Raw genomic sequence first — 57,671 nt, 5'->3', positions numbered from 1 at the left:
TTAATAAGGTTCAGTCGAACCTTAAGTTTGATCCTGAAATTCCACATAAAGGTTCAGTGCATTTAGTGTTAGATGTAGATAGCATTAGTTTTAGTAACCCAAGCTTAAAGGGATTAATCTTGGGAAGTGAATATTTTGATGCCGCTGAATTTAAGCAAGTGAAGTTTGTCAGTAAACAAATCGAACCCGTGGCATATGCGAAGTATATGATTCGAGGGGATCTCACCATTCGTGGCATCACTAAGCCTGTGATCTTCGATACCACACTCACCCCAAGCCCGCAAAATCCAAAAGTATTGGATGTTCAAACTTTAGCAACCATTAAGCGTAGTGATTTTGGTATGCGTAAAGCACTCGGTGGAGTAGGTGAGCAAGTATTGATACAGCTCAAAGGCCAATGGCGGCTTGAATAACCTTAGTCTTACAGGGTTTAACACATATGATCTTTGGCATGTTGCAGCACAACAGCAGTCAATTTTTGTAATTGAACAGATTGTTGGTTCCAGTGATGCCAATACAAAGCTAGATCAATACTGAGTTCTGTTGAAAGCTCTATTAATTTTCCCGCTGCTAATAAGTCTTTGCTTTGATAGTCGGGTAACCATCCGTAGCCTAAGCCCATCGTAATGGCATCAAAAAATGCTGTCGAAGAGGGAATGAAATGATGTGGATATTGTGAAGGATTGAGTCCGAAATTTTTCTGAATTGATTGCGTATGCAGGTCATCTTTCTCATTAAAAATCAGTGCAGGCGCAGCCTTTAACGCATTTCGCGTCACACCTTGACCGAACCATCTTTGGATAAAATCAGGGGTTGCTACAAAGCGATAATGCATTTCACCCAGATATTCTGCAACGCAGCCTTTCATGGCTTCTGATTCTGTTGTAACACAGGCATTGACTAGTCCTGCTTCTAATAAATGATGTGTTTGTGACTGATCATCGACCTGAAAATGAATCACGATTTTTTCTTCAATTAAGAGATCTTTGAGTAGCGGAAGCAACCATGTCGCAAGTGAGTCAGCATTGGTTGCAATATTGACTTGATAGAAAGCATTCGCTGTTTGTCCTGTTAGATTTTGCAGAAAATTATGTTCTAGTAATTTGCTGTGTTGTAAATAATGCAATAAAGATTGGCCCGCGAGCGTTGGGCGGCAGGGTCGTTCACGTACAATGAGCACATGACCTAATTTCTTTTCTAAGGTTTGCAGCCTGAGCGTGACCGCAGATGCCGTAATGTTTAAACGCAGTGCTGCTTGTTCAAAGCTTCCTGTTTCAGCAACCGCAAGAAAAGCTTCACTATGTTTGCTTTGTAACATGAGTCACCTATAAGCATTAGAAATTTTATAAACTAAGAAAAACTCAGTTATATTGATATTTATTTATAAATACTTATTTTTAGCAATAAGCTTAGATAATAGCAACATTCATTTAAAGCTTTGAAAGTGTAGTCAAAAATGTTGCACAGTTATATGCAAGGGCTCGCAGTTGGATTTAGCCTAATTATCGCGATTGGTGCGCAAAATGCGTTTATTCTCAAGCAAGGGTTAAAAAAGCAGTATGTCTTTTGGCTTTGTGCTATTTGCGCTGCTTCTGATTCGATACTCATCTTATTGGGTGTACTCGGATTCTCCCAATTGGTTGAAAGTCATCCGGAAATTGTGAGTGTTGCGAAATATTTGGGCGCAACGTTTTTAGTTGTCTATGGGGCACAGCATTTTCTGCAAGCCTTTAAAACTTCGAGCAGTTTAGCGCCCAGTGAGAAGAATGAAACTAAATTATTGAAGTTGGTACTGATTTGCTTGGCTTTAACGTGGTTAAATCCACATGTGTATCTCGATACGGTTGTGCTGATTGGGTCTATTTCAACGAAGTTTGAATCGACAGCCGTATATTTTGCGATTGGGGCAATTACAGCTTCATGGGTGTTTTTCTTTGTCCTCGGATTTGGTGCGCGCTATTTATTACCGCTCTTCCAAAGTGCAAAGGCATGGAAAGTTTTAGACTTTATTATTGGCGTTGTGATGTGGGGAATTGCAATTTCATTATTGCTCTAGTTATATGTCCTCATTAAATTTGAGCCCATTCCTATAGGAGCGGGCTCAAATCATTAATTTTATGCAGCTTGTAATGCTTTTAAATCTTCTAAGACTTGTTCTGCATGGCCTGCAGCTTTGACTTTACGATATTCTTTTACCAGCTTGCCATGATGGAAAATAAAGGTTGAGCGTTCGATGCCCATAACCTTTTTGCCATACATATTTTTTTCTTTAATCACATCGAAATGCTGACATAGCACTTCTTCTTTATCACTGATTAAATCAATGCTTAGATTTTGCTTTTCAGTGAAGTTTTGATGGGCTTTAACCGAGTCGCGAGAAATGCCGTAGATTGGTGTATTAAGCGCATCAAACTGATCTTTTAAGCACGAAAACCCAATGGCTTGCGTCGTACATCCTGGTGTTGAATCTTTAGGGTAGAAGTAGATGATCAGCCAGTCATTGTTTAGTTCTGCAAGGTTGACTTCACCTGAGGTGGTTGGGAAGGTTTGATTTGGTAAGCTAATTTCAGTCATGAAGATTTCCTTTTTCATGTCTTATCCCGAAGCGGGCTTAAACAAAGTATGTGAAATATGACCATCATACAGAATTTACTTTGAACTTAAAGCAATAAAAAAGCCTGCATTTGCAGGCTTTTTTAAGACGAAAATTATTTTTTCGCTTGAGCAGATTTCATTGCTTCTTCAGTTAAATTTTTTAATTTACCTGTTAACTGAGGACCGAAACATGCTTGAAGGTCTTTATTTTGTTTTTGAACAAAAGCGAGTGTTGCAGGGCTTTTCTTCTGGTTGATTGTGCTTTGGATTTCCCATTTTTGAGCATTGGTTAAACGACCATCTGCTTCAACAGCACAAGTACAGTATTTGCTAACTTCAGCGGCAGTTAGTTTTTTACCTTTGCCAGTTTCTTCTTTACAAACATTAATTAACGAAGATTTTACGTTAGTGCTCTTATATGCTTGTTGAAGCTTGTCGTTGTCAGCGTGTGCAACTGAAGCAAACAATGCAGCTGCAGAGAAAGCAGCAGAAAGAATAATGTTTGATTTTAAATTTTTCATAAACCCTACCTTGTTATTTCGGTATGTAACGTGTCGGATCTTCAACACCTGCGTCAACGAAACCTTGTTTACGAAGACGGCAGCTATCGCATTTACCGCAAGCACGACCTTGGTCATCTGCTTGATAGCAAGACACCGTTTGACTGTAGTCTACGCCATGTTCTATACCTAAGCGAATGATATTTGCTTTGGATAAATGTAACAGAGGTGTTTCAAATTTAAGTGGTTTTCCTTCAACGCCAACTTTAGTTGCAAGGCGAGCCATGTTGGCAAAGGCTTCGATAAACTCTGGACGGCAGTCTGGATAGCCTGAGTAATCAACCGCATTAATACCAATGACAATTGCTTCTGCACCAAAAACTTCCGCCGCAGCTAAAGCATATGACAAGAAAATCGTGTTACGCGCTGGTACATAAGTTACAGGAATACCGGCTTGTTCATGATCAGGAACTTCAATGCTATGGTCCGTTAACGCAGAGCCACCTAAGTTACCTAAATCGATATTAATGACACGATGTTCTACACCAGCCTGCTTGGTTAACTCACGAGCAGCATCCAGTTCTGTCGTAGAACGTTGACCATACATAAAACTTAAGGCGATACATTCATAACGTGCTTGAGCCCAAGCTAAACAAGTGGTTGAGTCTAAGCCGCCAGACAATAAAACTATGGCACGAGGGCGCATATGCATTACTCCAAATAATTCTTTAAAACTTAACGACCAGTTTCATCGTTCCAAAGCAATTTATGTAATTGCAATTGGAAGCGAACAGGGAGATGGTCTTCTAAAATCCACTGTGCTAAATCACGTGCAAGCTGAGGTAAACGAACAGCGCCTTTTTCAACGGCAAAGGCCGGAGAGAACCAAATGGTGTTGACTTTTTCGTTTAGCTTATAGCGCTCAACTTGCTGTTTTGACCATTCATAGTCTTCACGATTACAAATCACAAATTTGATTTGATCATGTGGCGTTAAATGGTCGAAGTTGCTAAGCAAGTTTCGTGCAACTTCACCCGATGTTGGGGTTTTTAAATCCATAACTTTTGAAACACGTGGGTCAACTTTAGACACATCTAAAGCACCACTGGTTTCTAAAGAGACTTCGCAGCCTAAATCGGCCAGACGAGTCATGAGGGGAAGGGCGTTCGGTTGAGCAAGTGGCTCACCACCCGTCACGCAAATATAAGGAGTTTTAAAATCTAAAGTGGTTTGAATAATTTCTTCTAATGATTGGCGTTCACCGCCTTCAAACGAATAGGTTGTATCACAATAAGTGCAACGTAAGGGACAGCCCGTCAAGCGGATAAAGACCGTAGGCAAACCTGCGGTATTGGCTTCACCTTGCAATGAATAAAAAATCTCCGTAATACGTAAACCCGCAGACGGATCAGAAACAGGAATAGCGGAAGATCGAAGGGTACTCATAACAAAATTAACCAGATATAAAAAAACAAAAAATCTCTACGATCATTGCTAACCGTAGAGACGAGGAGCGATAGAGGCTCCACGGAACACGAATGCTCCGCTGAAATAAAGACTTAGTCTTCGCGTAATAATTCGTTCAAGCTTGTTTTCGCACGAGTTTTCGCGTCAACTTTTTTCACGATTACTGCAGCGTAGAGGCTGTATTTACCGCATTTAGACGGCAAGCTACCAGAAACCACAACAGAACCCGCAGGAACACGGCCGTAATGGATTTCGCCAGTTTCACGGTCATAAATCTTAGTTGATTGACCAATGAATACGCCCATTGAAATCACAGAACCTTCTTCTACGATCACACCTTCAACGATTTCAGAACGTGCGCCGATGAAGCAGTTGTCTTCAATGATTGTTGGGTTCGCTTGAAGTGGTTCAAGAACGCCACCAATACCAACGCCACCAGATAAGTGAACGTTTTTACCAATTTGAGCACATGAACCAACAGTTGCCCATGTATCAACCATCGTACCTTCGTCAACATATGCACCAATATTGACATATGAAGGCATCAATACAACATTTTTTGCTTGGAAAGAACCTTTACGTGCTACAGCAGGTGGTACTACACGTACACCAGCAGCTTTAAATTGTTCTTCAGTCCAGTCAGAGAACTTAGTGTCAACTTTGTCATAGAAGCGTAAGTCACAAGCTTCCATTGGTTTGTTGTCGTTCAATTTGAATGAAAGCAAAACGGCTTTTTTCACCCATTGATGAACAATCCATTCACCATCAATTTTTTCAGCAACACGTAATGTACCGTTATCTAGGCCAGCGATCACTTCTTCTACTGCTGCACGTACTTCAGCAGGACAGTCAGCTGCAGTGAAATTAGCACGGTCTTCAAACGCTTGTTCAATGATTGTTGAAAGCTGAGACATGTTCTTCCATCCAGAAAAAAATTTTCCAAGATTTTACACTAAATCGAGTTAAAAATAGATGGTAAATCGGCCTAGGATCGGAATTAATTATTAAGCAAGCACTAAATCCAAGAAATTAAGAGTGATGAATTTAGCATTTTCATAAGGTTTGTATAAAAAATACGCAAAATATACAGAATTGTTCCTTAACATCATTATTATATTTAAAAAAATGAAACAAAAACTCTTTATTAATCAATATTAAAATCTAAATGTATCAAAAGTTAACAAAAAATCAGTAAATTTGCATAAATGTTGAGCTGTGTTTCCTTTTAACATGTGCCATATAACAAGTCTGTAAAATCTGAATAACAGTTTATTTTGAGGAGAAACACATGAAATCATTACGTTTATTAACAGTAGCTGCTCTACTTACTGCTGCAGGTACTGCAATGGCAGATACCTCTGTAGTTCATGATGGCTATGCATTTGATCAAAACCAACTTATCCCAACTGGCGCTCGTCTAGAAGTGGGTACGACTGGTTATGGTGGTGCGTTACTTTGGACTGCGAACCCATACGTCGGCCTTGCATTAGGTTATAACGGTGGTGATATTTCATGGTCTGATGATTTGTCAATCAATGGCACTAAATATGACATGGATATGGATAACAGCGTTGGCTACTTAAATGCAGAAATTCGTCCATGGGGCGCAAGTACGAGTCCTTGGGCGCAAGGCTTATATGTTGCTGCAGGTGTAGGTTATATCGATAATGAATACGGTCTAAATAAACATAATAAAAATGCCGAAGGTACGATTAAAGTTGATGGTACGAGCTACACTGGCATTGGTGGTGTGAAAGGTAACTTATCTTATGATAACGACATTGCGCCTTATGTAGGTTTAGGTTTTGCACCAAAATTAAATAAAAACTTTGGTGTATTTGGTGAAGTAGGTGCTTATTACACTGGCAACCCTACTGTGAAACTTCAAGAGTACGGTAATCTTCAAAACTCTGTAACAGGCTCACCTTCAATCAGCGAATCTGTAGATAATGAGGCACGTAAAATTGCAAACGATGACAAATATGAATGGATGCCAGTAGCTAAAGTAGGTGTGAGCTACCATTGGTAAGTTCTTAATGAAACAAAAAAACGAGCTTCGGCTCGTTTTTTTGTTTATTAGAAAGCGTTTAAAATCTGTGACCAAATTTCAGACCATAGATCATGGCATCATTGTCTGAGACACTTGCAAGACCTGAAATATGAGATGTTTCAGTATTCGATGGTTTTGAGAGTTTCATATAATACAGGCCAGTCGCTAGAAAATTGTTCGGGTTAAATTTATACATCACACCTAAACCTAAACCTCGATAGCCATCACTTGGGTTTAAGGTAGACGCCGCATTTCCTGTCCCGTTGTCCCAAATAAACTCTGCAGCAGCGAGCCAACTCGGATTCAATTGATGTGCAATCCCTAACTTTCCTGACCATTGATCTTTCTGATATTCCACCAATTGGATATCAGCTAAATCATGGTATTGTGGATCGAGTGCTGCGTACTGAAGCACGGCATTAAACTGCGGTGGTTGAATGTTGAAATCTTTCCAATTAATCCACCGAACTGTGCCATATACAACATTGTGTGGGCTAATGGCTGTTTGAAAATCAAAATTGACGCTTTGTGGCGTTTGAATGGAGGTATGGGTGTCTGGTACTAATTGAAAAGGACCATTTGAATATAAAGTTGATTCAAAGGTCTTATTTTCATGTTTGATTTTTGAACGATAGGTTAGGCTAGTTTTAATAGCATATTCAGGGATTTGATAACTGAATCCGAGCAGCCAACCAAGCGCTTCATCTTGTTTAAAATCGGCATGGTAGCCATTGAGAGCAGCATATTGTTGCCCAGAAATTTTTAAATCACCTTTAAATGTTTGTAGGCTTAAACCGCTATAAATATTCCAATTATTATTGGGTTGATAGCCTACCAGTCCAGTTAGGTTATGCGTTCTAAAGTTAATATCGGCGCTTTCAATATCGATATTTGAGCTATCTGGTAAGCGAGGACTATATTGATAATTGATATCAGTATGAAAAGGTTGCTCATAAATTACTCCCGCAGAAATATTTTCATGTGGTTGAATTTTAAGTGCAAATTTCCCAGAAAATTGTTGATGGGCGAGATTCCCTGTAGAAAAATCAGTGATGCCCAACTCACTGATTAAACCTTGGTTTTGAACTTTGCCGTCCACTTGAGCATCGACATAAGCGAAACTGGCTTCAGTATAATTTCCGGGTTCAAGAAAGGCCGAGATCGATTGATCTGAGTTTTCTATTCCTGCTGCATACATGATCTGTATGGGGCAGACGATACCGACTGCCACTGCGACGAATTGATTTTTCATAAAGTCCTGGCTTATGGGTCGGAAGTAATGAAGTTTTAATTTTTATTGTGTTGAACGTATTTTAAGCACAATTAAAAATAAAGCCAAGAAAACCTAGATAAAATATGAATTTACCAATAAAAAAGAGGACAGCATGTGTCCTCTTTAATTCATCAATTGGGATATCAGTCTTCTGGGTAAGCGACTTTTTTCAACGCTTTGATGTCGGCATCTGGTGAGCATAAAGAAATAAATTCATAGCCATAACCGCGTAGCAAATGTCCTTTGCGAACAGCAATCCAAGTGGTGTTGACCCCGAAAATATCGGTAGGAATTTGTTTTAAACGGTAATCACGTTCTGGGTCATATGCCACATCGTTGACAATACCCACCCCCATATTGAGTTCAACATAGGTTTTAATAACGTCTGCATCAAGTGCGGACATCACGATATCAACATCAAAGCCTGAATCTTCAAAGGCTTTATCAATTTTTGAACGACCTGTAAAACCACCGTGGTAAGTAATAATTGGATAGTTCGACAAATCTTCTATGGTGATATTTGATTTTTGGGTCAGTGGATGCTCTTTAGGCGTAATGATGCTGTGTTGCCAGTTGTAGTAAGGCACGCTTGCCAGGTTATCTTCATTGGTTAATGATTCGGTTGCGATCCCGATATCCGCTTCACCTTGAAGGAGCATTTCTGTAATTTCTACTGGGCTGGCTTGTTGCAGAATTAGATGAACTTTTGGAAATTCTTTTTTAAATTGGTTCACAATCGGCGGCAAGACATAACGCGCTTGCGTATGTGTGGTCGCAATCGTCAAAGTCCCTTCATCCACTTTGTTAAAGTCATCTGCTAGACGTTTAATATTGTCAGCATCCACGAGCATGCGTTCAACGATACCCAATAATGACTGGCCTGGTTCGGTTAAACCGAGTAAACGTTTACCTTTACGGATGAACAGCTGTACACCAAGTTCATCTTCTAGATCTTTGATGTGTTTACTCACGCCAGACTGCGAGGTGTAAAGTGCAGCAGACGCTTCTGTTAAATTAAAATTCTGACGTACGGTTTCTCGAATAATTCTTAATTGTTGGAAATTCATAATTTTATTTTACCTTAAAAGCAAGTGGGGCTTGTGACGGCCCCAACTTTTTGTTTTATGCAACTTGGTTTTCAAATAAATGCAAGTTCGTTGCACTTAACCATACCGTTTGATTTGGGCGGAATTGATGCGCTTTCGCTTCATCTGCCGTTAATGAAATTTCAATCAGATTGCCTTGACGATCATGCAGTTCAGCAATGACTTTACCTGCAATCCAAAGCTCACGTACAAAAGTTGCTTGGATAGCATTTTCTTGCGGCTGTGCATGAATACGCAGTTCATCCGGACGAGCGAAGGCAATGACATTTCCTTGCGGCGCATTGGCGTTTTGTGGCAACAAAATTCGGTCTTCACCAATTTGAATGAGGCCATTGCTATTTTGACCTTCAAAACGGTTGGCTTGACCTAAAAAGTCAAATACAAACGGTGTTGCAGGTTTTTCATAAACTTCACGTGGCGAGCCAATCTGTTCTACGTTGCCTTTGTTCATCACAATGATTTGATCGGCCACTTCAAGTGCTTCTTCTTGGTCATGGGTCACGAAAATAGAGGTGATGTGGAGTTCGTCATGCAAGGTACGTAACCAGCGGCGTAATTCTTTACGAACTTTGGCATCCAATGCACCAAAAGGTTCATCCAGTAATAACACACGCGGCTCAACCGCTAAAGCACGTGCTAAGGCAATACGTTGGCGTTGACCACCTGAAAGTTGCGCAGGGTAACGGTCAGCCAAGAAACCAAGTTGAACAAGATCAAGTAAACGAGTAACCCGTTTTTTGATTTCAGCTTCATTTGGACGCGTTGCACGTGGGCGTACGCGTAAACCAAAAGCAATGTTGTCAAATACGGTCATATGGCGGAACAGTGCATAATGCTGGAATACAAAACCAACTTCACGTTCACGGACGTGAACTTTAGTGGCATCTTCACCTTCTAGAATGACTTGACCGCCATCGGCAGATTCAAGACCGGCAATGATACGCAATAGGGTAGTTTTACCACAGCCTGATGGGCCAAGCAGCGCAACGAGCTGGCCATCAGGAAAATCTAAAGAGATATTTTTAAGTGCATGGAATGCACCAAAGTGTTTTTCAATATTTTTTACTTGAATACTCATGAGGTCATTCCTTAAGAAACTTGTGAATCTTCTTTACGCTTGTCTTGTCGTTCCTGACGTAGTTCAACCCATGTTTTTAAAATCAGGGTCACAATCGCCAAGAGCGCTAATAGTGAAGACACAGCAAAAGCAGCACTAAAGGTATATTCGTTATAAAGGATTTCTACGTGTAGCGGTAAGGTGTTGGTTTCGCCGCGAATGTGACCTGAAACCACAGAAACAGCACCAAACTCACCCATTGCACGTGCATTACATAGAATCACGCCGTAGATTAAGCCCCATTTGATATTTGGAAGAGTCACTTTCCAGAAGGTCTGCCAACCTGAAGCACCCAATACGATTGCCGCTTCTTCTTCCTCTGTCCCTTGAGCTTCCATTAACGGAATTAGCTCACGTGCCACAAAAGGAACGGTAATAAACACAGTAGCAAGGACAATGGCTGGAACGGCATACAAAATTTTGATGTCGTTATCCATTAGCCAGCCGCCTAACCAACCTTGAGTACCAAAAATCAATACCAACATTAAGCCAGCAATGACTGGAGAGACTGAAAATGGCATATCAATAATCGTGGTTAAAATAGATTTACCACGGAAATTAAACTTGGCAACACACCATGCCGCAGCTACACCAAAGACCACGTTTAGCGGTACGGCAATCACAGCGGTCAGTAAGGTCAGTTTCACTGCTGATAATGTGTCTGGATGAACCAGTGCTTGGAAGTAAACGCCAACACCTTGTTTAAAGGCTTCAACGAAAACCAAAACCAAGGGCAAAATCAGGCAGCTCGCAAAGAAAATCAATGCAATCACTATCAGTGTATAGCGTACCCATGTTGGTTCACGCGTAGCATCACGCGACTGTAATTTTTCCGCAAGCGCATTACTATTCGTATTCATCGTGCAGTTCTCCCTGTACGGCGACTTGCCCATGCTTGAACCAAGTTAATTAAGAATAAAATGGCAAAAGAAATCACCAGCATCACGACTGCAATCGTGGTCGCGCCTGCATAATCATATTCCTCAAGACGAGAGATGATCATCAATGGCGCAATTTCAGTTTTGAAGGGTTGGTTACCTGCGATAAAAATCACCGATCCATACTCACCCACACCGCGTGCAAAGGCCAAAGCAAAACCTGTTAACAGCGCAGGAAATAGAATAGGTAAGATCACTTTGGTCACGATCTGAAAGCGATTTGCGCCCAGTGCCGAAGCTGCTTCTTCAAGTTCAGTTTCTAGGTCGCTCAGTACAGGCTGTACAGTACGAACCACAAAAGGAATACCAATAAAGATGAGGGCCAAGGTAATACCGATCGGGGTATATGCGACTTTAATGCCAATGGGTTCAAGGTACTGACCGATCCAACCAGTAGGTGCATATAACGAAGTTAATGCAATACCAGCAACGGCAGTTGGCAATGCAAAAGGTAAATCAACCAATGCATCGACAATACGTTTACCCGGGAAGGTATAACGAACCAAGCACCATGCTAAGAGTAAACCAAAAACCACATTGACTAACGCAGCAATAATGGCGGCACTAAAACTCAGTTGTAACGATTTTAAAATACGTTCTGAGCTTAAAATCTCCCATAGTCCATCCCAACCGATACCTAAAGATTTAATAAATACGGCCGAAAGGGGGATGAGCACAATTAAGGATAAATACGCTAGGGTAAAGCCTAGAGAAAGACCAAATCCTGGCAGCACTCGGGATCGCTGCGACATGATGACTCCTCAAAATGAGAAAAGCTGACTTAAAAGGTCAGCAAAATTGAATAAATGATTTTGCGACAAGCTTAATGCTCAGTACTTAAAAAGCAAATTGAAATAAATACTTGTTTTCATCAGTAAAGTTGATATGTTTCATGTGGTTTTCTGAAATTAAGTAATTGAAAATTTCAGGAAACGGTCCAAAACCTGATGCAACATTAATGTGTCCTACAGCGCCCATATTCACAGGGTAGAGCTTCCAAGCACCTGCAAGTTGTTTTGCATCTTCAAAGCCAAGCCAAGGATCATTTTCACTAATCAACATCGTTGTCGGCACACGAATAGTTAGCTGATGAAAAAATGCTTTGTAATCCGTTGTACTGTCGCGTGCAAAGCCGTTTTCACCAAAGCGTGCTGGATTGGCTGGTGCGACCAAAACTAAATTTTTGATTTTTTTATTGAGTTCTGGATGCAATGCCAATGCTGCCACCGTGGTTAAACAACCAAAGCTATGCGCCACAATTTGAATTTCACCCTGTAAAGGTCGTACGGTTTGAACGAATTGTTTAATCCAGTCCTTGAGTACAGGATGATTCCAATCTTTTTGCTGAACACGAGAGCTAGACATGAGCTGACGTTGTAACCAAGATTGCCAATGTGCGTGTTCACTACCGCCTACACCCGGGACAATTACTGTATGTGTCATGTCAAGTTCTCCTGATTCAGTCAATGACTGGTCTTATTTTCCGTTGTTGGCTTTAACGATTTGGTCAAACACGCCGCCATTTTCAAAGTGTGCTTTTTGGACTTTATCCCAACCACCAAATTCTTTATCAATGGTTACGAGTTTGAGTGGCTTAAAGACTGATGCGTATTGTGCAAGCGTTGTAGCGTTACGTGGACGGTAAAAGTTCTGAGCTGCGATTTGTTGACCACGTGGTGAATAAAGGAAGTTTAAATAACCTTTGGCTAAATAAAGATTACCTTTTTTCTCTGCGTTTTTTTCTAAAACAGCAACAGGGGGCTCAGCTAAAATTGAAAGTGAAGGGGTCACAATTTCAAATTTACCCGGTTGTTCACGAATCGCTAAATGTGCTTCATTTTCCCAAGCCAGCAATACATCACCAATACCACGTTCAGCAAAGGTCGTAGTCGAACCACGTGCGCCTGAATCGAGCACTTTGGTGTTTTTATAAATTTTACGGACAAATTCTTGAGCTGTTGTATCATTACCACCCGCTTGATGTTTTGCCCAAGCCCACGCAGCTAAATAGTTCCAACGTGCACCGCCTGAGGTTTTCGGATTTGGGGTAATAATACCTACGCCTGGTTTAACTAGATCGCCCCAATCTTTTACTGCTTTGGGGTTGCCTTTACGGACTAAGAATACAATCGTTGAGGTATATGGCGTTGAGTTTTGTGGAAGTTTCTTCTGCCAATCTGCAGGTAAAAGTTTGGCTTTTTCTGCAATCACATCAATATCCGCTGCAAGTGCTAAAGTCACTACATCGGCATCTAAGCCATCAATGACTGCACGCGCTTGTTTGCCTGAACCACCATGAGATTGTTTAAAATTAATTTTTTGACCTGTACGGCTTTCCCAATATTTGCTGAAGTCTTTATTCACACTTTCATAGAGTTCACGTGTTGGGTCGTAAGATACGTTTAAAAAATCTTTCGCAGCTGCGCCAAAAGAAACCGTCGAAATGACTGCAGCAAGAACACCCAATTTTAATTTTGCGGAAATACTCATGTTAACCTCAATAATTTTTACTTTATCTGTAACATGGGTGAAGAATAGCGCCAATCTTTATGCATAAAAAATAATTAAAAACGAATTTTATATGAATAAAAAAGATAACAGACGTAGCTACGAAAAAAAAGCATCGACCTTATGCGAAAGGACGATGCTTTTCGGTATTTAAAGCATTATTTGGAATTATTGGTCTTCACGATTTGGTCAAAGACGCCACCATTTTCAAAATGCTTTTTCTGCACTTTGCTCCAACCGCCAAACTCTTTATCAATAGTCACTAATTTTAAAGGTTTAAAGACGGATTTATATTTTGCCAATACCGCAGCATTACGTGGACGATAATAGTTCTGTGCAGCAATGGTTTGACCTGCAGGTGAGTACAGATAATTTAAATACGCTTTGGCTAAATTTTCATTGCCATCTTTCTTGGCATTTTTTTCTACAATCGCAACAGGTGGCTCGGCCAAGATAGAAAGTGAAGGGGTCACAATCTCAAACTTACCCGGCTGTTCACGAACTGCCAAATGTGCTTCATTTTCCCAAGCCAATAACACGTCACCAATACCACGTTCTGCGAATGTAGTTGTTGCACCACGTGCGCCTGAGTCGAGAACTTTGGTTTGCTTATAAATTTGACGGACAAATTCTTGGGCTTTTGTATCATTACCACCTGCTTGATGTTTGGCCCAAGCCCACGCTGCTAGATAGTTCCAACGCGCACCGCCCGATGTTTTTGGGTTCGGGGTAATAATGTCGACACCCGGTTTAATTAAATCGCCCCAGTCTTTGATGCCTTTCGGGTTGCCTTTATGTACTAAGAACACAATGGTTGACGTATACGGCGTTGAATTTTGTGGGAATTTCCTTTGCCAGTCTTTTGCAACTAAACCACGTGCAGCAATTTCATCAATATCTGCAGCCAAGGCCAAAGTGACGACATCGGCATCTAGACCATCAATAACAGCACGAGCCTGTTTACCTGATCCACCATGAGATTGTTTAAAGTTAATGTCTTGGCCTGTGGTTTTTTTCCAGTAAACACTAAAGTCTTTATTGAAGTTGTCATACAATTCACGGGTTGGATCATATGACACATTTAAGAAATCTTTGGCAGATGCACTAAATGCTGTGGCAGAAATGAATGCAGCCAAAACCCCAAGTTTTAATTTCGATAGATTCATGTTGTCCTCAATTTTTATACATGTTTTGTTGGATGAGGCAAGAATATCTGTAGTTTTTATGCAGAAAAAATAATTAAAAAAGAATTTAATATGAACAAAAAAGAAATATATGCTGAGCGATTATTTTTTAAAATAAAGTGATGTAATTGGGATGACGACGTATGCAGTGTTTTAAAAATGCGCAGCAAATAGAACAAGTTGATTTACTTGATCGCGCCTTTCACTATGGCGATGGCTGTTTTAGCACAGCACGAATTCGCCAAGGACAAATAGAACTTTTAGCTTTGCATATTGCACGATTAAAACTGAGTAATGAGCGATTAAAGCTAAATGCAGATTTAAGCCTCATTGAAGCCACTTTAAAATTGTTACGTAAACAAGATGTCGTCAATGGCACTTTAAAAATTGTGTTGAGTCGTGGTATTGGTCAGCGTGGCTATAGTTTACCTGAGCACCCAGCAGATGTTTGGGTATTTTATTACCCCAAAACCGTTGCAGATTTTGAGTACGAAACTGTCGAAAGTGGTGTATTACATCAAGCTATTGGGTTAACCATGCCAAGTTTGGTGGGCTTAAAGTCCTTAAATCGATTAGAACAAGTCATGCTCAAAGCAGAGTTGGATCAAACCCCATGGGGCGAAGCTTTAGTGACGGATGTGCAAGGTACAGTTGTCGAAGGTGTGAGCAGTAATTGTTTTATTCGTACAAATGAAGGATGGATTACGCCCGAACTTCGTTATAATGGCGTGCATGGTGTCATGCGTGCAGAAATTTTAAAACGGATGCAGCAGCATCAAATTCCATGTACTCAACGTCACGTCAATATGGATGAAATTACGCATTTTCAGAGTGTTTTTTTCTGCAATGCTTTAAGTCCCATGAAAATTGCATCAACTCTGAATGGAGTTGAGTTAGATGTTCAAGCTTGTATTGAACTTTTCCGAACACTTCAATTAAGTCAGATTCGTTAATATGTCCACCGCGTCTAAAAAAACAAATAAGAAAAAATCTGCCAAAGCAGGTTTTCCATTTAAAGCATGTTTGGTTGTGCTACTTGGCATCGTTGTACTTGTGGCGATCTTACTGTGGTCGAGTTTATTTAAAGCCTATCCCGTGGATGGCAAAAAGCAAATGTTGGCGATTGGTGCAGGGGATACCTATTCAGGATTTATTGACCGACTGGCCAAAGAGAAACAAGTTCATTTTCCTATTATTTTGAAGTTGTACCAAAAGTTCATGATCAATGACACCTTGAAAGCGGGTGTGTATGAAATCCATGAAGGCATGAGCGTACGTGAAGTCATGAAACTGATTTCTAACTCTGAAAATGCGCAAATGAATCGAATTTTAGTGATCGAAGGGACGACATTTAAGCAACTCATTGATGCTTTAAAAAATGACCCTTTGGTGACACATGACATTAGCAATCTGCCTTATTCAAAGATTTTGCAGGAACTGGGTATTCCTTATTCACACCCAGAAGGTTTATTTGCTCCGAATACTTATTTCTTTGCAAAAGGCGAGTCTGATCGCAAAATTTTGAAGGATTTGTATAACAGACAAATCAAAGCCTTAGATCAGGCTTGGAACAATCGAGCTCAAAATTTACCTTATAAAGATAAATATGAAGCCTTGATCATGGCATCGATTATTGAAAAAGAAACCAGTATTGATAGTGAGCTTGAGCAAGTGTCTGGTGTATTTGTGCGTCGTCTCAAACAAGGGATGCGTTTGCAAACAGATCCAACTGTGATCTACGGTATGGGCGATAAATACCAAGGCAATATCACTCGCCAAGATTTACGTACACCTACTGCATATAATACGTATACGATCAACGGCTTACCGCCTACACCGATTGCTTTGCCGAGTCAAAAAGCTATTGAAGCCGCGATGCATCCAGATGCGTCAAATAACATCTATTTCGTGGCTACAGGTAACGGTGGTCATAAATTTAGCAGTAATTTGTCAGACCATAACCGAGCGGTACAAGAGTATTTATCGGTAATTCGTGCGAAAAATTGAGGAGTGAGCATGTTTATTAGTTTTGAAGGCACGGAAGGTGTGGGTAAAACCACGTTGATTCGTAAACTACATGAGCATTTCCAACACTTAGCAAAAGATGTGGTATTAACCCGTGAGCCGGGTGGTACACCTATGGCTGAACAAATTCGTGCATTACTTCTGGCCGTCAATCATGATGAAGCAATGAGTGATGATACAGAGTTGTTACTTATGTATGCTGCACGCGCACAGCATTTGGCGCGCGTGATTCTACCGGCACTGTCTGCAGATAAAATCGTTTTATGTGACCGTTTTACAGATTCGAGTTTTGCATATCAGTGTGCAGGCCGTGGTTTGGACCGAGAAAAACTGAAAGTTTTAAATGACGGTTTTGTGGCGCGTATGCCTGATATTACCTTTTGGCTGGATGCTCCAATTGAAACGGGCATGTTACGTGCGCGTGAACGAGGCGCTTTGGATCGATTTGAGCAAGAGAAAGCAACGTTCTTTGAGAAAGTGCGTTCAGGTTTTGCTGAAATCCATGAAAAAGAGCCTGCACGCATGAAGCGCCTCGATGCGACGCAAACACCTGAACAGGTTTTTCAACAGGCATTATTGCATTTGCAACAGATCTAAAATGCCATAGTAATCTTTAGGTATTTGATTTAAAAATCATTCATAGCATAAGTTATGGATGATTTTTTTATGCCGCATCGAAAGCAGGCGATTATTGATTTTTTACAACGTGAATTTGCCCCAAGTTTAAAAAACTGCACGATTAAAGAAGTTGGACAGCAAACCGCGACCTTAATTTGGCATGTTACAGAACAAGATCTAAGACCGGGCAATACGATATCTGGCCCAACCATGATGACTTTGGCTGATTTTGCGCTATATGTGGCTATATTGGGGGAGATCGGGATTGTAGGGCTTGCGGTCACGACCAATATGAATATTAATTTTTTAAGAAAACCAGAAGCCAATAAAGACTTAATAGGCGAGTGTCGATTGTTAAAAGTGGGCAAAGTATAATTTATGGTGAGGTGTTGGTGTATTCAGAAGGTGTGGATGAGCCTGTTGCACATATAACAGGGAGCTATTCTATTCCACCGAAGCGATTATAAAGGCTCAATTGCATTTGCTGATTCAAATAAAAAGCCGAATTTACATTCGGCTTTTTATGGTTTTTAGACATTTTAGATGTTTAAGAAACCAGTTCTGTATTCACCAATGGACATTCCACTTGGAAATTGGGTGGAGTTAGGACTGTTTTTCGTAATTCTGCTGCTTGTTCAGGATAGTCCAAAGTGAAATGCAGTCCACGTGATTCTTTACGTTCCATTGCACAGCGCACAATCATTTCTGATACCAATACTAAGTTACGGAGTTCAATCAGATTTTTACTGACTTGATAATCTTGATAATACTCGGTGATTTCACGCTTAAGCATTTCAATACGATGGAGCGCACGTTGAAGCCGTTTGGTTGTTCTGACAATACCGACGTAGTTCCACATGGTTTGGCGAAGTTCATCCCAATTCTGCAAAATCACCACGTCTTCATCAGGGTTGGTCACTTGCGAGTCATCCCATTCTGGGACATGAGGCGCCTGATAAGTTCCTTGATGCTGTGCTGTGATATGTGTTGAAGCACTCATACCATAGACGAAACATTCAAGTAAGGAGTTACTTGCCATACGGTTTGCACCATGTAGGCCGGTATAAGAGGTTTCTCCAATGGCATATAGGCCTGGAATATCGGTCTGACTGTTTTCATCAACCACAACGCCACCACAGGTGTAGTGTGCTGCCGGAACCACCGGAATCATTTCTTTGGTAATATCAATACCGAGTTCCATTAAGCGTGCATACAATGTTGGGAAATGTTCTTTGACAAATTCTGCAGGTTTATGGGTGATATCAAGCCAAACATGACGGATTCCTAGACGTTTGATTTCATAATCGATAGCGCGCGCTACGATATCGCGTGGTGCTAATTCTGCACGCTCATCAAAGCGCAGCATAAAGCGTTCACCGTCAGGGAGACGTAAATAGGCACCTTCGCCACGCATCGCTTCGGTAATTAAAAAGGAGCGAGCTTGAGGATGATATAAACAGGTTGGATGGAATTGGTTAAACTCCATATTGGCAACACGGCAGCCTGCACGATACGCCATGGCAATACCATCACCCGTCGCAATGTCGGGATTTGATGTATATAAATATGCCTTCATGGCACCACCACAGGCAAGGGCAGTGAACGGTGCTAAAAAGGTATGTACTTTTTCGGTTTTTTCATCTAAAGCATATAGACCGAGAGCACGGTTTTCAGCTTCAGGATTTAATTTTTGTGCGGTGATTAAATCGATTGCAATAAAATTTTCAAAAATATGAATATTGGCTTTTTCTTGCGCACGTTCAACCAATGTTGTGGAAATAGCACGACCTGTGGCATCTGCTGCATGGATAATCCGCCGGTGAGAGTGACCACCTTCACGTGTCAGATGTAACTGTTCTTGGTCGTCTAAAGTAAATTGCACACCCTGATTCAGTAGAAAATCGACAGAGGGCTTACCACCTTCAACGGTTTGTTTTACCGCTGCCATTTCACATAAATGCGCACCGGCAATCATGGTGTCATTGATATGTTGTTCAATAGAATCTGTTTTATCGAGGACGGCAGCAACACCACCTTGGGCATAATATGTACTGGCATCCGTCAGCGTCGATTTAGCTAAAACAGCAATATTAAAATGATCTGGTAACGAGAGGGCTAAACTTAAACCTGCACCGCCACTTCCCACAATAATCACATCAAATTGATGTGTCGTGTTTAAATTAGACATGTCCATCAGCTAATTTTAAAAATGTCCGATCATCACAACTGTTTTTGCCTAAAAACGCAATGACTATAAATTAACTAAATAATGAAAAATATTCATAGATCTGTAATATTTAAGGAATGTTTAAGATTGTTTATCATAAATAATCATCAAACATTTTATTACGAAGCTTAGACTTGCATTGTGATAAAAACTAACGTATTTCAAATGATAAGCACAATTGAGTGAATGCTAACAATGAATAAATCGTATTTACAAAAGGGACTTTATGCAGCTGTGTTTACGGTTGCTAGCGTACAAACGCAGGCAGCAGGTCCTGTTGATTTTTCCAATTTGGTTGAACAGGTCAGCCCAGCTGTCGTAAGCGTGAATGTGGTTAAAAAGCTCAGTCAAGAAGAGCTTTTACAGCAGCAAGTCCCAGAAATATTACGACGCTTTTTTGGTAATCAGGTCGTTATCCCGCAGCAAAAAATGCCGCAAGAAAAGACCGGTTATGGAAGCGCATTCTTTATTAGTAAAGATGGTTATCTATTAACTAATCACCATGTGGTAGAAGATGCATCGAAAGTCACCATCGTATTGAATGACCGCCGTGAAATTGATGCCACCGTTGTGGGTAGTGATGAGCGGACTGATGTGGCTTTGCTAAAGGTGAAAGGTTCAAATTTTCCAGAGCTACGCACAGGTAATGTTGACCGTTTACGTGTAGGTGAGCCAGTGTTGGCTATTGGTTCACCATTTGGTTTTGACTATTCAGCTTCGGCAGGGATTGTCAGTGCGAAAATGCGCAATATGATGGGAGAAACCTCGGTTCCATTTATTCAAACCGATGTGGCATTGAACCCCGGAAACTCAGGCGGCCCTTTATTTAACCAGTCTGGTGAAGTGGTTGGGGTGAACTCTCGTATCTTTAGTGGTACGGGTGGTTATATGGGTTTATCGTTCTCGATTCCTATTGATGTGGCGATGGATGTTGCAGACCAATTAAAGAAAAACGGCAAGGTGACACGTGCTTACTTAGGCGTTATGCTGCAAGATATCGATCGGAATCTTGCTGAATCCTATAACCTTTCAAAACCTGAGGGCTCATTGATTACTCAAGTTGCACCGAATTCACCCGCAGCAAAAGCTGGCTTTAAAGCGGGTGATGTCATTTTGAAATTTAATGGTACACCGATTTCACGTACTGGCGAACTACTGAATTATCTCAATCGTACAGGTCCTAATCAAAGTATTCAGCTTGAAGTATTACGTGATGATAAACGCCAAAACATTTCAGCAACCTTGATCACTGCACCAGATGATACGCCTGCAAAAGCTGAAATTGCACCTGTGAAAAAAGGCCCGGTGATTGGGGTGTCAATTCGTAATTTAACTGCAGATGAATTAAAGCAACTGAGTGTGAAAGGTGGTGTATTAATTCAAGATGTACGAGCTAGTGGTATTGCTGCACAAGCGCGAATTCAGCCGGGTGACGTTGTGACTCAAGTTAATAATAAAGCTGTGAATAATGCAGAAGATTTTGTGAAAGTTATTTCAGAATTGAAAAATGGCAGCATTGCACGTGTTTCTTTGATTCGTCAGGGGCAACGTGCGATTGTGGGCATGCGCATTCAATAATGAATTACTGAATGAAAACCACTCCAAGCGAGTGGTTTTTTTAACTTTAGTGTTTTTGCAATTTACCCTTAGATAAAAATGAGTAGACTGTGGAGCATATTTTAAAATTTGCAGGACGCTATGAGCGATATCTTTGATTTAAAAATTACAGTTCAAGCTGAACATATCGACACATTAAATCATGTGAATAACGTGGTGTACGTCAGTTGGATGCAAGATGTCGCGACAGCACATATTGAAGCCTTGGGTTTAGGCTTAAAAGAATATATTGAATTGAAGCATGCCATGGTTGCTGTTGAGCATCATGTGCAATATCGCAAAGCAGCAGTTGAAGGTGAGGAGATTATTCTGCGAACGTGGCTCAATGATATCAATGCGTTGTATTCATTTCGTCAGTATGTATTTTATCGACCTAAAGACAAAGCGATATTATTTACAGGCAATACGCAGTGGGCATGCATTGAAATTGCCACAGGTCGTCCAAAACGCATGTCGCCAACCTTTACCCAAGCGTATCAACCTATTGCGGATAGCCTAAATCCGCTGGATTTTAGTGCTTATGATCTTTGAGTTTGATTTTATCGCAAAATTTCAAACCAAGACTAGCCAAGTTCTCCATGTAGGATGAATGACTTGCATAAAAGCAATGCATTATTTTCGATACTTTGAAAAATCCATCTGCTATAATCCTCGGCAATTTCTATTCGGCTTTTGCTATGCATAAAGAATTGCATGTATAGCGCTTTTATTTTTCCAAGGTAGCCCATGGCGCAAGCTAAAAAATCTGTTGATATAAAAAACATTCGTAACTTCTCGATCATTGCGCATATCGACCATGGTAAGTCGACCCTTGCCGACCGATTTATTCAAACTTGTGGTGGTTTGCAAGATCGTGAAATGCAGGCGCAGGTTCTAGATTCTATGGAATTGGAACGTGAGCGTGGTATTACGATTAAAGCTGCGTCAGTGACTTTGTATTACACCCATCCTAATGGTGAAGAATACCAACTCAACTTCATTGACACACCGGGGCACGTTGACTTTTCTTATGAAGTTTCACGTTCATTGGCTGCGTGTGAAGGTGCACTATTGGTTGTCGATGCTGCACAAGGGGTAGAAGCACAATCTGTTGCGAATTGCTATACCGCAATTGAACAAGGTTTAGAAGTCCTACCTGTTTTAAATAAAATTGATTTGCCGCAAGCAGAGCCAGAGCGTGTTATTCAAGAAATTGAAGACATTATTGGTATCGAAGCGACTGAAGCACCTACATGTTCAGCTAAAACCGGTCTAGGCATTGAAGGGGTGCTTGAAACACTGGTAAATGTTATTCCTGCACCCGAAGGCGATCGTAATGCACCATTACAAGCCTTAATTGTTGACTCTTGGTTCGACAACTATTTGGGCGTGGTTTCTTTAGTTCGTATTAAAGAAGGTCGTGTGCGTAAAGGCGATAAAATGTTGATGAAATCAACAGGTCAAACGCACATCATTACTTCAGTAGGTATTTTTAATCCTAAACATACAGAAACTGACATGCTCGAAGCAGGTGAAGTTGGTTTCGTGATCGCGGGTATTAAAGATATTTTTGGTGCTCCAGTTGGTGATACGATTACCTTGGCAACTACACCAGAAGTTGAAAGCTTACCGGGTTTCAAAAAAGTGAAACCACAGGTCTATGCAGGTTTATTCCCAATCGATTCAAGTGAATTTGAACCGTTCCGTGAGGCGCTGCACAAACTGCAAATTAATGACTCAGCGTTGTTCTTTGAACCAGAAAGTTCAGATGCACTCGGTTTTGGTTTCCGTTGCGGCTTCTTGGGGATGCTGCACATGGAAATCGTACAAGAGCGTTTAGAGCGTGAGTATGATCTTGACCTGATTTCTTCTGCACCAACCGTAATTTATGAAGCGGTGATGAAAAATGGTCAAACCATTTATATCGATAGTCCTTCTAAAATGCCGGATGGTTCAACAGTTGAAGACTTACGTGAGCCAATTGCTGAATGTCACATTTTAGTACCGCAAGAATACTTGGGTAATGTGATGACTTTATGTGTTGAACGTCGCGGCGTTCAAAAGAATATGAAGTTCATGGCGAACCAAGTGGCCATTACGTTTGAAATTCCAATGGCTGAAGTGGTAATGGATTTCTTTGATAAGTTGAAATCATGTTCACGTGGCTTTGCATCGCTTGACTATAGCTTTGTCCGTTTTGAGAGTTCATCTTTGGTTAAGGTAGATGTGCTAATTAATGGTGAGAAGGTTGATGCCTTGGCCATGATTTGTCACCGCCAAGATGCTCGTCATCGTGGTATTGCTCTAGTTGAAAAAATGAAAGATTTGATTCCACGTCAAATGTTTGATGTGGCTATTCAAGCAGCAATTGGTGCGCAAATCATTGCACGTTCAACTGTAAAAGCGATGCGTAAAAACGTATTGGCAAAATGTTATGGTGGTGACGTGTCACGTAAGAAGAAACTTCTTGCGAAACAAAAAGAAGGTAAGAAACGTATGAAGCAAGTGGGTAGTGTTGAAATCCCACAAGAAGCGTTCCTTGCGGTATTGAAAGTAGAAAGATAATAAATAGAGGTTTATGAGCTCATGGATTTTGACTTTAATTTGATCCTTGTTCCTGCCACAGTCATTTTTTTCCTAATTTGGCTGTTGGATAAGTTTGTCTGGAAACAACGGCAGACCAAAGGTAAGGGGAATGAAAACGTCGTTATCGCGTGGGCTTATGACTTCTGGCCGATTCTAGCGATAGTTTTGGTGATGCGTTCATTCTTATATGAGCCATTTAATATTCCATCAGACTCTATGGTTCCAACTTTAGAGACAGGTGATTTTATTGTGGTGAATAAATATCAGTATGGTGTACGATTACCTATTATTAATAAAAAAATTATTGATGTTGGTGAACCTGAGCGTGGAGATGTAATTGTATTCCGTTATCCACCGCAACCAACCATTAGCTATATTAAACGTGTGGTCGGTTTACCAGGTGATCATATTATTTATGATCATGGTCAACTGAGTGTGAATGGTCAGAAAGTGGCAAAAGTTCCAGTTGAATTTAGCCGTGAAAAAGATCAACTCGATACACCTACATCGATTTATCATAAAGAAACCATGGGTAAGCATACGTTTACCATGCGTGAGCTTGACGGCGTCAATGTTGCGCGCCAAGCGCCATTTATCAACTATGTTGAAAATGGTAAATATTCAACAGAAAATGGTTTATATTGGGAAGTTAAGGTTCCTGAAGGTCACTATTTCGCGATGGGGGATAATCGCGATCAAAGTGCGGACAGTCGTTTTTGGGGCTTTGTGCCTGAAGAAAACCTCACTGGACGTGCTTTTTACAAGTGGATGCATAAGGAACCTGGTTTAAAACTGCCTTCATTTAGTCGTAATGGCAGTATTGATTAGTCTTACATCAGGAAAATAAAATGAGACATCAACGGGGAACGTCTTATATTGCAATTTTAATTGCTGTGATTGGTTTTGCTTTTTTAGCTAAAGCTTTAATTGCGGTTTGGGGACCGTATGTTGATGATCGTCTCGTCAACAATGAAATTGAAGAATTGATGAAGAGCAGTCCTAAAAATATTGCTCCGAGTAAGTTTGAGTCACAAATGTCACAGCGTTTAGATATGAATGGTGTACGTGATTTAAATTTTAAAGATATTGCTCAAGTCACTAATGTAGATGGTCTACAAGTGAAAACAGATTATGAAATAAGAAAACCTTTCTTATTGAATATTGATATTGTGTTGAAGTTCGAGAAAAGTTTTGATCAAAGCTCAGTCCAAGCTAAATGAAGCTCGTTTAGCAAGTCGTATCGGTTATCAGTTTAAACAACCTGAATTGTTACAACTGGCCTTGACCCACCGATCGGTGAGCCATAAATACAATTATGAACGCCTAGAATATCTGGGCGATTCATTATTGGGTATGATAATTGCCAATTATCTGTACCATGCCTACCCGCATGAAAATGAAGGGCGTCTAACGCGTATGCGTGCGACACTGGTTCGTCAGGAAGCGCTAGGAAAAATTGCCAATGACTTAAAACTCAGCCAAGAATTAATCTTGAGTACAGGTGAGTTGAAATCTGGCGGTCATCATCGTGAGTCTATACTTGCGGATACCGTTGAATCGATCATTGGTGCAATCTATGTCGATTGTCAGGATTTAAAAATTCTGGAACCGATTGTTCTTAAATGGTATGTGCCATATTTAGATCATATTGAACCAACTGATCAACTGAAAGATCCTAAATCACGTTTGCAAGAGTATTTACAAGCACGTAAAAAACCTCTCCCGGTTTACGAGGTTGTAGATATTCACGGTGATGCTCCGAACCAACATTTTAAAGTTGAATGTACAGTTGAAGGGCTCCCTGTTAAATACGGTGAAGGTTCAAGCCGTCGCTTTGCTGAACAGGCAGTAGCGGCAGAAATCTTAGAAATTTTGGAGAAAAAGTCTTAATGACTACTCATTCCGATCACGTAGATGCTGATCACGAGTCGCAAGGCGACAGTAACGATTTAATTAGTCAGTTTTTTAGTGCACAAGGCACTGAAATTCCAGCCGATTTTAAAAGTGGGTTTGTGGCGATTGTTGGTCGTCCAAACGTGGGTAAATCAACGTTGATGAACCATATTTTGGGTCAAAAACTTTCCATTACCTCTCGTAAACCACAGACCACACGTCATAAAATTGTGGGTATTGACTCACGCGAAAAATCTCAAGCGGTATTTGTAGATACCCCGGGGATGCACAAAAAAGAAGTCCGTGCCATCAATAAAATGATGAACCGTGCGGCACATTCTGCACTTCGTGATGTGAACTTAGTTTTGTTTGTGATTGATGCAGACAAATGGACACAGAATGATGATTTAGTGTTAGAAAAGCTAAAAAATGCCGATATGCCAGTGATTCTTGTGATCAATAAAATTGATACACTAGAGAATAAAAACCATGCATTACCATTGATACAAGAGCGTGCAAAATTAATGAATTTTGCAGAAATTGTTCCTGTATCAGCATTACGTGGTGCAAATTTAGATCATTTGCGCAGCACGATTGAGAAATATTTACCATTCCAACCACCACTGTATTCACTTGAGCAATTGACTGATCGTTCAGAGCGTTTCCTTGCCTCTGAAATTATCCGTGAAAAAATCATGCGCCAATTGGGGGAAGAGCTTCCTTATGATCTAACCGTTCAAATTGAGTCGTTTAAAACAGAAGAAGCAACAGTTAATCCAAAAAGTGGTCGTCCTAAAGCGGCGTGTACCTATATTGATGCGACGATTTTTGTTGATCGCTCTGGCCAAAAAGCCATTGTGATTGGTGAAAAAGGTGCCAAACTGAAGAAAATCGGTATGGATGCACGTGTGGATATGGAAAAAATGTTCGAGCAAAAAATCATGCTAACACTTTGGGTGAAAGTCAAAGGTGGTTGGTCTGATGATGAACGTGCATTGAAAAGCTTGGGTTATAGCGATATTTAATTGCTAGACATTTAAAACTTTGAGGGAAGAGTAATGATGAAAGTATTAGCTGTAGTGGCGTTTGTATTGTTTCTACAAGGGTGTATTCATAAAATCGTTACTGTTCCTGTCAAAGTGGCTTATAAAACCACAAAAGGCGTGGTCAAAGGGACCGCTGCAGTTGTAGGTGCAGTCATTCCAGATGGGGATGATGAAGAAGAAGACGAAAAGAAAAAGAAAGACAAGGATTAATATTTTAAATCATGCGTAATGAGATACTGCAGGGTTATTTAATTCACCATCGTAAATATCGTGAAAAAAGTCATATCGTGCACCTGTTTACGCAGGAGCATGGCCGAGTTGACGGTATTCTCAGACAAACACCTCCGCCACAGTATCAACCGATTTGCTTGCAAGCATCCGGCAAGTCTGAACTTAAAAATTTTAGTAAACTTGAAATTGTAAATCAACCCATTTTCTTTTTTGGGGATGCTTTTTTTTCAGGGTTTTATTTGAATGAAGTCTTATTGAGGCTATGTCCCTTAGAGGTTGAGATGCCAGAGACATTTGCTCAATATGCGCATACATTAGAACAACTCCAATGCATGTCTGCGCAGGATAATCCTGACCTGTTTTTGCGACAAATCCTTAGACAGTTTGAGCATGAGTTGCTTGAAGAATTGGGTTATGCACTAGATTATTCAACTGATGCAAATCAACAGCAAATTCAGCTTCATGAAAATTATCAATTTCATTTAAATGAAGGTTTTCAACCTGTCATTAAAGCCTCACGCGCAACATTGTCAGGTCAACATATTTTAAGTATGTGTGATTATGAAAAAGGTGGGGAATTTAATTCTGAACAGTTACAATTACTGTCTAAGTTGTACCGACAAATGATTACTTCCTTGCTTGGCGATCGTCCATTAAAAAGTCGTCAATTGTGGATACAGAATTCTCAAACTCAACGTCATTAGGAAAGAATTATGGCAGCTTTGCTTGGTGTAAATATTGACCATGTGGCAACACTACGAAATGCACGTGGGACAACTTATCCAGATCCTGTGAATGCCGCAATTATTTGTGAGCAAGCGGGGGCGGAAGGGATTACGCTACATTTACGTGAAGATCGTCGCCATATTAAAGATGATGATGTGCGTCGTATGCGTTCTGTATTAAAAACCCATATGAATCTTGAAATGGCAGTGACCAATGAAATGGTTGAATTTGCCAAAGAGATTCAGCCGCATCATGTATGCTTTGTTCCTGAAAAGCGTGAAGAAGTCACGACTGAAGGCGGTCTAGATGTTGTTGGGCATTTTGAAGATGTAAAAAATGCGACTCAAGCACTCGCAGCGATTGGTTGCGAAGTTTCATTATTTATTGATGCTGACTTTGCTCAAATTGATGCGGCGATTGCCTGTGGCGCGCCAACGATTGAGTTGCATACAGGTGCATATGCAGATGCTGAAACACCTGAAGCGCAGAAAGCAGAGCTGGAGCGTATCATTCAAGGTGCTGAATATGCGGCATCTAAAGGATTGATTGTGAATGCTGGTCATGGCTTAAATATTGAAAATGTCACTCCGATTGCGCGCATTGCGCAAATTCATGAATTGAATATTGGTCACTCGATTATTGCTGATGCTGTATTTATTGGATTGGCACAGTCTGTGAAACAAATGAAAGCTGCGATTAAAGCCGCACGTTAATTTTTTAAGTAAAGTATATGTCAAATATTGATTATGATGCCCTAATGAAGCCAGTCATTGGCTTCTTGGGGTGTGAAACACCAAAAGCATGGCTAGATGAAGCTTTAAATAATTTGGATATCCTGATGCAGGATCATGCCAATTGTGAAAAGAAAGCAGCAAGTACAGCAATGAATTTGATGTTTCGTTATAGTTTTTTCTCGGATTTACAAATCAAACTGGCACAGCTAGTACGTGAAGAAATGCTGCACTATGAGCAAGTGCTGGAACTGATGGCAAAACGTGGTCAGCAATGGACTGCAATCAGTGCTGGTCGGTATGCAGGTGGTCTACGTAAAGAAGTGCGGACTTACGAGCCAGAAGCGTTAATTGATATCTTGGTGATTGGCGCATTTGTTGAAGCACGGTCATGTGAGCGTTTCTATGCGCTTGCACCACATGTGGATGAAGAGTTGGGGCGGTACTACCGCTATTTGCTAAAGTCTGAATCACGCCATTATGAGGACTATTTAGCATTGGCCATGGATGTGGCGACGACCAATAAGCTAAAGAACCCGAAAGAAGATATTCAGATGCGTATTGAGCATATTCGTGAAGTTGAAAAAAATCTGATTAGCAGCCCAGATGATTTATTCCGCTTTCATAGTGGTGTGCCAGTCAAAGCAGCTTGATAAAATAATCCTCCAGAATGGGGGATTTTTTATGCACTTAAAATAAATGATAATAAGAATTATTTACAATTATCTTGGGTGAATCTAAAATGAAACGATCTCTATGAATCAAACAATTTAAGCTCACTTATTTAATATGAAATTACAATTTACTTTACTCTGTATCGCTTTGTGTGCGGTTGGTCAGGCTGAAGCGCATTATCCTTATGTGGCGCCATTAAACTATCAAACATTTAATAATCATAGTGCCATTCTTTCTGGTTTTTATGACAATCCGTTTGTTTCTGAAATAGCCATTAAAAACTTTAATTTCCATGTACATACACCATCAGGTGATAAGCTGCATTTAACAGATGCCGATTGGGTAAAAACGCAAACGGTCAGCAGTTATAGTTTAGAAAATAAGCAGGATGGCACGTATCGTATTCGTGGTGAAAAACAGGGAAGTACAGCGCGTTTTGCTTATGATCAAAAGCAGTGGAAAGCGTTAATCAATGGTGCGCGTGATCTTCAAAAAACTGCGAATACAAATGTCATTTATACAGCCGAGTTGACTAAAAAGTCGCAAATCAAAAGTATTCAAACCCAGGAAATCATTGAAACTTTTGTATCACGCCGTGTAACGTCTACACATGTGGTGAATCATTTACATGAAGGCTTTGATGTGCAATTTAAAACCCATCCGAATGCCATTATGCAAAATGAGCCTGTCCAACTGAAAGTGCTAGATCAGAAAAAAGCGGTTGCGGGTTTGCAGATTGAAATTTTGCAGCAAACAACGGATTACAGCCGTGAAGGAAAAGTTTATAAAACGCTTAAAACTGATCAAGATGGAAACTTGAATTTTAGCCTATCAGATCGTGGTCAGTATTTACTGAAAATCGATTATCAACAGCCTTTTGAAATGAAAGGCGATACATTAAAACGATATAAATATACTTTGAGCTTTAATGTAATCTAAGGTGATTAAAAGAGAAAAAGCTCTGCGATTTGCGGAGCTTTTTTATGAAAATGATTTAGCTATCTTTAGGTTCAAGATAAAACATCGATAAACCTATCAATAAAATTAAACTGGTTTGAGTGAAAAAGTGTTTATTAAAACCACCATAATATTGCTGCGAATAGCCTGCGATCAGTAAATACCCCGTTAAATAGAGTAGTCGATAATATCGGCTTTCAAAACAATAAAAGACACTTGCAAAACATAAAATCAAGCAACCAATCACCATATAGTGGATATCCCAAATGATGGTGTTGATAGCAAATAAAAGTGCTGAAAGTGCGCCGATAGATAAATTACGAAGGCTTTCAAACCCTTGAAAAATGTGCATCAAAGCTAATATGAAGAGTGGTAATAGAGCAAGTGCATATTTTATTTTCATACTGTTTTGCGTCATGAGCATAAAATTTTGCTGTTTCTCAACAATGGGGCTAGTACTGATGCTTAGCCTAAGCCATTGTAGGGTTAAGTGTTCAGGGATGTTGGCTTTAACTAAAAATTTGAGAGTGGCTTGTGGTGGGATAATATAATTTTCTTGGAATTCATGGCCATAAAAGATCCAAGATTTATTGGTCTCCAATGTGTGATATTGCGTATTTTTTTGAGTTGAGATGTTAAAGAGTTGTCCACTTGCATTTAACCCAGCTTTCATACATGGTGTTTCTTTTTCGTGAACAATACATAACGGCAGTACCGAAATTTCAAGATCTTTTCGAGTTTGTTGCTGACCTGCAAAATCGATATGAACATATAACTGATCAGATTGGTTTTGCAGCGTAATCGGTGTGCTTGACCAATATTGTCCTTCTGTCATCTCGTCCAATACAGATTCAGATATTTCCGGAATAGTATTGTGATTTTGAATCTGCTGAGGTGGAATCAACCATTGTAGGTTGCTGTCAAGAAGGGTGTTCGATTCACTATTATATAAATTGGGTGGTGTTTTGAAGTGTTGTTCAATTTCACTTTCGGGTGTGCAGCTCACCAAATAAATTGCAAATGGACTGATAAAAATTAAAAGAAAAATGAATGCAGTGAGGTAGTGTTTTAAGGCAGTTTTATTTGATTCAGCATCAACTTGAATGAACATTTTTTTTATTTTAATGACAATGACTTATAGATTATATGTAAATCAAAGGCATTAAAAAAGCCCATTTAAATAAATGGGCTTTAGAATTTGGCTCTCCAACCTGGGCTCGAACCAGGGACCTGCGGATTAACAGTCCGTCGCTCTACCGACTGAGCTATTGGAGAATCTGAATGCGATTATAAGCAGATTTTGAAGAGGGTCAAGCTAAAAATACCAATATGAGGAGAAATGCGTGATAGATGTTTTTTATTTGAACAAAAAGAAGGATTTTTTAGAAAAAATGAATCTTAGGCTTGCAAAGAAAAAATTCAATTGATAGTCTGAATGCAACAACAGAGCGTTTAAACATATGTTTAAACAGTGTGGATTTAAACCCAACTTGCCAGCACTAAAATGGCTAAACAGGAGAAAGCGAATGAATACGCTGACTATTTCTCAGATTTTTTCAAACTTTTCTTTTTATCAAGAAAACTATCTTTCCATTATCAGTAACCAAGAGCAATATCAAACACCTGTCGAAGGGGCGTACGTTGACGTTTGGCCTTTGGGTCAACGTGACTTAGCATTGGGTGATTTATTACAACTGTGGTTTAGTGAAAAATGGTTGATCAACGCGCCATGTCATTTACGTTTTGAACATCAAGATGATGGTCGTCGTGTGCCTTTGCAACGCAAGCAAGATTTGTATTTATACCAATTGGCAGGTAATGCGTTATCAGGCTCAAATCGTTCTAAAGTATGGTCTATTTCAGAACAACGGGAACTTCGTGTTGAGTTAGATAGTGCTTTAAAATATTATTGCTTTCAAAAGGGCAGTAATCGCATTGATCTAAGTGAAGGCCAATTAATTCGTGCCTTACATTCAGCAATTTAAGTTTGAATCATCATCTGCTCGCATTGAATTGCGAGCAGAAAAATAAAATATTAAGGACGTATAATCATGCAGGTTGCAGTTGCATGTGCATAAAGTTTGCCATTGTCATCAATAATTTTCCCTTCAGAAATCCCTAAATTTTTACTGATATTAATGACTGTTCCTATCGCTGTAAGTTCAACATCCTTTGGGATTGGGCGACACATTTTTATATTTAAGTCGATGGTGCCATAACCTACACCTGCCTCTAATAGCGTGTGAATGGCACAACCTGTCACCGAGTCGAGTACCGTAGCAGCAAAGCCACCATGCACGCCGCCTAGCGGATTTATGTGTCGTGCATCTGCTTTAGCCTTAAAGCTAATACTGCCCTCAGATACTTCATAAGGCTGCATAGGAATAGTTTCGCTAATACTTGCTGGAGGAATTTGGCCTTGCATCATTGCCTTTAAAATTTCTAGTCCAGTCATTTCTTTGATGTTCATTGGTAGATCTCTGGATAGGTTAGTTTTGTGGTTGTTCTGGGTTCTAAAATGAAACTTATTTAAATAACATAGCTGAAAATGTAAAAAGAATGCAAACCAAGGATTTGAATATGAAGGTTAGTTTTAGGTTTTATCGTTTGGTTTTTTAATATTTAAGTCGATTTGAAGGAAGTCAAATGGGCTGGATGAGCTTTGTTATTTAGTTTGAACCGCGAAAAAAATTGATCAAAAGCGTGTTGAAGTGAAGAGTATTAATTTATTCTTTTGATGAGTATAAAAAACCCGCGAAATTCGCGGGCTTTTTTTTGATTTGATCTCTAGATCAAATTATTTTTCAGCAGCAATTGAAGCAATCGCAGCGTCTACGCCTTCGATTGAATCAGCAGCTTTCTTGATACGTGCAAGCGCATCTACAAGAACTTCGTCTGCAGTTGCATAAGAAATACGCATGTAACCACCTAGACCGAACGCATCACCAGGAACTACGGCAACACCAGTTTCTTCCAATAACCATGCAGAGAATTCTGTGCAAGATTTTAAACCTTTTGCACGAATCAATGGACGGATGTTTGCATATGCATAGAATGCACCATCAGCAGGAAGGCAAGTGATACCGTTGATGTCGTTCAAGCCTTTCACAACTAGGTCGTGACGGCGTTTGAATGCTTCAATCATTGGCTCAAGAACGTCTTGAGGACCATTCAATGCAGCTTCAGCAGCAACTTGTGAAATAGAAGTTGGGTTTGAAGTTGATTGAGATTGGATTTTTTTCATCGCACCAATAAGTTTAGCAGGGCCCGCTGCGTAGCCAATACGCCAGCCAGTCATTGCATAAGCTTTAGATACACCGTTAAGAACGATTACGCGATCGTAAAGGTCTGGTGCAACTGTTGCGATGTTGTAGAATTCGTCGTCCCAACGGATTGGTTCGTACATATCATCAGAAGCAACTAAAACTTCTGGGTATTTACGTAGAACGTCAGCTAAAGCAAGTAATTCTTCTTTAGTGTAGATCATACCTGTTGGGTTAGAAGGGCTGTTTAGAACCACTAAACGAGTTTTGTCAGTGATTGCAGCTTCTAATTGAGCAGGCGTAATTTTGAAACGTTGATCTTCACCACATTTCACGATTACAGGAGTACCTTCAGCAATGATCACCATGTCTGGGTAGCTTACCCAGTAAGGAGCAGGGATAATTACTTCGTCGCCTTTGTTTAACAAAGCAAGTGCCAAGTTAAAGAAAGATTGTTTACCACCACAAGAAACCAAGATTTGGTTTGCAGCGTAATCAAGGTTATTGTCGCGTTTTAATTTAGCAATAATTGCTTTTTTTAGACCTGGAGTACCGTCAACAGCTGTATATTTAGTGAAGCCATTGTTGATAGCAGCAATTGCAGCATCTTTGATGTGTTGTGGGGTATCGAAATCCGGTTCACCTGCGCCTAAACCAATTACGTTTTTACCAGCAGCTTTCAATTCAGCAGCTTTGTTAGTAACAGCAAGTGTAGGGGACGGTTTGATGCTATTTACACGATCAGACAGACGTACGTCCACGGCAGTATTCCTTCTTATAGGGATTAAAAAATAAAAAGCACACTATCTTAGCTTAAATGCACAGTAATGGGGAGTGGCAAAATCAACAATGTGCAAAAAAGTGTGATATTCCATCCTAACCCTATAATTGAGAAAATTTACATTGAGTTACTTAAATTTTTAATCAAATTTTATGGCAAATTCTTAAAGTCACGGACAAAAATAGGGTATAAAAAAGCCACAACATGTGTGACCATTTTTAATGAAATTTTGTACTTCAAATACTTTGCTTATTGAACAAAACGCGATAGATCTTCTTCGGGGCGAGCAGTTAGCACTTCTACACCATTTTTTGTTACAAGTAGCGTGTGTTCGTACTGTGCAGACAAGCTATGATCTTTAGTCACGACAGTCCATTTATCACCAAGAAGTTTGGTTTTCCAGTCGCCACCGTTCACCATTGGTTCGATGGTAAAGGTCATGCCTTCTTCTAAGATCATGCCTGTATTGGGTTGACCGTAGTGTAAAACTTGTGGTTCGTCATGGAAAACAGTACCAATACCATGACCACAATATTCACGTACAACACCAAAACGTTCTGATTCAACATATTGTTGAATGGCATTACCAATATCACCCATGGTTGCGCCTGGTTTTACCACAGCCATACCACGGTACATGGCTTCTTGAGCAACTTTACATAAACGGTTCGCTAAAATAGATGTTTCACCGCCTACGATATACATCATGTTGGTATCACCGTGGTAACCATCTTTAATCACAGTGACATCGATGTTTAAGATGTCACCTTTTTTTAACTTTTTGCTTTCAGATGGAATACCGTGACACACCACATGGTTCACTGAAGTACAGATCACGTGCTGGAACGCTGGACGACCCGGCGCAGCACCATAACCTAAACAAGCAGGAATAGCTTCTTGTTTATTGACAATGTAGTCATGACAAATCGTATCAAGTTCTAGGGTAGTCACACCTGGAACAATATGCGGTTTGATCATATCCAAAACTTCTGCCGCCAGTCGACCCGCGACGCGCATTTTTTCAATTTCGTCAGGCGTTTTAATTAATCGACGTGGAGCTTCGTAAGTACTGTTCATGATCTCTAAAAACTTTTGGAAATTTGTATGTGACTATGGTATAAATAGCCGCCCATTTTATCAAATGCTTTTTCGTGAATATCTTTCACGAGCTTTGTGCGATGGGGCAATAAAATCCGCACATATATCGACACATTTCTCTGGGTGCCTTTTTAGGTGGAGAATGCGGGTATATGGAGGCCTAACCCAAACTTTAAGGTAAAGAAAATGGCAGATTACAACGTAAGCATGCGCGACCTTCTTCAAGCAGGCGCACACTTCGGTCACCAAACACGTTTTTGGAATCCAAAAATGCGCGAATACATCTTCGGCGCGCGCAACAAAATTCACATCATCAACCTTGAGCACACTGTTCCTGCGTTAAATGATGCTTTGAACTTTGCTAACAACTTGGCTAGCAAAAAGAACAAAGTTTTGTTCGTTGGTACAAAACGTGCAGCTTCTGCAATCATCCGTGAACAAGCTCAACGTGCAGGTCAACCATATGTTGATCACCGCTGGTTGGGTGGTATGTTGACTAACTGGAAAACTCTTCGCCAGTCAATCAACCGTCTAAAAGACCTTCAAACTCAATCTACTGACGGTACTTTCGCTAAACTTACTAAACGTGAAGCATTAGAACGTACTCGTGAGATGGAAAAACTTGAACGCGCTCTTGGCGGCGTTAAAAACATGGGTGGTTTACCTGACGCATTATTCGTAATCGATGTTGATCACGAAGCAATTGCAATTAAAGAAGCTAAAAACCTTGGTATTCCTGTTATCGGTATCGTTGATACAAACTCTAACCCAGACAACGTAGACTACGTTATCCCTGGTAACGACGATGCGATCCGTGCAGTTACTCTTTACGCTTCTGCTATGGCTGATGCGATTCTTGCTGGTAAAGAATATGCTCAATCACAAGCAAATGCACAAGCTAAAGGCGAAGAAGCTCCTGCTTCTGAGGCTTAATGCGTTTGACGTAAGCTTGTCATTTTTGCGACACGTGATGGTGGCAAAGTAAGCGTCATGTATGCAGACGGCCCAAGAGACAGCTCTGGGCCGTTTCTGTTCTAAAAAGAATTCATTTTCTACCGTATTTAGGAGATTAACATGACTGCAGTTACAGCAAGCATGGTTAAAGAATTGCGCGATCGTACTGGTCTTGCAATGATGGAATGTAAAAAAGCATTAACAGAAGCGGGCGGTGACATCGAATTAGCGATCGACAACCTTCGTAAATCTGGTCAAGCTAAAGCTGCTAAAAAAGCGGGTAACATTGCTGCTGACGGCGCGATCACTATCGCTCAAGAAGGCAACAAAGCAATCCTTGTAGAAGTTAACTGTCAAACTGACTTCGTTGCTAAAGACGAAAACTTTGCTGGTTTCTCTGCTAAAGTTGCTGCTGCTGCGCTTGCTGCTGGTGTAACTGACGTTGCTCAAATTGCTGAATTGAAACTTGAAGATGGTGCTACTGTAGAAGAAGCTCGTATCGCGCTTGTTCAAAAAATCGGTGAAAACATCCAAGTGCGTCGTGCTCAAATCGTTGAAGGCGACAACCTTGCAGTTTACAAACACGGTTTAAAAATCGGTGTTGTAGTTGCATACGCTGGTGATGCTGAAACTGGTAAAGGTTTGGCTATGCACATCGCTGCATTCAACCCAGTTGCTGTAAACGAAGCTGGCGTTTCTGCTGAACTTATCGCTAAAGAAAAAGAAATTGCTGAAGCGAAAGCAATTGAATCTGGTAAACCAGCAAACATCGTTGAAAAAATGGTAACTGGTTCAGTTCAGAAATACTTGAACGAAGTTGTTCTTGAGAACCAAATGTACGTTATCGACAACGATAAGAAAGTTGCAGAAGTTCTTAAAGCAACTGGTACTACTGTTGCTAACTTCGTACGTTTCGAAGTTGGTGAAGGTATTGAGAAAAAAGCTGAACTTTCTTTCGCTGAAGAAGTTGCTGCTGCTCAAGCTGCTGCAAAATAATCTCTGATTATTTGTAGAAAAAAGCCCTCGTTTTAGAGGGCTTTTTTTATGGCTGTAGCTTTACTGATTTCAAAGCTATTTAAACTTTATATTGTGTACATTGTTGTTCACAGATTCTATTTTTATCAATTTTAATGACTATAATGAGTTGAAAATTTAGATTTAAACTATCTTATGGCAAACAAAACAAACTTAACCATCGGCGGAATTATTGTTGCGCTTGCAGCAGCTTATTTCGGAATCGATTTACAACAACAAAAAACTGCACCAGTTCAGACGACAGCTGAACAAAACTCACAGCCACAAATAGAACCAGTACAACCCGCAGATGCTCAACAAAAAGGGCAGAGTGCTGAAGATATCATTGCGCATGCATTTAAAAGTAAACTCAGTAATGTTCAGGTTGAAGGTGCAGGTCAAGTGAAAGCGGTACTACGAGATGATAATGAAGGTAGTCGCCATCAAAAGTTCATTTTGACCTTAAATAATGGTCAAACGCTTTTGGTCGCGCATAATATCGATCTTGCTCCACGAATTGACGACTTGCAAAAAGGCGATACAGTTCAATTTTACGGTGAATACGAATATTCAGATAAGGGAGGTGTGATGCACTGGACACATCACGATCCGAATGGACGTCATCAGGATGGTTGGTTAAAGCATCAAGGTAAAACCTATCAATAAAAATCACGTAGTCATTTTTAACTTTAGTCATTTAAATGATCATGATTCAGATGAAGCTATCAACATAAAATTGGATTAACCATATTGAGTAAAAGCCAGTGTTTAAACACTGGCTTTTTGGATGTATAAATAGAAAAAATGATTGGAAATACCAGAGATAAATACACCTATAAACAATAGGGTTTTAAGCATCGAATATGAAGAAAACCGATGTGGAAGAAGTGAAAAAGAGATCTATGAAATTAATCATGCTTTAAATGCTCTTTATTTGCGATTTATGGCGTGCTTTCCAATTACCAAGTACTTTTCCTGCAAATGTATCTAAACACCAAATAGGGCCAATGAGGAGGAATTGGAGATCTTTGAAAAAAGAGGGCTTTTTACCTTCAATTTTATGGCCATAAAATTGACCAATCCATGCGAATACAAAGAGCGTGATATAAAAGCCATATCCAACTGGTAACACCCAAATTAGCCATGCCATGATTAACGTTAACGCGGCCATTGCAACAGCAAGCACAATGTCTAAACGTGCGTAAAAGATAAATGCTAAGGCAAGTAAGACAGCAGTAAGTAGCGCGCTAAAATGTGCCAATATGCCAACGATTGAAAAATAAATCGTGGGTACGCAAATCCAGTGAATCATTTTATTGGTTTTATTTTGATGACTTTCGCTGTATTCATCAAACCATTCGTTGATTGTTTTCATGATAGTCCTTAATCATGGGGAAAGACTCTAATATAAACAAGAATGGGGGAAGGGTCAAAATCAGGGTTACTGAAGATTAGAAAGGCTAAGAGGCTACAAATAAAAAACCACGCTAGGCGTGGTCTGTTAAATGCAGTCACTTCATTGGAGAATTAAGAATTTGGACCGTCTACGCGTTCAATGCTCACATTTGCAGTACCGGCACTGGTAATACCCAATTGCTTAGCAGCGCCATAAGATAAATCGAGAACACGGTTGCCATGGAATGGACCACGGTCATTTACTTTTACCACGACGCTTTTACCATTATTGCGATTCGTAACACGAATAAAACAATTAAGTGGCAGGCTACGATGTGCTGCTGTAAGTGCGTTCATGTCAAACGTTTCACCGCTTGCTGTTTTACGACCGTGGAATTGACGACCATACCAAGAAGCAGTACCTGTTTGAGTGAACTTACGAACAGTATTCGAAGCGACAGTGTTTAACTTTTCAATCACTGAAGGCTCATCTTCAGGGATTTCGATTTTAGCAGCGATGGTTTGACGACGAATTTTATCGCCAGAACGCTCAGTGATTGAAAGGCTACTTAAATTCGTAAAGTTTGAATTGAAGCTTTGAGCTTCTTTATTCAATACACGAGCTGCAAGACGCGAGTTGTCATTATCATGATTGAATGATGACGACTGAACCATCTCAGCTTGTGACTGACTTAGCGCAACTGCCGTGGCAACCGCTAAGGCATATTTAATAATTGATGACTGCATTGTTTATCTCCCAATGGCATATTTACTGGTTCAACTAAGTCGCTGATATCCATGTAAACACGTCTGATATTTCACTTTTGCAACTACATTTAACGAGATGGATAATATTCATGCCATCGATAGGCTGTCTAGTGTTTAATTAAAATACTTTGAAAATGTCTAAAAAATTAACAATAGTTGGTTAAAAAATAATCAATAATGTAACAAGGTGTTTAAAATGCCGAATAAATACTCATTTTGATGAAAATATTTGTTGACTTTTTTGCTCTATATTAAAAAACCAGTCTTATCGACTGGTAACTTCAGTGCCTAAAAGCCATAGCGCAGTCGCATACATACGGCTTTTGTTATAGGTTGTAATGACCTGAAAATTTGGATAAGTGATGTAATAAATTGGTCCATAACTATCTTGCAATTGGATGACATTGACCAAATCGAGATCATCGATTTTTACCAATGGATTCATAGGGGTTACACCTTGAGCCTTGAGTACACCATAGGGTGTTGGCTGGTTTAAATCCTTTGCAATAATAGCATCTGGGTTGTTTCCACTATAGCGAGCAGCAAAAGCAATCGGTTGATTACGCTGCCAACCATAATTTGCTAGATAATTTGCAATTGAACCAATGGCATCGACAGCCGAATTACGCAGGTCAACATGACCATTGCCATCGTAGTCCACACCAAATTTTGGAATGTTACTTGGCATAAATTGAGGATAACCCACAGCACCAGCATATGAACCGACGACAGAGTTGGTTGGAACACCATCTTTATATGACCAAGCAATCAGTGCAGCAAGTTCATCTTGGAAATATTGCGCACGGCGTTCATAGCCAAAACCAAGGGTCGCCAAAGCATCACGGGTGATAAAATTACCTTTATTGCTGCCGTAGCCTGTTTCAACACCCAAAATGCCTAAAATCACGGATTGAGGCACACCAAATTGTTGTTCTGCACGATTTAAAGTGTCGGCATACTGATTTTTGAAGCGAACACCGCGTTGAATTGTACTTTCAGCTAAAAAGTTGGTTTTGTATTGGTACCAAGGCTTTGATTCGCCAGGTCTATTCATAATGCTAATAATGTTGGGTAGGTTTTTACTACCTTGCATTGCCCAATCAATTTGATTTTCACTCAGACCATAGGTTTGCATTGCATTTTGTTTAAAGCTCGCATATGCCGGATGAGATTGGAAGTCGTTGGCCTGACAAAAACTAGTCAGTGAAAGTGAACCGGCCATAATGGCAATATGTGTTAGTTTTTTATAAAAATTTCGATTTAGCATAAATAAAAAATTTCCAGTTGCTTTAGCGATGAGTATGAACAAAATTTCGAGGGGCAAAGATCCTGAAAATTGTGATGACCTTCTGGTTTCATAGCTCATTAAAGGTAAAGGTTACCAATAGCAACTAAGATACCACTGACAGTGCATGCTTTCATAAATAGATATACAAAAAAAGACAAAGCAAGGGGTTTTTTCGCAGTTAACATATTGAAAAGTGACATATTCATTTACATAACTTGCAAAAATTCACAAATCATTTGAAATAAGATGACTCTAAAACTCATGCGTCATAAAAACGCAGAACGAATAAACTTTTATAGCGTTACTAAATGCTGTTTATGTAGCTACGAATGTTGCAGTGTGTGATCTAAAAACTAAGAGGCAGGATTAGAAAAGTACAGGTCTAAAAAGACCCATGTGAAGGTGGTGGTTTATTCACCTCATTGGTGTTTTCGTTAACGCTTCAAAGCACTTGAAAAGGTTGCTATATAAAGTAGAAATATAGACTGAATGATAAAAAAGAAAGAGATTGGATTTTAAAATGGACGCATTGAAATTTAAGCCAAAATGACGGCAAACATTAAAATTTGATCTGTAATCAGGTTCTTTCTTTTCTGTGTGTATTTTTCAAAATTGTACATATAAATATACTGCCTTGTAATAGGGATCGTTTCAAATCCTAGAACTGAATTTGTATGACTATATATAGTCATTATTTTGAGATTCGATTTTATGAGTTTAGCCATAAAAAAAAACCTAGCCGAAGCTAGGTTTTGACGAATAGCGCGATTTACTTGTTAAACATCGCATCATGTGCTTCTGCAAGGGCACCTAGCTCTTCTTTGGTTAGATTTGGGAAAATCTTATCAATCGCGATATGAATTGCTTTAATCACGGCAGAAGAACCGATATCGGCTGCTTTACGTTTAATCATGCCTAAATCGAGTGTTTTATTAAAGTCATTCATAAAATGACGTACTGCAGCTTCAGCAAACTGTTTATACAGCTCACCAAAAGCAGCTTTATTGACATCTACACCTGATTTAATTTCGGCATAACTGTTTTTAAGGTTAGTGACCAGTCCAGCATCTAAGCTCAGACCTACACGATGAGCGCCGACTGTGTCCTGAAATAAACTTCGTTCTGAAAATTCAATGGATTGTTTCACCACATCATTCGGAGATTTACCCAGTAGCTGCTTTAACAATACAGCGACTGTTGATTTGACATAGCCAGCCAGTTTTTCTGCTGTGTCGCGCTTGTCGCTTGCAGGAAACAGATGAACAGGAGCTAATATAGTTGCACCAATGATTTCTTCATTAATCAGCAAAGCTGTTTTATCACGTAAAGGATAAAGTGGTTCACTCGAATTTTTTTTCGCGTGACCAGTTTGGATACTGCTTAGAAGTTCCTCAGAAGGAATAAAACCAAAAAATGGCATCACTAACCTCAATTTTTTTATTGTCGCGCCAATCGAATGGGGCGAGGCATCCATGTTAAATCCGATACACGACAAGGGTTGATATCCAATCCACCACGGCGTGTATAGGCAGCATATACCATCAGCTGACTTGGTTTTAAATGTTGCCAAATATCGGCAAACATTTGCTCCACACATTGTTCGTGGAAACCATTATGCTGACGGTAAGAAATAATATAAGCCAGAATACTACGATAACAAGGCTTAGTGCCTTTATACCTTATAAATACCGTTCCCCAATCAGGTTGACCCGTGACTGGACAGTTACTTCTTAATAAATGTGAATAAAGTTGAATTTCAACTTCATCTTGCGCTGCATCTTCATCTAACGAGAGTAAATCTGCATTTGGATGATTTTCTAACTGGGAGGGTTCTAAGTCATCAATACAGATGCCTTGTGGTTTTGAAATTTCAACATCATCAACATGAAAAAGATCAATAGTCACAGCAGCATTGGCTGCTGCCGATAAGTCTTTTTCAACGGTTGCTTTAAACGCTGCCTGAGAATCAAATTTGGTAAAGTTCATACTATTAAAGTAGAGCTTTAAAGATTTCGATTCGATCAGATTGTCTGTACTTGCAGGCAAAGTTAAACGGCCAATAGCGACTTGAGGCACACCTGAAGCATTTAACCAAGAAATTTCAAAAACATGCCACCAGTCTTTACCTTGGCGGATGCCTTCCACATGGGCATATTGTTCACGTGCAGTGGCACGTGCAATCGGAAACAGAATATCGGGTTGATATTCTGTAGGGTAGTTGGTGTCTTTACCTAAAAGGGATTGTTCTACACTCATTATTCACGCATTCCTGAACCACGAGAAAGTAAATGATACGCCACGCCATATAGTACAACGCAACATGCAGTAATAACTGTCAGTGAAATGCCGACATTCACATCGCTATGGCCCAAAATACCGTAGCGGAAAGCATTGACCATATACATGACAGGGTTGATTAAAGAGAGATTTTGCCAAAAAGGACTCAATGATGAGATGGCATAGAAAACACCGCCTAAATAAGTCAGCGGAGTCAGGACGAAAGTCGGGATAATCGAAATGTCGTCAAAAGATTTTGCATAAACAGCATTAATAAATCCGCCAAGAGAAAACAGTAGCGAAGTAATTAAAACGGTATATATAGTTACGAAGATATTGGTCAGGTGTAATTCAGTAAAAAATAGGCTCATGGCAGTAACAATAAAGCCGACTAAAACACCACGGCAAACGCCACCGATCACATAACCCCAAAGCACCATGTGTAACGGCACCGGGCTCATGATTAATTCTTCGATGCTTTTTTGAAATTTTGCACTAAAGAAACTCGATGACACATTGGCATAGCTGTTGGTAATGACCGCCATCATAATTAAGCCGGGCACGATGAACTGCATATAGCTAAAACCACCCATTTGCCCAATGCGTGAACCGACTAAATTACCGAAAATCACAAAGTACAAACTCATGGTGATCGCCGGTGGGAGAAGGGTTTGCGGCCAAATACGCATGAAACGGCGAATTTCTTTATAAACTAAGGTGTAGAGGGCAATACACAGTTGGTTAAAATTCATTGTGCTGCACCTTCAAGATTTTTTTCGACCATACGGACAAACAGTTCTTCTAGTCGGTTAGATTTATTACGCATACTACGAACCTGAATACCTTGAGATTCCATGAGTTGGAATAGATCATTTAAGGTATGGGCTTTATCCATAGTGACCTCTAAAGTGACGGGGTCAACTAAGTTGAAACGAACACCAATAATTTCAATATGGATCGGTTCAATGGGTTCGGCTAAATCGAAAATAAAGGTTTCTTCATTTAACTGACTGAGGAAACCTTTCATGCTGGTGTCTTCTTTAATTACACCACGGTCAATAATTGCGATTCGACGACACAACATTTCTGCTTCTTCTAAATAATGTGTCGTTAAAATAATAGACGTACCTTTTTCGTTCATTTCTGTGAGGAAATCCCACATCGAACGGCGTAGCTCAATGTCAACACCAGCAGTCGGCTCATCTAAAATCAGTAGTTTAGGTTCGTGCATCATGGCACGTGCAATCATTAAACGACGCTTCATACCGCCAGACAGCATACGCGCTTGAGTGGCACGTTTATCCCACAAACCCAGTTTTTCTAAATATTCTTCGGCACGTTGTTCGGCAACTTTTTTAGGAATACCGTAATAGCCTGCTTGTGTGACCAAAATGTCAAAGGTCTTTTCAAACTGACCAAAGTTAAATTCTTGCGGCACAACCCCTAAGCATTGCTTGGCTTGAGATGGATGTGTATCCAAATTGTGCCCAAAAATTTCTACTGTACCTGCCGTTTTTTTGGTGAGAGAACTGATGATGCTAATGGTTGTAGATTTACCTGCACCATTGGGTCCAAGTAGGGCATAAAACTCGCCTTCAGAAACGGTCAAATTAATTCCTTTTAGTGCTTGGAAACCATTTCGATAGGTCTTTGACACGTCCCTTAACGTCAATGCATCAGTCATGAAATTCTCACTTGAGGAATAGAGTCACTATTGTGAGCGATCTGAGCCAATAAACCAAGTAAGTTACATGGAATTCTATGTTGCAAGTTTGGAACATTGTTTAAAGCATAAGCATAAAAATACGTAACTTATATATAGTTGCTTTACCTTCAGCAATTTTTTGTTATGATGTGCAGCGCGCGCTCATAGCTCAACTGGATAGAGTACAGGTCTCCGAAGCCTGTGGCGTGGGTTCGAGTCCCGCTGAGCGCACCATTTCTTTGTTTGATCACATCCGAATTAATCCTAATATTATTAAAAATTAATAACTTATATCTACTTATTGTCCGATAATGTCCGAGGGCGTTTTAGGATACCGTAATCTTTTACGGTATTTTTTACGGTACATTCCATTTCTGACAAAAATATACCGTAAAAATGCCTAGATTAGTTATCAGTCTGACTGACTCAAAAATTAAGTCTGCAATATCAATGCAAAAGAAATCATTTGAAAAGAATATTAAGCTTTCAGATGGTGGTGGCCTTTATCTATTGTTAGATAGAAAAGGTGGGGCATATTGGCGTTTTGATTATATTCGCCCAATCTCTAAGAAAAGAGCCACTATAGCTATAGGTATTTATCCAAGTTGTACATTGGCGAGAGCTCGCGCAAAACGAAGTGAGTTTAGAGAACTGCTTGCGCAGAATATTGACCCAGCAATTCAAAAGCAAGATAAACAGTCCCAATGTCGAAATAATAGTTTTAGATCAGTAGCAGATGAATACCGTAAGACTGAAGAGCTGGAACCAAGTACACAACGTCGGAATCAGTTTATATGGGATAAGCTTTATGTTGCTATTGGTGAGTTCCCCATTGATTCGATAACAGCCACTCAAATTTTGGAAGTATGCCGTCTTTATGAAAGACAAGGTAAGACTGACTCAGCGAAGCGAATGAGAAGTAAAGCATCTCAGGTGTTTCGGTATGCGATTGCTTTGGGCTTATGTCAATTTAACGTTGCTGACCAAATTAGCGGTATTTTGAAGGTGGGTAAAACTAAGCATCGAGCGGCTATTACTGATGAGCAAAAGCTAGGACAACTATTAAAGAATATTAATACACATGCAGGTCGTGGGGATATTGCTATTGATTATGCAGTCAAAATCTTACCCCATGTATTTGTGCGTCCTGGAGAATTACGTGCAGCAAAATGGGCAGATATCGATTTTAAAAATAGAACATGGAGTTATACACCGCCTAAGACCAAAAATCAGACAGCCCTACAACATATTGTTCCTTTGTCTGATCAAGTCTTGAAGCTGTTCCAAGAATTGAATTACATCACGGGACATACAGAATATTGTTTCGTATCTATGCGGGATAAAAGCAAAACTATCAGTGAATCGACTATTAACAAGCGCTTGAAACAATATGGCTTTGAAAATGGAGAAACGACAGGGCATGGATTCCGAGCAACTGCCCGAACTTTGTTAGATGAAGTTTTAAAATTTCCTATTGAGCGTATAGAGCAGCAGCTTGCTCATCAGGTTAGGGATATGCACGGAAGGGCATACAACCGTACAAAGTATTTGGAAGAGCGCAAAGGCATGATGCAAGCATGGTCTGATTATTTGGATCAATTAATGTATAAAAATGTAGAGTAGTTAATTTAATACATATTAGCGAATTGTAGTTTCAGTTAAGTTGACGCCACCTCCAAATTGGAGTGGATCAATGCTTTTGGAATAAGACATTTGTCCTTCATTATTATTTTTAGAACTTAATGAGATTATTCGGTGTCCCCCCTTAATGAAATAAAAGTGTTAAAGATAATTTAGACTAAGGCCTGCAACAAAAAGAGACACAAAGTGTCGCTTAAATATAAATCAATATAGACTAAACAAGACCGAATTTAGTAAAATTGGCCACAGATTAAACCTACAAAAACTAAATAGAATGCCCAATAATATTTATGCTGAATTAGAGCAACTTGGACTTACCGCACAAAAACGTGCAATACACGTACAGTTGAGTAACGGCACGCTCAACGACCAAGTCTTCCTTCAGCGTATTGAAGGCACGCATGAATTAAATAAGGGTATTCATTTACAACTCATCTGCCTTTCGACCTCAGCGAATATACCTTTAAAGCAGTTCATTGGTGCACAAACAGCAATTGATATTGTCAACGACAAATCCGAACTCAATCGTATTTCTGGTATTGTGACCAAAGCCGATATTGGTGCAAGTGATGGATCGCTCACGATTTATCGCTTAACCGTAGAGGACCCAACAGCACTCTGGAAACACCGTCGAAACTCACGCGTGTTCATGAATAAATCTGTGGTTGACGTAGTGCAAACCATCTTCTCTGAGTGGCAACAAAAAAGTCCATTATTTGCTTCAAGTCTGACATTGTATAAAAGTGGACTCACTAAAGACTACGATATTCGTCCATTCATCATGCAGATGAATGAACGGGATATAGACTTTATTCAACGGCTTCTCGCATCTGAAGGTATTAACTGGTTAATTGATGAAGCACAACTGAAAGTCTCCAGTTCAAGTGAACAAATTCAACCCCAAAAACTCCGTTTGATTGATGATAATGCCCAGTACAAAGCTTTGGATCGACGTAATATTCGCTTCCATAGAAGCTCGGCAGTAGAACAAACTGATTCGATCACCAATTTTATTGGACAGCGTAGTATTCAACCGACTGCGGTTCACATCCAACGCTGGCAAGCTGATGCACTCGAAACCGAAGAAGGCGCAGGCTCAGTACAAAGCAAACACAGCCATAGTGAAAACCAAGACAATGTAAGCCTTGGCTTAGAACAGGCATGGCACTTTTCCCCTGCATGGATACAAGACCTCAAAGGTGAAGATGGTGCAACCAAATCAGGCAATAGTCAGATTGAAAAGTTTAATGAAAACCTGAGTAACTACTACGACTCACAAGCCAAACAATTTACTGCAACCTCAACCGTGCGTGATGCACAGGTAGGTTACTGGTTTGAATTCAATGAACACCCAGAAATTGATGAACATGATGGCGCGGATAAAGAATTCCTAATTACTGCTAAGTCATTTTATAATCAGAATAATCTTCCCAAAGACTTAACCGATCAAGTCACAGCCTTGCTTAAACAAAGTAATTGGCAACAAGTTGATATTCAAACCAATAACCAAGATGAACGTCAAGCTAACAACCTCGTATTGCAACGACGTAATATTGCCACCGTTCCTGAGTATAATCCTCTCACCCAAAGACCAACAGCACATCCCATGCGTGCCAAAGTGGTGGGTTTAAGTGGAGAAGAAATTCATGTCGATGAATGGGGACGCATCAAAGTTCGATTCCTATTCACCCGAAATGAAGATAATACTCATGATGGTGGTGCGGGCTCAAACGACAATGACACCGATTCCGCTTGGGTCGATGTACTGACGCCATGGGCAGGTGAAGGCTATGGAGCAAGATTCCTACCTCGTGTGAATGAGATTGTTGTCATCGACTTCTTTGATGGCAATATTGACCGCCCTTTTGTCATCGGACGTATTCACGAAGCACAACGTAGTCCAACCAAATTCGATAGCAAAGGAAAACTACCTGATACCAAAAAACTGGCAGGTATTCGTTCTAAAGAAGTCAAAGGTGAAGGCTTTGGGCAACTACGCTTTGATGACACTACAGGACAAATCAGCACCCAACTGCAAAGCAGTCACGGTGCAACACAACTTAACTTAGGTAAGTTGAGTCATCCTAAAGACAAAGCTGAAAGCGAAGATCGTGGTGAAGGTTTTGAACTGCGTACGGATCAATGGGGTGCAATCCGTGCAGGGCAAGGTTTACTGGTAAGTACCTATAAACAAGACCAAGCCAAAGGTGAACATCTCGATGCTGAAATTGCCAAGAAACAACTGGAAGGCAGTCAGACCAACAGCAAGGCTTTAAGTGACATTGCCAAAAACCAAAAAACCGATGAAATCGAATCAGTTGAACAACTGAAAGAATTTGCTGAACAGCTTGAACAAAAGATCGCAAAATTTAAAAAAGCGGTACTTTTACTCAGTTCACCTGATGGTATTGCATTGAGCACACCTGAAGATATTCATCTTTCTGCGGGTGCACAGATCAACCAGATTGCAGGCGATAGTATCAACTTCAGTACGCAAAAGAACTGGATAGCACAAGCACAAAATAAGCTCAGCTTATTTGCTGCGCAAGGTGGGATCAAAGCTGTAGCTGCACAAAGTAAAGTTGAAATACAAGCGCAGTCGGATGCTTTGAATGTATTGGCTAAAATGGGAATTACCATTTCTTCGACAGATGACAAAGTGGTGATTAGCAGTCCGAAAGAAGTTCAGATCACAGGTGGATCTTCTCAAATCACTTTAAATGGTTCAGGGATATTTCAGAAAACAGGTGGGAAGTTTGAAGTTAAGGCTGGGCAGCATGTATTCCAAGGTGGGGCGAGTGTTAGTGCTAAATCTAGTTTACCTCCACCGCCGAAACGTGCTCAGGGTATCTTAGAATTGATTCATGACTATACACATGGCGAGTTCGTCAAAGCTGGTGAATACACAGTTACAGATACTTTAGGTAAAGTGGTTAAGGGTAAACTTGATGACAAAGGTTTTGCCCGTGTATCTGGATTGGCTGCTGGTGCAGTTAAAATTAACTTTGAAGATGATAAACGTGATCCTTGGGATGTAGCGAGTGATTTTAAACGTGAAGTTGAGTGGCCAAATAAAAATGATCCTGATTTAGCAGAAACAGCTTCGATTTTAGAAAGTGTAAGTAGAAAAGCACAATCTGCTTTAGGTGATTTTGCTAAGCAACTCAAAGATCCTAAAAGTTTGATGAAAAATATTGAATTAGCTAAAAAAATTAAATCAGATGGTGCAAAAACGCTGCTTCCGATGATCAATAGCCAAGCTCAAGGGCTAGTTTCAGAAACAATTTCAAGTTTATTGCCGATTACGCAATCAAAAGGTGGTTTGATGGCAAATATGGGGGGAGGCTTTATCGCTTCACAAACTAGTGGGTCAAACCTGACGAGTATAAGTGGTATTGCTCAAAATAACTTACCTCAGTATTTAAAAAGCCCTTTTGATAAAAATTGATAGAGAATAAATAGAATGGCTCAAGCTAAAACAGAAGTCGTAAAACCACTTAATGAAGTTGCAATTGCAGATATTAATAATTCTAAGCAAAAAATTGATAAGTGGTTAAAAGATCATACCCATCAACTTGTGGGATTAGACCTTGTTAGTAATGTATTGGGTACAGTTCCAATTATTGGCAATGTCATGGCTGCAATTGATGTGGTGACTGACATTCTTCATATTTATGATAAGGGCTATCAAAAGGCGGATGTCTTTGATTGGACAACCGTGGGTATTGATTTAATTGGTGTTGCTCCTGTTCCTGGTACAACAGCTATTCGTACTTCAGCTCGACCAGCTTTATTCTTAGTCCGCCAGGAAGTTAAAAGAGTTGGCAAATCTGCACTAACTGAAGCTGTTATCACAGTCATTGGTAAACATCTTAATGATCAAGTTGCAGGAAATATTGAGAAGTTTTGTAAAACAGGATTGACACAACTTAATACAATTTTAGGGAAATGTGGGGATACCATACAAGGAGCTACCACTGAAATTAATGGTGGTATTACTCGCGTTGTAACACAAGGTAAAGTATTTACCAACGCAGGTTCTAATCTAACGCGAGCACAGCAACAGGCGGTAGGTATTGCAAAAGGTTTGCAAAGCGGAGACCTGACTCGTGCAGGAAAAAACCTTGTATATATGACAGAAAATTGGGGTAAAGCATTATTTAAATCCAATGTAAATAATAATGCAAAAGTAGTTTCAATGTTGGTTCCCCAAAATTTAAAACAACCTGTTTTAAATGTAGGTGCAACAATTGGTAAAGTTGGCGTAACCGCCAATCAAAAAATCAGAAAGCTTGGTAATAAAGCAGAACCGCAAACGATAGGCTGGTTATTTGAAGTCCTAAGAGTAAGTGCAGGACGTTTCAGAAAGAATAATAAGTCAGCCCAAGTCAAAGCAACACAGACCACACAAGCAAAGAATGATAAAAATAACGCTAAATTAGAAAAATCAAGAAATGAACATCAGGCAACAAATAATGCCAATCAATGTAAGAACTGTAATGGCAGTACTGCAAAATCTATCACCTTCGCAATGGGTACAGAATTTTTAACGCATGCCGATGCTCAGATTCATTCTTTAATTCCTGAAATGTTGATGCGTTCTTACGTTTCTAACTTATATCAATACGATGATTCAATTTTTGGCACACGTTGGACTACACCATTTAGCAGTAAAATTGTGCCTTGTACCCAATATAATGAAAAGAACCCTAAAGAGAATACGGTTTTAAAGGGATGGGAATACATTGGTGTAGATGGACGTCCAATCAAGTTGAAAGAATTAAAGGTTGGGCAAAGTTTTTATGATGAGGTAGAGACATTTACTTACACGGTCGTCTCTAATGAAATTCGGGCAATTACTTTTGGTTCAAATGAATCACGTTATTATCAAAAATATAACAATGAATATCGACTTACATCAATAGAGCGACAAAATGGATTTAGTGTCGGATTACGCTATGACCATGTATTTGACGATCAAAGTTATTTGTCAGACATCATTTTTAAACAAGACCAAAAAGTTTTAGCACATCTAGCATTACAATTAAATCAATATGGCTTGGTAGAAGCGGTATGGTTAGTCGAAGATGGACAACTTAAACGACAACTTTCCGCCTATGTTTATAATGATCAACGCGATTTGATTCAAGCAACCAATGAATTTGGCGCATCATACCAATATACTTATCAGCATCATCTTCTAACTCGTTATACCGATTTAACCCAACGTGGTATGAATCTGAAATGGGATGGGAAATTACCAAGCTCAAAAGCGATTGAAGAATGGGCAGATGATTATAGTTCAGCTCGAAAACTGGAGTGGGACGAAAATGTACGTGTCACCTCAGTAACGGATGTTGAGGGAAATATTACTGAACATTATTACGGTATCACTGGTTATACCTACCGTATTATTTATCCTGATAATTTACAAGAATGGTTCTTTAGGGATGATGCTAAAAACATTACCTCTCATGTAGCCACAGATGGAAGTGAAACAACATACTCGTATGATGAACGCGGTAATGTTTTAACGACAACCCAAGCTGATGGCGCTACCAGTTATTTTGAATACGATGACAAAGACAACCTCATTGGAATGGTCGATGCTGAACAAGGTCGTTGGTTTAAAGAGTACGACGGTTCAGGAAATTTAATAAAAGAAATTGATCCGCTGAAACATGAAACTGCTTATGCCTACAATGGCATGGGATTGGTCACTTCAATTACAGATGCCAAAGGTGGCTCTAAAGCCCTGAAATACGATGATCAGGGCAATTTACTCAGTTATACCGATTGTTCAGGCAAAAAAACCAAATGGCAATACGATGAACGTGGGCGTGTTAAATCCGTAGAAAATGCGCTAAAACAAAAAGTCGAATATTTCTATACAGAATTTAGTGCTGAGAAGCGTGAGTCAATCATCAAAGGCTTACCTTTAAATGCCTTTGGTCAGCTTGAAAAAATCAAACATGCTGATGGGACTGAAGAACATTTTGTCCATGATGCTGAAGGACGGTTACTTGCTCACGTTGATGCTAAGCAACAGCAGACACGCTATGAATACGATGCAGCAGGTTTAATAACCAAACGCATCGATGCATTAAACCATACGTTAAAATATCAATGGGATCGTTTAGGACGTCTAAAACGATTGACGAATGAAAATGGCGCAAGTTACGAATTTGTTTACGATGCTGGCGGTCGTTTAATTAAGGAAATCGATTTCGATGGCAAAGAAACAATTTATCATTATGATGAGTTAAATGGTCGACTCACCACAAGTATCGAGGTTGCGTCAGCTTATGGACAAGATTTAAAAGACCGTGCAGCACCGAAAGACCGAATTCAACAATTCATCTTTGACAGTATGGGACGTTTGGAACAACGTACCGCAGGCTATGGGCACTATGGCTTAGAACTAGAAGAGAAACAGACTGAAGAATTTGCTTACGATTACATGGGACGTATTCTGCATGCCAAGAATGCAGAAAGTAACCTACAATGGTTCTACGATGCTGCGGGTAATGTGATCAAAGAACACCAACAGGATTATAAGAGCAACACAACAGCGGTATGGAAACACAGCTACGATGAAATCAATGACCGAATCAAAACCATCCGCCCTGACGGACAAAATATTGATTGGCTCACCTACGGTACAGGTCACGTACAAAGCCTGATTGTCAATGGACAAGATTTAGTCAGCTTTGAACGAGATGACCTACACCGTGAAGTTGTACGACACTACGCGAATGGAATCAGCCAAGAACAACAATTTGATCTTGCGGGACGCTTACACAGCCAAATCATGCTCAATGAACATGACAATGGCTACCAAAGCCAGTACAGAGAAAAAAACAAAAGACAGAACAATGCACTGCAACAGACCCGTCAATTGGTACAACGGCTGTATCAATACGACAAAACGGGTGAACTGACAGCCATCAAAGATACCCGTCGTGGCAACATTGCCTACAAATACGATCCTGTAGGACGTTTACTTGAAGCAAGCAGTAAACTGGGTAAAGAGACCTTTAACTTTGACCCTGCTAGTAACATCATAGATCGTTACAATGATGACAAAGCTCAAAGCCACCAACAACAAGCAGAAGAAAAAGGCTTTGGCTACAACCGTCTAGTCAATAACGTGGTGAAAGAATATCTCGACCAACAATACCAATATGATGCATACGGGCAACTCATTCGACAAAAATCTACGCAAGGTGATTTAAACCTTGAGTGGGATGTGTATGGGCGAATGATCAAAAGCCGAAACAGCCAATATACTGCAGAGTATCGTTATGATGCATTAGGTCGCCGTATTCAAAAACGTAGTAAGCACCATCATACGGGGGATGAACATAACATCATCTATGGGTGGGATGGTGACACACTGGCTTATGAGTCAACGGAACAAGCCACGAAACACTATATCTATGAAAAAGATAGCTTTGTGCCGATGCTACAAGCGGTGTATTCAAGTCCGATAGAATTACACCAAACTCCTGATTGGACAGATCAGCAGTATAGTGTCTACAAAGACCCTCTGTGGAAAACCACAAAACAGAGCAAAGGCTTTGATGATGTATGGTTCTATCATTGTGATCACTTAGGCACACCACAAGAAATGAGTGACCATACAGGTGCAATCATTTGGAAAGCTGAATATAAGGCGTGGGGGGAGTGTAAGACTGAGAAGGCTAAATCAAATTTCTTTGAAAATTCAGAAATCATTAGTAATAACATTCGTTTCCAAGGTCAGTATTTCGATTTAGAAACAGGACTTCACTACAACCGTTATCGCTATTACTCGCCTTATGTGGGGAGATATGTAAGTAAAGATCCGATTGGGTTGTTAGGTGGGTTTAATACTTTTGTTTATGTATCAGATCCTAATGGATGGGTTGATCCTTACGGTCTTTATGGTACGAGAGGAAAACAAAATCGCATGCCAGGCGATAAGCACATGCCAACAAAACAAGGATATCAGCGCCAACATATTATCCCTTATTCTTTGAAAGACCATGAAATTTTTGCTAAATCAGGAATGAATATTAATGGATCGTCTAACCTTATGTACATGCCTGTATGTGAAGGAATTGATAAAAATGAAAAGCTTGGTTTACATCGAGGTTGGACTTCAGAGCATGCAGAATATAATAGAAAAGTTGAAAGAAAACTGGATGCAATACAAGCAAGATCCCGTGGGCAAAATTGGGATTATAGAAAATATCAAAGTGAAGTGTTAAATTTACAAAGAGAATTGAGAGCAGGGACGAAAAATGGTATTTATACTTGCGCATTACCTTTGAAAAAGAAATAGGACTAAAATTATGAATTTTTACACAATTTATCCATCCGAACATGTAGATCGAGATTTTTCTTTTTACTTAAAAGGAAATCAAGACAAAGTTGTTGACTATTTTAAGTTTAATGATAGTAGCACAGGATTTCTAAAGAATCCTAGAATCAATATGACATATGATAATGACTTTGAAGGTAATTTAGATGAAATACTAAATACTGACTTTTATTATTCTGCTTCAGGTATTTTATTATTTTCGAAAAATTTTTATGAAAAGTTGAAAGATGAATTAGCTTCAGAATGTGATTTCTTTAGATGTTTAGTTAATAATACTGAGTCAGATATTTATGCGTTATATATCAAAAATACTGTGAATATATTAGATGATGATGAAAAAATAATAGAAACTAAGAACATAGATTCAACTTTTATCTTAAAAGATAAATCTAAACCATACATTTATATGGTTACTGAAAAATTTGTAAAATTAGTAGAAGAAAATAAGTTAGAAATGCAGTTTTTAGATTTTAAATGATAATTTCATTCAAGCCGCTGGTTGATCAGATAAACCCGATAGTGTACATCGTGATCCATTGTGGAAAACCACAAAACAAAGCAAAGGTTTTGATGATGTCTGGTTCTATCACTTTGACCACTTAGGTACACCGCAAGAAATGACTGACCATACAGGTTCGGTCATTTGGAAAGCTGAGTATAAAGCTTGGGGTGAATGTAAAGCAGAGAAAGTGAAATCAAACTTCTTTGAAAATAGTGAAATCATTTCAAATAATATTCATTTTCAAGGGCAGTATTTCGACCAAGAAACAGGATTGCATTACAACCGTTATTACTCACCTTGTGTGGGAAGGTTTGTAAGTAAAGATCCTATAGGACTAAGTGGTGGGTATAATATTTATGCCTATGCTCCCAATCCAATACAATGGACAGATGCTTTAGGATTGGCTAAAACACCCACTAGAACTTTACAAAGAAATTGGAAGAATTATGTAGGATGCAAACATACAAATTCTGATATTCATCACGGTTTCCCAGAGGAATATGCCGAAAAATTCAAAGAGTTAGCCGGTATTGATGTAAACAATCCACAGTATTACTATAATTTGCCAAAAGAGAAACACACTAAAACTCCAGGGATACATACTAATGGGTCTAGGACAGGGCAAAATTGGAATAAAACATGGGGAGGAATATTGAATCAAGTAGAAGCTATGAATTTGAGTAAAGCAGAGTCTAAAAAGATGCTTGAACAGACTTTGAGAGGACTAGCTAGAAAGGAAAGAATTAGTAAGCATAATGCCACAGCCGTTAAAGGTGCCAATTTGTGTTGCTGTAGTTAATTATAAGGAGTTGTAAATGTTCGATAAAGTATTTGAAATTGATGAAATAAAAGAAATTTTTATTCAACGTAAAAGCGCGTTAAAAAAAATTAATAAAATAACTGTAAATGACGATTTTTATTTAAATTTTTTAAGTGAATTTCAAACTACAGAATTTATACCGGATATAATAATATTTGGATATGAAGAAGCAATTAAAGAAAATAAATATGTTGAGGAAATCAACCCTTTTATTAGTGAAAATTTTTGGATGATTGGTCGTACAGGTCAAGGTGATGAGTGGTTTATTGATAAAGTTAAAGGAGGGATATCGTTCTATGATCACAATCAAGGAGACTATGCGGATATAAGTCAATTTCAAAAACTTAATATTGATTTTACCGATTTTGTGAAAATGGCTTTTTTATTTAGAGAGCTAGAAAACGAATTGGACCGAGAAGAAAATATATCTCATGAAAATCAAAAAAAATTCATTAATCAAATAAATTCAATAAAAAAAGGATTATATGAATTATATCCATTTAAATACTTTTAAGCTAATGATTTATAAAAATATTAAATTTGAAAAAATTTCAAAAAGTGAACAACAGCTTCAATCATTGTCATTAATTGGAATTAATTATGATAAAAGATTAAAAAAAATGCTATTGGAAGAATATAAGAAACCCTCAGAAGTTAATGATGTTATGCTCAATCAATTTGAGGGAGAGTCTGGTATTAACTTTCCAATTGAATACAAAAAATTTTTACTAACAACAAATGGTGGTAGCCCCTCAAAAGATACATTTGATACTTCTCCAAAAAATAATCGAGTAATACAAAACTTTTTTACATTAAATTCAAAAGTAGTCTCATATACATTAAAACATAATAATAGTGGAGAACTAATATCATTCCCTAAATACTATTATGCTATTGCGTATACTGTAAATGGTGATTTTATTATGTTAAATGTTGATGATGATTCTAATGATTATGGTGGTGTTTATATATATTTTCATGATAAAGAAAACTCTTTAAAAAAAATAGCATCTTCATTTGATGATTTTTTAGATAAATTGCATGACTGATTTGATAAATTGATATACGCTGAATTATCAGGAGACTTTCCCTTGGGAGATTTAAAGAGTGATATACGCTGAATTATCAGGAGACTTTCCCTTGGGAGATTCTAGGCAGCCAACTTATAAAAGTCTTCGGCCATTTGATTTGGTGTCTTAAAACCCAAACCCTTTTGAATTCTTCGATGATTATAAAATAACTCAATGTATTTTATAATATCTGCTTTGGCTTCTTCTCTGGTTTGATAGTTGTAATGATGCACTAACTCATTTTTCAGTATTCCCCAAAAGCTTTCAATCGGTGCATTATCGTAACAGTCTCCGCGCTTGCTCATTGAACCTTGAAAACCATATTGCTCAAGTATATTTCGATATTCATGGCTGCAATATTGACTTCCTCTGTCTGAATGCACAATCAGTTCTTTGGTTGGTTTTTGATTGTGAATAGCCATATTTAGCGCATTACAAACAAGCTGTGTTGTCATGCGCTCATTTAAGCTATAGCCAACCACTTGCTTCGTGTAAAGGTCTTTTACCGCTGCTAAATACAGCCATCCTTCAACAGTCCATATGTACGTAATATCTGAACCGTACCGGGTTTGTCGGAGACTTTTTTATTTAAGTTAGGCCACCTGACCTAACGGGTTAATCTTATCATAGTACATTGCTTCAAACTCAAAAGGCGATACATAACCCAGTGCACTGTGTACA

The 57,671-nt window shown here is 39.4% G+C and carries 54 protein-coding genes, 2 tRNA genes and 3 pseudogenes (1 of these 59 running past the window's edge); 31 read left to right on the top strand and 28 right to left on the bottom strand.

Features of this window, described 5'->3' with window-relative positions:
• Positions 1-413, top strand: partial view of a YceI family protein gene (locus FTU17_RS07115; RefSeq protein ID WP_180134986.1) — the 3' portion only. The gene continues 154 nt to the left of window position 1, outside the view; the window shows 413 of its 567 coding nt (coding positions 155-567); its start codon lies beyond the left edge, outside the window; its stop codon occupies positions 411-413.
• Between the two features lie 17 nt (positions 414-430).
• On the opposite strand, the gene FTU17_RS07110 is transcribed toward FTU17_RS07115, so the two are convergent.
• Positions 431-1,318 carry a LysR family transcriptional regulator ArgP gene (locus FTU17_RS07110; RefSeq protein WP_180003273.1) on the bottom strand — a complete coding sequence of 296 codons (888 nt, stop codon included), beginning with the start codon at positions 1,316-1,318 and terminating at the stop codon, positions 431-433.
• A 138-nt stretch (positions 1,319-1,456) separates the two neighbouring features.
• Between FTU17_RS07110 and FTU17_RS07105 the strand changes: the two genes are divergently transcribed.
• Positions 1,457-2,056, top strand: coding sequence for a LysE/ArgO family amino acid transporter (locus tag FTU17_RS07105; protein WP_180134985.1), 600 nt, complete (start codon positions 1,457-1,459; stop codon positions 2,054-2,056).
• Between the two features lie 59 nt (positions 2,057-2,115).
• Here FTU17_RS07105 and FTU17_RS07100 read toward each other — a convergent pair whose 3' ends face one another.
• The 5 genes from FTU17_RS07100 to dapD all read right to left on the bottom strand — a co-directional run bounded on the left by FTU17_RS07100 (position 2,116) and on the right by dapD (position 5,476).
• Positions 2,116-2,574, bottom strand: coding sequence for a peroxiredoxin (locus FTU17_RS07100; protein ID WP_180003271.1), 459 nt, complete (start codon positions 2,572-2,574; stop codon positions 2,116-2,118).
• A 134-nt stretch (positions 2,575-2,708) separates the two neighbouring features.
• On the bottom strand, positions 2,709-3,116 hold the full coding sequence (locus FTU17_RS07095; RefSeq protein WP_078192024.1) for a hypothetical protein: 408 nt from the start codon (positions 3,114-3,116) through the stop codon (positions 2,709-2,711).
• Positions 3,117-3,129: 13 nt separating this feature from the next.
• Positions 3,130-3,801: a 7-cyano-7-deazaguanine synthase QueC gene (gene queC / locus FTU17_RS07090; RefSeq protein WP_078190349.1), complete on the bottom strand. Its 672-nt coding sequence runs from the start codon at positions 3,799-3,801 to the stop codon at positions 3,130-3,132.
• Positions 3,802-3,830: 29 nt separating this feature from the next.
• Positions 3,831-4,541 (bottom strand): 7-carboxy-7-deazaguanine synthase QueE, encoded by a 711-nt coding sequence (gene queE / locus FTU17_RS07085; RefSeq protein WP_180114786.1) that lies wholly within the window; start codon positions 4,539-4,541, stop codon positions 3,831-3,833.
• Positions 4,542-4,654: 113 nt separating this feature from the next.
• Positions 4,655-5,476, bottom strand: coding sequence for a 2,3,4,5-tetrahydropyridine-2,6-dicarboxylate N-succinyltransferase (dapD, locus tag FTU17_RS07080; protein ID WP_078190347.1), 822 nt, complete (start codon positions 5,474-5,476; stop codon positions 4,655-4,657).
• A 374-nt stretch (positions 5,477-5,850) separates the two neighbouring features.
• Here dapD and carO point away from each other — a divergent pair, with 374 nt between their 5' ends.
• The gene (carO, locus tag FTU17_RS07075; protein WP_180073575.1) at positions 5,851-6,591 is read left to right on the top strand and encodes an ornithine uptake porin CarO; all 741 of its coding nucleotides are present in this window, start codon (positions 5,851-5,853) and stop codon (positions 6,589-6,591) included.
• 58 nt (positions 6,592-6,649) lie between these two features.
• On the opposite strand, the gene FTU17_RS07070 is transcribed toward carO, so the two are convergent.
• The 8 genes from FTU17_RS07070 to FTU17_RS07035 form a co-directional block, all read right to left on the bottom strand.
• Positions 6,650-7,864: an OmpP1/FadL family transporter gene (locus FTU17_RS07070; protein WP_180134984.1), complete on the bottom strand. Its 1,215-nt coding sequence runs from the start codon at positions 7,862-7,864 to the stop codon at positions 6,650-6,652.
• A 164-nt stretch (positions 7,865-8,028) separates the two neighbouring features.
• The gene (locus FTU17_RS07065; RefSeq protein WP_078190345.1) at positions 8,029-8,952 is read right to left on the bottom strand and encodes a CysB family HTH-type transcriptional regulator; all 924 of its coding nucleotides are present in this window, start codon (positions 8,950-8,952) and stop codon (positions 8,029-8,031) included.
• A 55-nt stretch (positions 8,953-9,007) separates the two neighbouring features.
• On the bottom strand, positions 9,008-10,069 hold the full coding sequence (locus tag FTU17_RS07060) for a sulfate/molybdate ABC transporter ATP-binding protein (RefSeq protein ID WP_078192019.1): 1,062 nt from the start codon (positions 10,067-10,069) through the stop codon (positions 9,008-9,010).
• Positions 10,070-10,080: 11 nt separating this feature from the next.
• Complete coding sequence (gene cysW / locus FTU17_RS07055; protein ID WP_168378041.1) at positions 10,081-10,968, bottom strand: sulfate ABC transporter permease subunit CysW; 888 nt, start codon at positions 10,966-10,968, stop codon at positions 10,081-10,083.
• Complete coding sequence (cysT, locus tag FTU17_RS07050; protein ID WP_078190342.1) at positions 10,965-11,798, bottom strand: sulfate ABC transporter permease subunit CysT; 834 nt, start codon at positions 11,796-11,798, stop codon at positions 10,965-10,967. The genes cysW and cysT overlap by 4 nt, the downstream gene beginning before the upstream one ends.
• Before the next feature lie 85 nt (positions 11,799-11,883).
• Complete coding sequence (locus FTU17_RS07045; protein WP_180134983.1) at positions 11,884-12,489, bottom strand: alpha/beta hydrolase; 606 nt, start codon at positions 12,487-12,489, stop codon at positions 11,884-11,886.
• A gap of 33 nt (positions 12,490-12,522) precedes the next feature.
• Positions 12,523-13,536, bottom strand: a complete 1,014-nt coding sequence (locus FTU17_RS07040; RefSeq protein ID WP_078192016.1) for a sulfate ABC transporter substrate-binding protein — start codon at positions 13,534-13,536, stop codon at positions 12,523-12,525.
• Positions 13,537-13,712: 176 nt separating this feature from the next.
• Positions 13,713-14,720 carry a sulfate ABC transporter substrate-binding protein gene (locus FTU17_RS07035; RefSeq protein ID WP_180134982.1) on the bottom strand — a complete coding sequence of 336 codons (1,008 nt, stop codon included), beginning with the start codon at positions 14,718-14,720 and terminating at the stop codon, positions 13,713-13,715.
• Positions 14,721-14,881: 161 nt separating this feature from the next.
• Between FTU17_RS07035 and pabC the strand changes: the two genes are divergently transcribed.
• The 4 genes and pseudogenes from pabC to FTU17_RS07015 all read left to right on the top strand — a co-directional run bounded on the left by pabC (position 14,882) and on the right by FTU17_RS07015 (position 17,848).
• Entirely contained in the window at positions 14,882-15,691 is an 810-nt protein-coding gene (pabC, locus tag FTU17_RS07030; RefSeq protein ID WP_180134981.1) for an aminodeoxychorismate lyase, read from the top strand.
• Between the two features lies 1 nt (position 15,692).
• Positions 15,693-16,745, top strand: a complete 1,053-nt coding sequence (gene mltG / locus FTU17_RS07025; RefSeq protein ID WP_180009948.1) for an endolytic transglycosylase MltG — start codon at positions 15,693-15,695, stop codon at positions 16,743-16,745.
• 9 nt (positions 16,746-16,754) lie between these two features.
• A complete protein-coding gene (tmk, locus tag FTU17_RS07020) occupies positions 16,755-17,360 on the top strand; it encodes a dTMP kinase (protein ID WP_180134980.1) in 606 nt (201 codons plus the stop codon).
• 69 nt (positions 17,361-17,429) lie between these two features.
• Positions 17,430-17,848, top strand: a pseudogene (locus FTU17_RS07015) (PaaI family thioesterase).
• An 80-nt stretch (positions 17,849-17,928) separates the two neighbouring features.
• Here the strand turns inward: FTU17_RS07015 and nadB are convergent.
• The gene (nadB, locus tag FTU17_RS07010; protein ID WP_180134979.1) at positions 17,929-19,575 is read right to left on the bottom strand and encodes an L-aspartate oxidase; all 1,647 of its coding nucleotides are present in this window, start codon (positions 19,573-19,575) and stop codon (positions 17,929-17,931) included.
• 228 nt (positions 19,576-19,803) lie between these two features.
• Between nadB and FTU17_RS07005 the strand changes: the two genes are divergently transcribed.
• The 12 genes from FTU17_RS07005 (at position 19,804) to FTU17_RS06950 (ending at position 30,031) form a co-directional block, all read left to right on the top strand.
• Positions 19,804-21,186, top strand: coding sequence for a Do family serine endopeptidase (locus FTU17_RS07005; RefSeq protein ID WP_168378034.1), 1,383 nt, complete (start codon positions 19,804-19,806; stop codon positions 21,184-21,186).
• Between the two features lie 120 nt (positions 21,187-21,306).
• Positions 21,307-21,756, top strand: a complete 450-nt coding sequence (locus FTU17_RS07000) for a thioesterase family protein (RefSeq protein ID WP_078190331.1) — start codon at positions 21,307-21,309, stop codon at positions 21,754-21,756.
• A gap of 195 nt (positions 21,757-21,951) precedes the next feature.
• Entirely contained in the window at positions 21,952-23,769 is a 1,818-nt protein-coding gene (lepA, locus tag FTU17_RS06995; protein ID WP_168378033.1) for a translation elongation factor 4, read from the top strand.
• Between the two features lie 21 nt (positions 23,770-23,790).
• On the top strand, positions 23,791-24,618 hold the full coding sequence (gene lepB, locus FTU17_RS06990) for a signal peptidase I (RefSeq protein WP_180054974.1): 828 nt from the start codon (positions 23,791-23,793) through the stop codon (positions 24,616-24,618).
• A gap of 20 nt (positions 24,619-24,638) precedes the next feature.
• Positions 24,639-25,010, top strand: a complete 372-nt coding sequence (locus FTU17_RS06985) for a DUF4845 domain-containing protein (RefSeq protein WP_078192003.1) — start codon at positions 24,639-24,641, stop codon at positions 25,008-25,010.
• On the top strand, positions 24,982-25,680 hold the full coding sequence (gene rnc, locus FTU17_RS06980; protein ID WP_168378030.1) for a ribonuclease III: 699 nt from the start codon (positions 24,982-24,984) through the stop codon (positions 25,678-25,680). Before FTU17_RS06985 ends, rnc begins: the two co-directional genes overlap by 29 nt.
• Positions 25,680-26,708 (top strand): GTPase Era, encoded by a 1,029-nt coding sequence (gene era / locus FTU17_RS06975; RefSeq protein ID WP_180134978.1) that lies wholly within the window; start codon positions 25,680-25,682, stop codon positions 26,706-26,708. The genes rnc and era overlap by 1 nt, the downstream gene beginning before the upstream one ends.
• A gap of 33 nt (positions 26,709-26,741) precedes the next feature.
• Positions 26,742-26,939 carry an NF038104 family lipoprotein gene (locus FTU17_RS06970; RefSeq protein ID WP_180134977.1) on the top strand — a complete coding sequence of 66 codons (198 nt, stop codon included), beginning with the start codon at positions 26,742-26,744 and terminating at the stop codon, positions 26,937-26,939.
• An 8-nt stretch (positions 26,940-26,947) separates the two neighbouring features.
• The gene (gene recO / locus FTU17_RS06965; protein WP_180134995.1) at positions 26,948-27,664 is read left to right on the top strand and encodes a DNA repair protein RecO; all 717 of its coding nucleotides are present in this window, start codon (positions 26,948-26,950) and stop codon (positions 27,662-27,664) included.
• Positions 27,665-27,673: 9 nt separating this feature from the next.
• Positions 27,674-28,399 carry a pyridoxine 5'-phosphate synthase gene (gene pdxJ, locus FTU17_RS06960; RefSeq protein WP_180083960.1) on the top strand — a complete coding sequence of 242 codons (726 nt, stop codon included), beginning with the start codon at positions 27,674-27,676 and terminating at the stop codon, positions 28,397-28,399.
• A gap of 17 nt (positions 28,400-28,416) precedes the next feature.
• Positions 28,417-29,070, top strand: a complete 654-nt coding sequence (locus tag FTU17_RS06955; protein ID WP_180134976.1) for a tRNA-(ms[2]io[6]A)-hydroxylase — start codon at positions 28,417-28,419, stop codon at positions 29,068-29,070.
• Between the two features lie 136 nt (positions 29,071-29,206).
• A complete protein-coding gene (locus tag FTU17_RS06950) occupies positions 29,207-30,031 on the top strand; it encodes a DUF4198 domain-containing protein (RefSeq protein WP_180134975.1) in 825 nt (274 codons plus the stop codon).
• 55 nt (positions 30,032-30,086) lie between these two features.
• Here the strand turns inward: FTU17_RS06950 and FTU17_RS06945 are convergent, their stop codons facing one another.
• On the bottom strand, positions 30,087-31,160 hold the full coding sequence (locus tag FTU17_RS06945) for a hypothetical protein (RefSeq protein ID WP_180063406.1): 1,074 nt from the start codon (positions 31,158-31,160) through the stop codon (positions 30,087-30,089).
• 88 nt (positions 31,161-31,248) lie between these two features.
• A tRNA-Asn gene (locus FTU17_RS06940) sits at positions 31,249-31,324 on the bottom strand.
• Between the two features lie 251 nt (positions 31,325-31,575).
• Between FTU17_RS06940 and FTU17_RS06935 the strand changes: the two genes are divergently transcribed.
• Positions 31,576-32,034 (top strand): hypothetical protein, encoded by a 459-nt coding sequence (locus tag FTU17_RS06935; protein ID WP_078190319.1) that lies wholly within the window; start codon positions 31,576-31,578, stop codon positions 32,032-32,034.
• A 50-nt stretch (positions 32,035-32,084) separates the two neighbouring features.
• Here the strand turns inward: FTU17_RS06935 and FTU17_RS06930 are convergent, their stop codons facing one another.
• The 3 genes from FTU17_RS06930 to map form a co-directional block, all read right to left on the bottom strand.
• Positions 32,085-32,519, bottom strand: coding sequence for a PaaI family thioesterase (locus FTU17_RS06930; RefSeq protein WP_180059223.1), 435 nt, complete (start codon positions 32,517-32,519; stop codon positions 32,085-32,087).
• A gap of 327 nt (positions 32,520-32,846) precedes the next feature.
• Positions 32,847-34,073: a pyridoxal phosphate-dependent aminotransferase gene (locus tag FTU17_RS06925; protein ID WP_111883988.1), complete on the bottom strand. Its 1,227-nt coding sequence runs from the start codon at positions 34,071-34,073 to the stop codon at positions 32,847-32,849.
• A 269-nt stretch (positions 34,074-34,342) separates the two neighbouring features.
• Positions 34,343-35,170: a type I methionyl aminopeptidase gene (map, locus tag FTU17_RS06920; RefSeq protein ID WP_168378021.1), complete on the bottom strand. Its 828-nt coding sequence runs from the start codon at positions 35,168-35,170 to the stop codon at positions 34,343-34,345.
• A gap of 207 nt (positions 35,171-35,377) precedes the next feature.
• On the opposite strand from map, the gene rpsB reads away from it, so the two are divergent.
• The 3 genes from rpsB to FTU17_RS06905 all read left to right on the top strand — a co-directional run bounded on the left by rpsB (position 35,378) and on the right by FTU17_RS06905 (position 37,825).
• On the top strand, positions 35,378-36,124 hold the full coding sequence (rpsB, locus tag FTU17_RS06915) for a 30S ribosomal protein S2 (protein WP_078190314.1): 747 nt from the start codon (positions 35,378-35,380) through the stop codon (positions 36,122-36,124).
• A gap of 141 nt (positions 36,125-36,265) precedes the next feature.
• On the top strand, positions 36,266-37,141 hold the full coding sequence (tsf, locus tag FTU17_RS06910; protein ID WP_078190313.1) for a translation elongation factor Ts: 876 nt from the start codon (positions 36,266-36,268) through the stop codon (positions 37,139-37,141).
• A gap of 174 nt (positions 37,142-37,315) precedes the next feature.
• Positions 37,316-37,825 carry a DUF3465 domain-containing protein gene (locus FTU17_RS06905; RefSeq protein WP_168378020.1) on the top strand — a complete coding sequence of 170 codons (510 nt, stop codon included), beginning with the start codon at positions 37,316-37,318 and terminating at the stop codon, positions 37,823-37,825.
• A gap of 253 nt (positions 37,826-38,078) precedes the next feature.
• Here FTU17_RS06905 and FTU17_RS06900 read toward each other — a convergent pair whose 3' ends face one another.
• From FTU17_RS06900 to FTU17_RS06870, 7 genes are all read right to left on the bottom strand, one after another.
• A complete protein-coding gene (locus FTU17_RS06900) occupies positions 38,079-38,534 on the bottom strand; it encodes a DUF962 domain-containing protein (protein ID WP_180063405.1) in 456 nt (151 codons plus the stop codon).
• Positions 38,535-38,686: 152 nt separating this feature from the next.
• Positions 38,687-39,301, bottom strand: a complete 615-nt coding sequence (locus FTU17_RS06895; RefSeq protein WP_078190310.1) for a septal ring lytic transglycosylase RlpA family protein — start codon at positions 39,299-39,301, stop codon at positions 38,687-38,689.
• 286 nt (positions 39,302-39,587) lie between these two features.
• Positions 39,588-40,589, bottom strand: a complete 1,002-nt coding sequence (gene mltB / locus FTU17_RS06890) for a lytic murein transglycosylase B (RefSeq protein WP_180003226.1) — start codon at positions 40,587-40,589, stop codon at positions 39,588-39,590.
• 790 nt (positions 40,590-41,379) lie between these two features.
• Positions 41,380-42,030 (bottom strand): hypothetical protein, encoded by a 651-nt coding sequence (locus FTU17_RS06885; protein WP_078190308.1) that lies wholly within the window; start codon positions 42,028-42,030, stop codon positions 41,380-41,382.
• Positions 42,031-42,047: 17 nt separating this feature from the next.
• Positions 42,048-42,866, bottom strand: coding sequence for an NADPH-dependent 7-cyano-7-deazaguanine reductase QueF (queF, locus tag FTU17_RS06880; RefSeq protein ID WP_180054993.1), 819 nt, complete (start codon positions 42,864-42,866; stop codon positions 42,048-42,050).
• Entirely contained in the window at positions 42,866-43,639 is a 774-nt protein-coding gene (locus tag FTU17_RS06875; protein ID WP_180124189.1) for an ABC transporter permease, read from the bottom strand. The genes queF and FTU17_RS06875 overlap by 1 nt, the downstream gene beginning before the upstream one ends.
• Positions 43,636-44,571: an ABC transporter ATP-binding protein gene (locus FTU17_RS06870; protein WP_180124188.1), complete on the bottom strand. Its 936-nt coding sequence runs from the start codon at positions 44,569-44,571 to the stop codon at positions 43,636-43,638. The genes FTU17_RS06875 and FTU17_RS06870 overlap by 4 nt, the downstream gene beginning before the upstream one ends.
• A gap of 179 nt (positions 44,572-44,750) precedes the next feature.
• Between FTU17_RS06870 and FTU17_RS06865 the strand changes: the two genes are divergently transcribed.
• The 8 genes and pseudogenes from FTU17_RS06865 to FTU17_RS06830 all read left to right on the top strand — a co-directional run bounded on the left by FTU17_RS06865 (position 44,751) and on the right by FTU17_RS06830 (position 56,969).
• A tRNA-Arg gene (locus FTU17_RS06865) sits at positions 44,751-44,826 on the top strand.
• Between the two features lie 162 nt (positions 44,827-44,988).
• Positions 44,989-46,215, top strand: coding sequence for an integrase arm-type DNA-binding domain-containing protein (locus FTU17_RS06860; protein WP_180005991.1), 1,227 nt, complete (start codon positions 44,989-44,991; stop codon positions 46,213-46,215).
• Between the two features lie 292 nt (positions 46,216-46,507).
• Positions 46,508-49,681: a type VI secretion system Vgr family protein gene (locus FTU17_RS06855; RefSeq protein ID WP_180134974.1), complete on the top strand. Its 3,174-nt coding sequence runs from the start codon at positions 46,508-46,510 to the stop codon at positions 49,679-49,681.
• Positions 49,682-49,696: 15 nt separating this feature from the next.
• Positions 49,697-54,559: an RHS repeat-associated core domain-containing protein gene (locus FTU17_RS06850; protein WP_180134973.1), complete on the top strand. Its 4,863-nt coding sequence runs from the start codon at positions 49,697-49,699 to the stop codon at positions 54,557-54,559.
• A gap of 10 nt (positions 54,560-54,569) precedes the next feature.
• Positions 54,570-55,076, top strand: coding sequence for a hypothetical protein (locus FTU17_RS06845; RefSeq protein ID WP_180007377.1), 507 nt, complete (start codon positions 54,570-54,572; stop codon positions 55,074-55,076).
• Between the two features lie 25 nt (positions 55,077-55,101).
• Positions 55,102-55,899 (top strand): annotated as a pseudogene (locus FTU17_RS06840) (RHS repeat domain-containing protein); the annotation flags it as partial.
• 16 nt (positions 55,900-55,915) lie between these two features.
• Positions 55,916-56,434 carry an SMI1/KNR4 family protein gene (locus FTU17_RS06835; RefSeq protein ID WP_168378010.1) on the top strand — a complete coding sequence of 173 codons (519 nt, stop codon included), beginning with the start codon at positions 55,916-55,918 and terminating at the stop codon, positions 56,432-56,434.
• A complete protein-coding gene (locus FTU17_RS06830; protein WP_180124184.1) occupies positions 56,406-56,969 on the top strand; it encodes an SMI1/KNR4 family protein in 564 nt (187 codons plus the stop codon). Before FTU17_RS06835 ends, FTU17_RS06830 begins: the two co-directional genes overlap by 29 nt.
• Before the next feature lie 101 nt (positions 56,970-57,070).
• Here the strand turns inward: FTU17_RS06830 and FTU17_RS06825 are convergent.
• Positions 57,071-57,553, bottom strand: a pseudogene (locus FTU17_RS06825) (IS3-like element ISAba22 family transposase); the annotation flags it as partial.
• Positions 57,554-57,671: the final 118 nt, after the last annotated feature.

It is taken from the genome of Acinetobacter sp. YH12070 (assembly GCF_013419625.1).
Lineage (GTDB): Bacteria > Pseudomonadota > Gammaproteobacteria > Pseudomonadales > Moraxellaceae > Acinetobacter > Acinetobacter amyesii.
The sequence above is the reverse complement of the archived record's forward strand: the minus strand, read 5'-3'. Positions and strand labels throughout refer to the sequence as shown.

Bases quoted from the DNA above. Each gene is read 5' to 3' on its own strand.
- FTU17_RS06955 (WP_180134976.1), top strand. From the start codon at position 28,417: ATGTCAAATATTGATTATGATGCCCTAATGAAGCCAGTCATTGGCTTC.
- FTU17_RS07005 (WP_168378034.1), top strand. From the start codon at position 19,804: ATGAATAAATCGTATTTACAAAAGGGACTTTATGCAGCTGTGTTTACG.
- pdxJ (WP_180083960.1), top strand. From the start codon at position 27,674: ATGGCAGCTTTGCTTGGTGTAAATATTGACCATGTGGCAACACTACGA.
- FTU17_RS06845 (WP_180007377.1), top strand. From the start codon at position 54,570: ATGAATTTTTACACAATTTATCCATCCGAACATGTAGATCGAGATTTT.
- queE (WP_180114786.1), bottom strand. From the start codon at position 4,541: ATGAGTACCCTTCGATCTTCCGCTATTCCTGTTTCTGATCCGTCTGCG.
- FTU17_RS06850 (WP_180134973.1), top strand. From the start codon at position 49,697: ATGGCTCAAGCTAAAACAGAAGTCGTAAAACCACTTAATGAAGTTGCA.
- FTU17_RS06985 (WP_078192003.1), top strand. From the start codon at position 24,639: ATGAGACATCAACGGGGAACGTCTTATATTGCAATTTTAATTGCTGTG.
- FTU17_RS07100 (WP_180003271.1), bottom strand. From the start codon at position 2,574: ATGACTGAAATTAGCTTACCAAATCAAACCTTCCCAACCACCTCAGGT.
- map (WP_168378021.1), bottom strand. From the start codon at position 35,170: ATGAACAGTACTTACGAAGCTCCACGTCGATTAATTAAAACGCCTGAC.
- nadB (WP_180134979.1), bottom strand. From the start codon at position 19,575: ATGGACATGTCTAATTTAAACACGACACATCAATTTGATGTGATTATT.
- FTU17_RS06870 (WP_180124188.1), bottom strand. From the start codon at position 44,571: ATGACTGATGCATTGACGTTAAGGGACGTGTCAAAGACCTATCGAAAT.
- queF (WP_180054993.1), bottom strand. From the start codon at position 42,866: ATGAGTGTAGAACAATCCCTTTTAGGTAAAGACACCAACTACCCTACA.
- FTU17_RS07060 (WP_078192019.1), bottom strand. From the start codon at position 10,069: ATGAGTATTCAAGTAAAAAATATTGAAAAACACTTTGGTGCATTCCAT.
- FTU17_RS06855 (WP_180134974.1), top strand. From the start codon at position 46,508: ATGCCCAATAATATTTATGCTGAATTAGAGCAACTTGGACTTACCGCA.
- FTU17_RS06935 (WP_078190319.1), top strand. From the start codon at position 31,576: ATGAATACGCTGACTATTTCTCAGATTTTTTCAAACTTTTCTTTTTAT.
- mltB (WP_180003226.1), bottom strand. From the start codon at position 40,589: ATGCTAAATCGAAATTTTTATAAAAAACTAACACATATTGCCATTATG.
- lepA (WP_168378033.1), top strand. From the start codon at position 21,952: ATGGCGCAAGCTAAAAAATCTGTTGATATAAAAAACATTCGTAACTTC.
- tsf (WP_078190313.1), top strand. From the start codon at position 36,266: ATGACTGCAGTTACAGCAAGCATGGTTAAAGAATTGCGCGATCGTACT.
- FTU17_RS07095 (WP_078192024.1), bottom strand. From the start codon at position 3,116: ATGAAAAATTTAAAATCAAACATTATTCTTTCTGCTGCTTTCTCTGCA.
- FTU17_RS07065 (WP_078190345.1), bottom strand. From the start codon at position 8,952: ATGAATTTCCAACAATTAAGAATTATTCGAGAAACCGTACGTCAGAAT.
- FTU17_RS07040 (WP_078192016.1), bottom strand. From the start codon at position 13,536: ATGAGTATTTCCGCAAAATTAAAATTGGGTGTTCTTGCTGCAGTCATT.
- FTU17_RS06905 (WP_168378020.1), top strand. From the start codon at position 37,316: ATGGCAAACAAAACAAACTTAACCATCGGCGGAATTATTGTTGCGCTT.
- FTU17_RS07070 (WP_180134984.1), bottom strand. From the start codon at position 7,864: ATGAAAAATCAATTCGTCGCAGTGGCAGTCGGTATCGTCTGCCCCATA.
- cysT (WP_078190342.1), bottom strand. From the start codon at position 11,798: ATGTCGCAGCGATCCCGAGTGCTGCCAGGATTTGGTCTTTCTCTAGGC.
- cysW (WP_168378041.1), bottom strand. From the start codon at position 10,968: ATGAATACGAATAGTAATGCGCTTGCGGAAAAATTACAGTCGCGTGAT.
- tmk (WP_180134980.1), top strand. From the start codon at position 16,755: ATGTTTATTAGTTTTGAAGGCACGGAAGGTGTGGGTAAAACCACGTTG.
- lepB (WP_180054974.1), top strand. From the start codon at position 23,791: ATGGATTTTGACTTTAATTTGATCCTTGTTCCTGCCACAGTCATTTTT.
- dapD (WP_078190347.1), bottom strand. From the start codon at position 5,476: ATGTCTCAGCTTTCAACAATCATTGAACAAGCGTTTGAAGACCGTGCT.
- FTU17_RS07045 (WP_180134983.1), bottom strand. From the start codon at position 12,489: ATGACACATACAGTAATTGTCCCGGGTGTAGGCGGTAGTGAACACGCA.
- FTU17_RS06970 (WP_180134977.1), top strand. From the start codon at position 26,742: ATGATGAAAGTATTAGCTGTAGTGGCGTTTGTATTGTTTCTACAAGGG.
- FTU17_RS06950 (WP_180134975.1), top strand. From the start codon at position 29,207: ATGAAATTACAATTTACTTTACTCTGTATCGCTTTGTGTGCGGTTGGT.
- carO (WP_180073575.1), top strand. From the start codon at position 5,851: ATGAAATCATTACGTTTATTAACAGTAGCTGCTCTACTTACTGCTGCA.
- FTU17_RS06945 (WP_180063406.1), bottom strand. From the start codon at position 31,160: ATGTTCATTCAAGTTGATGCTGAATCAAATAAAACTGCCTTAAAACAC.
- FTU17_RS06860 (WP_180005991.1), top strand. From the start codon at position 44,989: ATGCCTAGATTAGTTATCAGTCTGACTGACTCAAAAATTAAGTCTGCA.
- FTU17_RS07105 (WP_180134985.1), top strand. From the start codon at position 1,457: ATGTTGCACAGTTATATGCAAGGGCTCGCAGTTGGATTTAGCCTAATT.
- FTU17_RS06875 (WP_180124189.1), bottom strand. From the start codon at position 43,639: ATGAATTTTAACCAACTGTGTATTGCCCTCTACACCTTAGTTTATAAA.
- queC (WP_078190349.1), bottom strand. From the start codon at position 3,801: ATGCGCCCTCGTGCCATAGTTTTATTGTCTGGCGGCTTAGACTCAACC.
- FTU17_RS07110 (WP_180003273.1), bottom strand. From the start codon at position 1,318: ATGTTACAAAGCAAACATAGTGAAGCTTTTCTTGCGGTTGCTGAAACA.
- FTU17_RS07000 (WP_078190331.1), top strand. From the start codon at position 21,307: ATGAGCGATATCTTTGATTTAAAAATTACAGTTCAAGCTGAACATATC.
- rpsB (WP_078190314.1), top strand. From the start codon at position 35,378: ATGGCAGATTACAACGTAAGCATGCGCGACCTTCTTCAAGCAGGCGCA.
- FTU17_RS06835 (WP_168378010.1), top strand. From the start codon at position 55,916: ATGTTCGATAAAGTATTTGAAATTGATGAAATAAAAGAAATTTTTATT.
- FTU17_RS06830 (WP_180124184.1), top strand. From the start codon at position 56,406: ATGAATTATATCCATTTAAATACTTTTAAGCTAATGATTTATAAAAAT.
- FTU17_RS06930 (WP_180059223.1), bottom strand. From the start codon at position 32,519: ATGAACATCAAAGAAATGACTGGACTAGAAATTTTAAAGGCAATGATG.
- FTU17_RS06900 (WP_180063405.1), bottom strand. From the start codon at position 38,534: ATGAAAACAATCAACGAATGGTTTGATGAATACAGCGAAAGTCATCAA.
- era (WP_180134978.1), top strand. From the start codon at position 25,680: ATGACTACTCATTCCGATCACGTAGATGCTGATCACGAGTCGCAAGGC.
- FTU17_RS06895 (WP_078190310.1), bottom strand. From the start codon at position 39,301: ATGCAGTCATCAATTATTAAATATGCCTTAGCGGTTGCCACGGCAGTT.
- mltG (WP_180009948.1), top strand. From the start codon at position 15,693: ATGTCCACCGCGTCTAAAAAAACAAATAAGAAAAAATCTGCCAAAGCA.
- FTU17_RS07035 (WP_180134982.1), bottom strand. From the start codon at position 14,720: ATGAATCTATCGAAATTAAAACTTGGGGTTTTGGCTGCATTCATTTCT.
- pabC (WP_180134981.1), top strand. From the start codon at position 14,882: ATGCAGTGTTTTAAAAATGCGCAGCAAATAGAACAAGTTGATTTACTT.
- FTU17_RS06885 (WP_078190308.1), bottom strand. From the start codon at position 42,030: ATGCCATTTTTTGGTTTTATTCCTTCTGAGGAACTTCTAAGCAGTATC.